Origin of the sequence: Lewinella sp. (assembly GCF_050633125.1) — a bacterium.
Taxonomy (GTDB): Bacteria; Bacteroidota; Bacteroidia; order Chitinophagales; family Saprospiraceae; genus Lewinella.
In genome coordinates, this window is record NZ_JBOEFX010000022.1 from 57,672 (window position 1) to 115,342 (window position 57,671).

Annotated in this window: 44 protein-coding genes and 1 pseudogene (2 of these 45 cut by a window edge); 19 read left to right on the top strand and 26 right to left on the bottom strand. The window is 45.9% G+C overall.

The features are described from left to right. A protein-coding gene (locus tag ACRBG0_RS06830; protein ID WP_431486158.1) for an argininosuccinate synthase crosses the window boundary here: on the bottom strand, nt 1–962 show its 5' portion. Its footprint begins 241 nt before the window's first position; 962 of the gene's 1,203 nt are visible here — the first part of the coding sequence; the start codon lies at nt 960–962; the stop codon falls past the left edge of the window. After that, entirely contained in the window at nt 962–1,552 is a 591-nt protein-coding gene (locus tag ACRBG0_RS06835) for a GNAT family N-acetyltransferase (RefSeq protein ID WP_431486159.1), read from the bottom strand. Before ACRBG0_RS06835 ends, ACRBG0_RS06830 begins: the two co-directional genes overlap by 1 nt. A 306-nt stretch (nt 1,553–1,858) precedes the next feature. Between ACRBG0_RS06835 and ACRBG0_RS06840 the strand changes: the two genes are divergently transcribed. After that, nucleotides 1,859–2,653: a DUF1223 domain-containing protein gene (locus ACRBG0_RS06840; RefSeq protein WP_431486160.1), complete on the top strand. Its 795-nt coding sequence runs from the start codon at nt 1,859–1,861 to the stop codon at nt 2,651–2,653. Between the two features lie 61 nt (nt 2,654–2,714). On the opposite strand, the gene ACRBG0_RS06845 is transcribed toward ACRBG0_RS06840, so the two are convergent. From ACRBG0_RS06845 to ACRBG0_RS06860, 4 genes are all read right to left on the bottom strand, one after another. Next, nucleotides 2,715–3,653: an energy transducer TonB gene (locus ACRBG0_RS06845; protein WP_431486161.1), complete on the bottom strand. Its 939-nt coding sequence runs from the start codon at nt 3,651–3,653 to the stop codon at nt 2,715–2,717. A gap of 132 nt (nt 3,654–3,785) precedes the next feature. Beyond that, nucleotides 3,786–4,589, bottom strand: coding sequence for a glutamate racemase (gene murI, locus ACRBG0_RS06850; protein ID WP_431486162.1), 804 nt, complete (start codon nt 4,587–4,589; stop codon nt 3,786–3,788). Nucleotides 4,590–4,591: 2 nt separating this feature from the next. Continuing rightward, nucleotides 4,592–5,101: an OmpH family outer membrane protein gene (locus tag ACRBG0_RS06855; RefSeq protein WP_431486163.1), complete on the bottom strand. Its 510-nt coding sequence runs from the start codon at nt 5,099–5,101 to the stop codon at nt 4,592–4,594. Nucleotides 5,102–5,182: 81 nt separating this feature from the next. Next, the gene (locus ACRBG0_RS06860) at nt 5,183–5,752 is read right to left on the bottom strand and encodes an OmpH family outer membrane protein (protein ID WP_431486164.1); all 570 of its coding nucleotides are present in this window, start codon (nt 5,750–5,752) and stop codon (nt 5,183–5,185) included. Nucleotides 5,753–5,969: 217 nt separating this feature from the next. On the opposite strand from ACRBG0_RS06860, the gene ACRBG0_RS06865 reads away from it, so the two are divergent. Continuing rightward, nucleotides 5,970–6,770, top strand: a complete 801-nt coding sequence (locus ACRBG0_RS06865; RefSeq protein ID WP_431486165.1) for a M48 family metallopeptidase — start codon at nt 5,970–5,972, stop codon at nt 6,768–6,770. 123 nt (nt 6,771–6,893) lie between these two features. On the opposite strand, the gene ACRBG0_RS06870 is transcribed toward ACRBG0_RS06865, so the two are convergent. The 4 genes from ACRBG0_RS06870 to ACRBG0_RS06885 are packed head-to-tail and all read right to left on the bottom strand — an operon-like array spanning nt 6,894 to nt 10,669. Then, nucleotides 6,894–8,405 carry a tyrosinase family protein gene (locus tag ACRBG0_RS06870; RefSeq protein WP_431486166.1) on the bottom strand — a complete coding sequence of 504 codons (1,512 nt, stop codon included), beginning with the start codon at nt 8,403–8,405 and terminating at the stop codon, nt 6,894–6,896. 34 nt (nt 8,406–8,439) lie between these two features. After that, on the bottom strand, nt 8,440–8,868 hold the full coding sequence (locus ACRBG0_RS06875) for a hypothetical protein (RefSeq protein ID WP_431486167.1): 429 nt from the start codon (nt 8,866–8,868) through the stop codon (nt 8,440–8,442). Between the two features lie 30 nt (nt 8,869–8,898). Beyond that, nucleotides 8,899–9,816 (bottom strand): multicopper oxidase domain-containing protein, encoded by a 918-nt coding sequence (locus ACRBG0_RS06880; protein WP_431486168.1) that lies wholly within the window; start codon nt 9,814–9,816, stop codon nt 8,899–8,901. Between the two features lie 49 nt (nt 9,817–9,865). Continuing rightward, nucleotides 9,866–10,669, bottom strand: a complete 804-nt coding sequence (locus ACRBG0_RS06885; protein ID WP_431486169.1) for a DJ-1/PfpI family protein — start codon at nt 10,667–10,669, stop codon at nt 9,866–9,868. A gap of 336 nt (nt 10,670–11,005) precedes the next feature. On the opposite strand from ACRBG0_RS06885, the gene ACRBG0_RS06890 reads away from it, so the two are divergent. Next, nucleotides 11,006–11,881 carry an energy transducer TonB gene (locus ACRBG0_RS06890; RefSeq protein WP_431486170.1) on the top strand — a complete coding sequence of 292 codons (876 nt, stop codon included), beginning with the start codon at nt 11,006–11,008 and terminating at the stop codon, nt 11,879–11,881. A 99-nt stretch (nt 11,882–11,980) separates the two neighbouring features. Here the strand turns inward: ACRBG0_RS06890 and ACRBG0_RS06895 are convergent, their stop codons facing one another. Continuing rightward, on the bottom strand, nt 11,981–13,189 hold the full coding sequence (locus ACRBG0_RS06895) for a bifunctional alpha/beta hydrolase/OsmC family protein (protein WP_431486171.1): 1,209 nt from the start codon (nt 13,187–13,189) through the stop codon (nt 11,981–11,983). A gap of 24 nt (nt 13,190–13,213) precedes the next feature. Between ACRBG0_RS06895 and ACRBG0_RS06900 the strand changes: the two genes are divergently transcribed. After that, nucleotides 13,214–13,366, top strand: coding sequence for a hypothetical protein (locus tag ACRBG0_RS06900; protein WP_431486172.1), 153 nt, complete (start codon nt 13,214–13,216; stop codon nt 13,364–13,366). A gap of 84 nt (nt 13,367–13,450) precedes the next feature. Here the strand turns inward: ACRBG0_RS06900 and ACRBG0_RS06905 are convergent, their stop codons facing one another. Then, entirely contained in the window at nt 13,451–14,308 is an 858-nt protein-coding gene (locus tag ACRBG0_RS06905; RefSeq protein ID WP_431486173.1) for an alpha/beta fold hydrolase, read from the bottom strand. Between the two features lie 60 nt (nt 14,309–14,368). Here ACRBG0_RS06905 and ACRBG0_RS06910 point away from each other — a divergent pair, with 60 nt between their 5' ends. Continuing rightward, nucleotides 14,369–14,998 carry a TetR/AcrR family transcriptional regulator gene (locus ACRBG0_RS06910; protein WP_431486174.1) on the top strand — a complete coding sequence of 210 codons (630 nt, stop codon included), beginning with the start codon at nt 14,369–14,371 and terminating at the stop codon, nt 14,996–14,998. 135 nt (nt 14,999–15,133) lie between these two features. On the opposite strand, the gene ACRBG0_RS06915 is transcribed toward ACRBG0_RS06910, so the two are convergent. Further along, nucleotides 15,134–15,979, bottom strand: a complete 846-nt coding sequence (locus tag ACRBG0_RS06915; RefSeq protein WP_431486175.1) for an alpha/beta hydrolase — start codon at nt 15,977–15,979, stop codon at nt 15,134–15,136. A gap of 234 nt (nt 15,980–16,213) precedes the next feature. Between ACRBG0_RS06915 and ACRBG0_RS06920 the strand changes: the two genes are divergently transcribed. From ACRBG0_RS06920 to ACRBG0_RS06960, 9 genes are all read left to right on the top strand, one after another. Then, entirely contained in the window at nt 16,214–16,918 is a 705-nt protein-coding gene (locus ACRBG0_RS06920) for an esterase family protein (RefSeq protein ID WP_431486176.1), read from the top strand. A 108-nt stretch (nt 16,919–17,026) separates the two neighbouring features. Continuing rightward, nucleotides 17,027–18,043, top strand: coding sequence for an ATP-grasp domain-containing protein (locus ACRBG0_RS06925; protein ID WP_431486177.1), 1,017 nt, complete (start codon nt 17,027–17,029; stop codon nt 18,041–18,043). A gap of 303 nt (nt 18,044–18,346) precedes the next feature. Further along, nucleotides 18,347–19,156 carry a type 1 glutamine amidotransferase gene (locus ACRBG0_RS06930; protein ID WP_431486178.1) on the top strand — a complete coding sequence of 270 codons (810 nt, stop codon included), beginning with the start codon at nt 18,347–18,349 and terminating at the stop codon, nt 19,154–19,156. 348 nt (nt 19,157–19,504) lie between these two features. Further along, nucleotides 19,505–23,503, top strand: coding sequence for a T9SS type A sorting domain-containing protein (locus tag ACRBG0_RS06935; RefSeq protein WP_431486179.1), 3,999 nt, complete (start codon nt 19,505–19,507; stop codon nt 23,501–23,503). Then, nucleotides 23,500–24,573: a T9SS type A sorting domain-containing protein gene (locus ACRBG0_RS06940; protein WP_431486180.1), complete on the top strand. Its 1,074-nt coding sequence runs from the start codon at nt 23,500–23,502 to the stop codon at nt 24,571–24,573. The genes ACRBG0_RS06935 and ACRBG0_RS06940 overlap by 4 nt, the downstream gene beginning before the upstream one ends. Nucleotides 24,574–24,642: 69 nt before the next feature. Further along, nucleotides 24,643–25,755: an amidohydrolase family protein gene (locus tag ACRBG0_RS06945; RefSeq protein WP_431486181.1), complete on the top strand. Its 1,113-nt coding sequence runs from the start codon at nt 24,643–24,645 to the stop codon at nt 25,753–25,755. Nucleotides 25,756–26,234: 479 nt separating this feature from the next. Next, on the top strand, nt 26,235–28,991 hold the full coding sequence (locus ACRBG0_RS06950) for an agmatine deiminase family protein (protein WP_431486182.1): 2,757 nt from the start codon (nt 26,235–26,237) through the stop codon (nt 28,989–28,991). Nucleotides 28,992–29,442: 451 nt separating this feature from the next. Next, entirely contained in the window at nt 29,443–30,000 is a 558-nt protein-coding gene (locus ACRBG0_RS06955) for an REP-associated tyrosine transposase (protein ID WP_431486183.1), read from the top strand. A 655-nt stretch (nt 30,001–30,655) separates the two neighbouring features. Beyond that, complete coding sequence (locus ACRBG0_RS06960; RefSeq protein ID WP_431486184.1) at nt 30,656–33,055, top strand: zinc-dependent metalloprotease; 2,400 nt, start codon at nt 30,656–30,658, stop codon at nt 33,053–33,055. 224 nt (nt 33,056–33,279) lie between these two features. On the opposite strand, the gene ACRBG0_RS06965 is transcribed toward ACRBG0_RS06960, so the two are convergent. After that, complete coding sequence (locus ACRBG0_RS06965; RefSeq protein ID WP_431486185.1) at nt 33,280–34,215, bottom strand: transglutaminase domain-containing protein; 936 nt, start codon at nt 34,213–34,215, stop codon at nt 33,280–33,282. A gap of 341 nt (nt 34,216–34,556) precedes the next feature. Here ACRBG0_RS06965 and ACRBG0_RS06970 point away from each other — a divergent pair, with 341 nt between their 5' ends. Then, complete coding sequence (locus ACRBG0_RS06970) at nt 34,557–34,802, top strand: hypothetical protein (protein ID WP_431486186.1); 246 nt, start codon at nt 34,557–34,559, stop codon at nt 34,800–34,802. Nucleotides 34,803–34,810: 8 nt separating this feature from the next. On the opposite strand, the gene ACRBG0_RS06975 is transcribed toward ACRBG0_RS06970, so the two are convergent. Together ACRBG0_RS06975 and ACRBG0_RS06980 are read right to left on the bottom strand one after the other, a co-directional pair. Continuing rightward, nucleotides 34,811–36,760 (bottom strand): PKD domain-containing protein, encoded by a 1,950-nt coding sequence (locus ACRBG0_RS06975; RefSeq protein ID WP_431486187.1) that lies wholly within the window; start codon nt 36,758–36,760, stop codon nt 34,811–34,813. Between the two features lie 388 nt (nt 36,761–37,148). Next, nucleotides 37,149–39,083 (bottom strand): MopE-related protein, encoded by a 1,935-nt coding sequence (locus ACRBG0_RS06980; protein ID WP_431486188.1) that lies wholly within the window; start codon nt 39,081–39,083, stop codon nt 37,149–37,151. 189 nt (nt 39,084–39,272) lie between these two features. Between ACRBG0_RS06980 and ACRBG0_RS06985 the strand changes: the two genes are divergently transcribed. Further along, entirely contained in the window at nt 39,273–40,703 is a 1,431-nt protein-coding gene (locus ACRBG0_RS06985; RefSeq protein WP_431486189.1) for a hypothetical protein, read from the top strand. Nucleotides 40,704–40,885: 182 nt separating this feature from the next. Here ACRBG0_RS06985 and ACRBG0_RS06990 read toward each other — a convergent pair whose 3' ends face one another. From ACRBG0_RS06990 to ACRBG0_RS07035, 10 genes and pseudogenes are all read right to left on the bottom strand, one after another. After that, nucleotides 40,886–41,854, bottom strand: a complete 969-nt coding sequence (locus tag ACRBG0_RS06990) for a metal-dependent hydrolase (RefSeq protein WP_431486190.1) — start codon at nt 41,852–41,854, stop codon at nt 40,886–40,888. 120 nt (nt 41,855–41,974) lie between these two features. Beyond that, the gene (locus tag ACRBG0_RS06995; protein ID WP_431486191.1) at nt 41,975–42,523 is read right to left on the bottom strand and encodes an N-acetyltransferase family protein; all 549 of its coding nucleotides are present in this window, start codon (nt 42,521–42,523) and stop codon (nt 41,975–41,977) included. A gap of 90 nt (nt 42,524–42,613) precedes the next feature. After that, a complete protein-coding gene (locus tag ACRBG0_RS07000) occupies nt 42,614–43,876 on the bottom strand; it encodes a sialidase family protein (protein ID WP_431486192.1) in 1,263 nt (420 codons plus the stop codon). A 194-nt stretch (nt 43,877–44,070) separates the two neighbouring features. Then, entirely contained in the window at nt 44,071–46,260 is a 2,190-nt protein-coding gene (locus ACRBG0_RS07005; RefSeq protein WP_431486193.1) for a T9SS type A sorting domain-containing protein, read from the bottom strand. A 73-nt stretch (nt 46,261–46,333) separates the two neighbouring features. Then, a complete protein-coding gene (locus ACRBG0_RS07010; protein ID WP_431486194.1) occupies nt 46,334–46,642 on the bottom strand; it encodes a heavy metal-binding domain-containing protein in 309 nt (102 codons plus the stop codon). A gap of 189 nt (nt 46,643–46,831) precedes the next feature. Beyond that, entirely contained in the window at nt 46,832–48,604 is a 1,773-nt protein-coding gene (locus ACRBG0_RS07015; RefSeq protein ID WP_431486195.1) for an efflux RND transporter periplasmic adaptor subunit, read from the bottom strand. Nucleotides 48,605–48,630: 26 nt separating this feature from the next. Next, entirely contained in the window at nt 48,631–49,860 is a 1,230-nt protein-coding gene (locus tag ACRBG0_RS07020) for a TolC family protein (protein WP_431486196.1), read from the bottom strand. Nucleotides 49,861–49,978: 118 nt separating this feature from the next. Then, a partial coding sequence (locus tag ACRBG0_RS07025; protein ID WP_431486197.1) for an efflux RND transporter permease subunit occupies nt 49,979–50,235 on the bottom strand: 257 nt, incomplete at its 5' end. Nucleotides 50,236–50,237: 2 nt separating this feature from the next. Beyond that, a pseudogene (locus tag ACRBG0_RS07030) lies at nt 50,238–53,666 on the bottom strand (efflux RND transporter permease subunit); the annotation flags it as partial. A 136-nt stretch (nt 53,667–53,802) separates the two neighbouring features. After that, nucleotides 53,803–54,228, bottom strand: a complete 426-nt coding sequence (locus ACRBG0_RS07035) for an HYC_CC_PP family protein (RefSeq protein ID WP_431486198.1) — start codon at nt 54,226–54,228, stop codon at nt 53,803–53,805. Between the two features lie 230 nt (nt 54,229–54,458). On the opposite strand from ACRBG0_RS07035, the gene ACRBG0_RS07040 reads away from it, so the two are divergent. The 3 genes from ACRBG0_RS07040 to ACRBG0_RS07050 form a co-directional block, all read left to right on the top strand. Next, nucleotides 54,459–55,427 carry an MbnP family protein gene (locus ACRBG0_RS07040; RefSeq protein WP_431486199.1) on the top strand — a complete coding sequence of 323 codons (969 nt, stop codon included), beginning with the start codon at nt 54,459–54,461 and terminating at the stop codon, nt 55,425–55,427. 121 nt (nt 55,428–55,548) lie between these two features. Beyond that, entirely contained in the window at nt 55,549–56,586 is a 1,038-nt protein-coding gene (locus ACRBG0_RS07045) for a cytochrome-c peroxidase (protein WP_431486200.1), read from the top strand. Between the two features lie 10 nt (nt 56,587–56,596). Further along, a protein-coding gene (locus tag ACRBG0_RS07050; protein WP_431486201.1) for a cytochrome-c peroxidase crosses the window boundary here: on the top strand, nt 56,597–57,671 show its 5' portion. The gene runs 17 nt beyond the window's last position; only the first 1,075 of its 1,092 coding nucleotides appear in the window; its start codon is at nt 56,597–56,599; its stop codon lies off the right edge, out of view.

Consider the following 57,671-nt stretch of genomic DNA (forward strand, 5'->3'; position numbering starts at 1 on the left):
CGCATAACGGGGTCCAGAAACTGGCCTTCGTGTACCATCATCCCGTACCAGTTGCCTAATTGTTCTTTCCAATACAGCTGCCATTTGGCAAGGGTGTGCTTTTCCAATAAGTGGTGTCCCTTTATAATCAGCATCGGAGCAGCTGCAGCAAAACCTACCCGCCCTTTGATCCCAATAATCGTATCTCCTACGTGAACGTCCCGCCCAATTCCATAAGGCGCTGCAACTGCTTCCAAGGCCTGCACCGCTGCTACTGAGTGATCGAAACGCTCGCCATCAAAACCAACAAACTGACCTTCTTCAAAATGAAGCTTCAAGGTTCGTGCTTCGGTGACCGTTACCGGTACTGGCCACGCTTCTTCGGGTAAATTCTGGTGCGAAGTCAGTGTTTCCTGTCCTCCTACCGAAGTACCCCAGATGCCCTGATTGATACTGTATTTACCTTTCTTATCCGGCCATGAAACACCATGCCTTGCCAAGTAAGCTACTTCTGCTTCTCTACTTAATTGCTGGTCGCGAATAGGGGTGATAATCTCTACCCCTGGTGCCAACAATTGAAACGTAAGGTCGAAACGAACCTGGTCGTTTCCGGCGCCGGTACTTCCATGTGCAATAGCATCAGCGCCAATCAGGTTGGCATACTTAGCGACTTCCAAGGCTTGAAACATCCGTTCAGCACTTACAGAAAGTGGATAGGTTTGGTATCGCAGGGAATTTCCATACACCAAGAATCGCAAACACTCCTCGTAAAGCGCTTCGGTCACATTTACTGCCTGGTAGGAAGTGGCGCCTAATGTAAAGGCCCGCTCTTCCATTTCTTGTAATTCCACAGGAGAAAATCCTCCTGTATCTACAGTCAAGGCATGTACATCATAACCATGTTCTTTGGTCAGGTATTTTATACAATAAGAGGTATCAAGGCCTCCGCTATAGGCCAATACTATTTTTTTGGGCGTTGTCATTATTCTGATGGTTGATTGGGTAAAATAAGATTACTGAGATCGGTAGCCAGGGTTGTGGTTTCTTCCAATGCCGGTGCCAACATGGCTGTACACAGGCACATCCGGCGTTCATTCCGTTCAAGGATATCGAAGTTAGGACACGATTGACACCCATTCCAAAAAGCCTCATCCTGGGTGAGTTCCGAGAAGGTTACTGGCTCGTACCCCAAGCGAGAATTAATCCGCATGACAGCAAGGCTCGTGGTGATCCCGAAAACATGAGCAGATGGGTATTTTTCACGCGAAAGTTGAAAGACTCGCTCCTTGATCTTTCGAGCCAGCCCTAATCGCCTAAATTCCGGTGCTACAATGAGGCCAGAATTGGCAACATATCGGTCGTGGCTCCATACTTCGATGTAACAAAAGCCCGCCAGTTGGCCATCACAAAGGGCAATAACTGCGTTACCATTCTCAAATTTGGTACACACATACTCCGGCTTACGCTCGGCAATTCCCGTGCCTCGCACTTTTGCCGATTCTTTGATCAATTCACAAATAGCCGGGGCGTAGTGGAAATCGTTGGCATCAGCCACCCGAATAATAATTTCCATTGAAAATAACTTGATAAGTAAGTAAGAGAACACCCTACGTTAAAAGGGGGTGTCCAGACTAGCTCTGGTTCTGTAACAGGAAAACTGCTCGAAATGAGGGAAGGAAGACTTTACTAAAAGCCCACCCGGTGGGATAATATGACAGTGTTGCGCCCCAAAGGGCGACGACGCTCAAGGCGGCGGCGGCTCGCAAAAAAGGTAATATTTTGAACCAATTTTTTCATATTGTCCGTAAATGTACAGGCCTTTAACCAACGAAGCAAGATTAAATAGCGTTTATTTTACGATACCAAAAGCAGGAAAATAATGCCTCTTCAATTAAAAATAACTGGAAGCTTGCTATTAGCAGCCTTATTCATTGCCTGCTTAAGAGGAGGTAACAATAACGAATTAGACGCAAGTCCTACTGCCATAAATAAAACAATACCTCCCCAAACTGTTCTGGTAGAACTATTTACTTCCCAAGGATGCTCTAGTTGCCCACCAGCAGACCGGGTATTACAACGGCTGGTGGATGAAGCCGAAGAAGGCAACATGGCGGTAATTGCACTTTCCTATCATGTCGACTACTGGAATCGCCTGGGATGGACAGATCCCTACAGTCAGGCTGTTTTTTCCGAACGCCAACGCCAGTACGCTCAAGTATTACCCGACCATCGGGTTTACACCCCTCAAATGGTTATCCAAGGCCAACGTGCTCACGTAGGGTCACGAGAAAAAGAAGTCAGGGCAACGATTCAGCATATATCCCAACAAGCTCCAACAAATAGCCTTTTGGCCTCCCTAAACCCAGCTAAAAACAACAGAAACAGTAGAGAAATAACTTATGAAATAACCGGGGAAACCAATACCATTGTATTGCAAATCGCGCTTGTTGAAACAGCCCTGGCCAACGATGTCCCCCGTGGAGAAAACAGCGGACACCACCTCACTCATACCAATGTAGTAAGAGCATTAACCAGTGAGATCAACCCTAAGTCGCAAGGTACTTTAACCATTGACACCAGCACATTAGGCACCTCTTCCAATGGCAAGGCCATTCTCTTTATACAGGATGCTGAGCAGCTGACTGTTTTAGCAGCAGCTGAAGTGGCCTTGTAAAAACAGGAAGGGATTCGCCGTATTATCAGCGAATCCCTTTACTATAATGCTTATAAATATTTTAATGATCTACCTGCAAAACAAATTTGATAGGAAGGTTAAAGTAAACCGGCACACTACGGCCTCTTTGCTTCCCTGGCGTCCATTTTTCAGGAAGATTACGCATTAATTTCACTACCCGAAGTGCTTCAGCACCACAATCTGCGCCAATATCTCTGAGGATTTCTGCATCCTCAATAGAACCATCATCCTGTACAACAAAGCGGACAACTACGGTACCAGAGACATTATTATCACGGGCGATAGCTGGGTACTTGATATTATCGTAGATAAACTCTAGCAACTTTTGCTGAGAACAAGCCATTTTTTCCTCTTTCGTTCCAACATCTTCACAACCAGGGAAGCGAGGCATATCCTCTACAATTTTGAAAATTTCTTTCACTTCCAATGCTTGGGGGGGTGGAGGTGGTGGAGGTGGTGGGGCAGGCCCTTTATCTACATTTGTTACAGGCGCATTACTCACCGCCAAATCAGCACTAGCAGATTGATCGGAAAACGTTTCCTGTTCGTCAAGGAGAACGGCATCAGAAGGTACCTCTTCAATGACGGGGGGCGGAGGAGGTGGTGGAGGTGGAGGTGTTGTCGTTTGAGGAGGTGCCTCCATCTCAATGTCAAAATCCATTTCCATTGCGCCTTCCGGAATATCGACCTTATTCTCAAACTGTGTCCAGTTAAAAGCCATTACCGTAAGGGCCAAAACGACGACTAATCCTAATTTCCAGAAGATACCAGTATTGTGCAACACATCTACTTCAGGATACTTATTCCGTGCCTTAATTTCAGCACCTACAGGATCATTTGCGTGTTGGGATTTGAGATTAGTTTGGGCAAGGTTCGATAAACGATATCGTCCCGCAATGATTATTCCGATGACCAAGGCAGCCAGAAGGCCGAGACCAAGAAACACTTCGGAGCCGGTGAAGGAAAAGTTAGTAAACATAATATGCTGGTTTTAATACTGATCAAATGCTTGATCTTGGTACTAAATTCCGGATATATTATCCTCCTTTTTCTGACATTCGTCAGTATGACAAGATAATCTTTATCACAAGGGCTATTATTTCAACAACTTTTAACCTTTAAGCATTTCCATCACGGGGTGCATCTGCCAGTGGAGCCTGGTAAAGAGGGAGAGGTCTGCTACCTCCCCAGAACGATAAAACTGGTATTCGGCCTGATGTGCAGAGCTGGCTGCTAAGGCTAGATTTTCCAACCGCCTGGCTACCTGTCGAGCTACAGCAGGAGCCGGGTCAATAATCTTACAGTCGTTTGGTACGATATCTTTTAGAAAGGGAAGTAGAAACGGATAGTGCGTACACCCCAAAACGATGGTATCGACTTTCTCTTGCAGCATGGGAACTAAAATTTCTTTTAGCTGCTCGATGGTATCAGGGTGATTAAGTTTACCTGCTTCGATAAGGGGGACGAGGCCGATGCAAGGGTTTTCAAAAACTTGCACATTTGCGGCATAGCGGCGCATCAGTTCTGCATAGCGCTCGCTTCGTATGGTAGAGAGCGTGGCCAGCACACCTACCTTGCCTGAGCGGGTAGCCTCTGCTGCCGGTTTTACGGCTGGCTCCATCCCTACGAAAGGAATTTCGGGCCATTGCTCCCGTAAGGATTCTAAGCCCGCCGCAGTAGCTGTATTGCAAGCCACGACGATCATTTTGCATTGATGATTCAGTAGAAACTGGGTGATTTCTGCTGAGAAATCAGTAATCTCTTTGCGGGACCTTGGCCCATAGGGAACCCGGCCGGTATCCGCAAAATAAATTAGGCTCTCGTTGGGCAAGAGACCAGAAATAGCATTGGCGACCGAAAGGCCGCCAATGCCGGAGTCAAAAACTCCAATCGGATTATTATTTCCGGAAGACAAAACTAGATATTGATCTTAGCCTTTACAGCTTCGCTCATATCCTGGCTTTCTTCACTGTACAGTAGAACTTGCTTGTCGAAGATAAACGTGAAACCATTTTCTTCAGCAACAGATGCAATAGCTTCGTTTAAGCTATCATAGATAGGCTCCAATAATTCGGTGCGCTTATCCTGAATTTGCTGAACCATGCCTTGCTCTTCCTGAGCTAATTCCTGCTGGCGTGCTTCTAACGCTCTCTGCTGTTCTTCCTGCTGTATCCGTGAAAGTTCTCCACGTTCTACTTTCTGCTGGAAAGCTTGAACATCCTGCTGAAACTGGGTAATACTAGCTTCCAGTTTCTTTTGCAACTGTGCCTGTAGTGCTTCCAGGTTAGCTTCTGCCTGCTTTACGGCAGGAAGTTCCGCCAAAATGGCCTGAGCATCAACGTAACCGAAGGTCTGCTGAGCTTGAGCAGTAAAAGCAAAGGCGAACATTGCAAGGGTTAAAGCGCCTATTTTAAATACATTCTTCATCTCTTCTAGTGATTTTGTGTAACTCTCAAATGTTGTGATCAATGAATTGGCCGGCAAAATTAGTTGTTTTTTTTCAACCAATTAAAGTCTACGAAGAATATCCTCCGTTTTATTGTACTGGGGGTTAGAGAAAATCATTCCTGAATCGCTAGAGCGATCAAAAATAAAATCATAACCTCGCTCATTGGCATAACTTTCGATAGCTGCGTAGACTTTCTCCTGAATCGGTTGTACAAGCTGCTGGCGGCGACTGAATAGTTGCCCTTCTGGGCCAAAACGTTCGCGCTGCATATCTCGTACAGCTTTTTCTTTATTCATAATCTCTTCTTCACGCTGCTTTCGTGCGTCTTCGCTAAGAAGGACTTGTTCTGCCTGGTATTGGTTGTACATGCCCTTAATTAAATCGTATTCTTTGGCAATTTCCTGCCGCCATTGATTGGCCAAACGATCGAGTTCCGTTTGAGCTTCTTGGTATTCTACGATGTTTTCCAGGATTTCCTGAACATCAACAAAAGCGATTTTTTGTGCATTGGCCGAAAGGCTGAAAAAGAAGAGTGCTCCGAAGAACAGTGGTAATATTTTGCGGTACATCATAACGGGTAATGAATTAATTGCTTTGAATTCAAGGCCAAAATTAAAATTTATCTTCACCTTGTGGACGGATTAACAACGAAAAAGATACAAAGAGGGCCGAAGTTAGCTACTGTCTTTAACTATTGTTTAACGGCTATGGATTATTTTTATAATCCCTTACCTTTTTTTTAACAAGGTCTATAGCATTTTCGTTGTTTAGTCACGTTTAATAGTCTGCACCTGACAAAATACGTTGGTGCTGTTCCTTATCAACCAACCTCAAACGTTTTATAATATGCGATATTTCAGTTTTGCACTCATTGGTACCATGATCATCTCGTTTTTTGCCATCGGCTGTGGTGGCAGCGGAGGAGGCCTCAACTTGTTTTCTGTTGAACAGGATATTGAGCTGGGCCGGCAGGTAAGCCAAGAAATTAATACCAACCCCACAGAGTTCCCCATTCTTCCAGAGCAAAGCAATCGGGAGGTCTATCAATACATCAGAGGTATTACCGACAAAATCCTTAATTCCGGCAAAGTCGCTCACAAAGATGATTTCGCTTGGGAGGTAAAGATCATTGATGACCCTGAAACACTCAACGCCTTTGCGACACCAGGTGGATACATTTATGTGTATACCGGATTGATCAAGTTTCTGGATTCAGAAGATGAGCTGGCAGGCGTAATGGGCCATGAGATAGCCCACGCTGCTCAGCGCCATAGTACTCAGCAGATGACCAAACTTTATGGTTTGCAAATTTTAGCCAGTGTAGTTACCGGCAACGCTGAGCCAGGTATGATTGAGCAAATTGCTTTGGGATTGGCCAGCTTAAAAAACAGTAGAGGTCACGAAAGTGAAGCTGATGAGTACTCTGTCATCTACCTGTGCGGCACAAGTTATAATGCCAACGGCGCTGCAGGTTTTTTCCGCAAGATGGAAGACTCTAGCGCCAGCCGCCCGCCTGAATTCATGTCTACTCACCCCAATCCAGGCAACAGGGTAGCTGACATCGACGCCAAAGCGCAAGAGCTGGGCTGCCGGGGTACCGCTGACAACCGCGGGGAGTACATGCGGATAAAACGCTTATTGCAATAGGCACATCCACTTAGAGACTACATAAAACATGAGTCAGCACGGATTTGGACTAGGGCCCAAATCCGTGCTGACTCATGTCTCCAATTTTGAAATCAACAATGATACTCAGCTAAACGTACTCCTCTACTCCTGAGCCGACAATGTGATAGATTCCAAAGTGACATTACCTGCACCTTGCCCCCGTTTAATCAACTTAATTTCAAAAAGCTCTCCTTCTTCAAGCAAATTCCCGGGAACGCGGTAAGTGAAGCTGAGTTCTGCTCCTTCTTCTTCAAAAGAATGTAGTTCTCCAAGATCATGGACATGGCTCACTCCGAAGAAGGTCATCATACCTATGTATTGATCTGCTTTTTTCCCATCTGGGTAATGAATATAAACCTTGTAATAATCACCTATTTCCTTATAAACAGACACGTCTAGCTTCAGTAACAACGATCTGCTTGTTGTCAAGCTTCTCTCTGATTTAATAAAACTACGATTTTGCCTGAGTTGCTCTCTTGATTGCGCTATTACTAGTTGATTAGTAATCACCTCCCCTACTGATTGTTTCCAAATGACCTTTTCTTTAGGTGGGTCTTGCACCGACATACTTCTTGATGCAACCTCCATTTGTTCTTTTGGCACTGCCGCAAATACGGGAGCCTGCATATCATCGTAAACATAATCAGGGTTGAAGACGATGGCATATACTTCATCGAGGGAATAGGTGATCTCATCGCCATTGGGTTGGATAAAATTATACTCCCAGGGCTGTACTTTGATATGCTTCAATGTAGGCCTTTCACCGTATTCTGATTGGTCCCAAAGTGTCCACACACGGTCAATCATACTATGGTGCAACCAGAACGCGGGATCAAAACCCGCCGAGGGGACGTTGGCCATCAACCCCGACATTTCCTTCTGAAATATAGGATTAAAGAACGTTTCCTTACCATCGGCGCCAATGTAATCATGCATTAGGCCGTGGGGAGCGGCTTCTATTTGTTGGCTAAAACCCTCTTTACCAGCAAACCCTACCGTAATTGCCAAACGGTCAAGTTCTTCTTTAATGTCCATCCTTGTGGTGTCATCAATAGGGTTTCCGTTATTGAGCAGGCTGTATCTTGCACTCTCGTACAAGGAACCTTTCTTATCCAAAAACATGGCGGGTAGCTGATTATCAGACAGTACTTCGCTACCATAATTCCAATAAGGCAATGCAAAATCAGCTTTCCCGGAAAGTTCTCGGACGATCTGTTCTAAATGCCAGGTATACATTCTGTGCCAGAGCAAAAAATGCAGACTGGATGCTTCTGTTTTGGTGTGGGTACAGTCGCCCCAGGCAAATAATTTATCCTTCTCTGTTTCATATCGTGGGCACAGCTTATTGGCTCCAATGATTTCTTTAGGAATATTGTGAATAGCCCCTTGATAATACCAGGCACGGCTGTCTTCGCAGGTCATGGAACGCATAATCTTAAAGGCCCTTTCCATAGCCTCCAAGTCTTCTTTAGCTTCCGGGGATGCTGCATTTTTTCGGACATACATTTCTGATTTTGTCGCGACTTGGAGTCTTTGACTTTGGCCAAAAGTGGTAACCGCAATTAATAGAATCGCGAGTAAACCTGCTCCTTTTTTTAGTAGGTTGGTTCTCATTATGAAAAATTTAATACGCGTGAATAATGGGTTGTTATTGTACTTCGACCTCAAAAGTGAGGGTTTCAAAATGCTCAGGGTACTCCCTGTCATAGATTTTAAATTTGACGATTCCTTTGCCTGAATAGCTCCCCGGCATTACGTGGATAGCAATAAAACCTTGCTGATCAGCACGCAGTGCTTTAAACTCAGATCCTTTTGGAATCCCTATTTGGCAATCTCCGTGTTGACACATGGAGCAATCCCACGCTTTAGGGAAAGAGTTGTAAACCGTTTCCCAAGCAAGGTAAATGGTCCGCTTGGTAATGTTCTCTACTTTGATTTTTGAAATATCCAATCGCCCGCCTTCAGCAACTACCTCTCGATTGGTGTCTTCCCCAACAACCACAAAAGTAGCAGCTGATTGAGCGATCAGTAGCCATGAACAGGGCAGCAAAAAAATGGTCAGAAGAAAAATTTTCATAAATATGGGTTTTATAAATCTCAGGTGTTTTCAATAAATCGACAGAAAAGTTCGGTGTTTAATTCGTCCGGTGACAGGATCACGAAAAATATACTTTATGCGGTCTTTCCCATCCATAAAAGGGGGATGAACCAACAATTCGCACGTTTCTCTTGGGGCTAAAATCAGCTGTTGAAAACGCTTGCTTTTAAGCAAAGCCTTCCCGTTGTCCATCAGTTGAAGCCTAAAGTTTTTAGGAAAAGAAATTTCCTGTTGCCATTGCCCGGCATTTACCAGGCGAATTAAAATGGGTTCGCTACTATCTCCAGTCTTTAATGCTATTGGCTCCGTTTCCTTAAAAGGCTTTCCATTGAGAAGAAAATGTTGTGGTTTGTAAGCAGGGAGTTCATTAGATGGCAGGTCATTTTCGGTATCCAACAGCGCCAATTCCTGCCAAACCAGATCCATTTCAAAGCTACACCACAACAACTCTTGCTTTTCCGGTAGTGATGATACTTCCGACCGGACAATCATTACGCCAAACATACCTGCCCGTAAATTGACCGGGAAGTTTTCCGAACAATAGTAGAGGTAAGTCCCAGGAGCTGGTGCTGTAAAATGATAATAGCCATGATCCATGTGGTATACCGCTTGGTTCTCAGCCATTAAGCCGTCACTGGTTCTTCTTTTCAGAGAGATACTGTCCATGAAAACAACATGGGGATCGCCCTGCGAGATGTTCCAAAAATCAATAACAATACTATCACCTGTCATGACATCTATGGTAGTCCCTGGAAGCGTTACTTGCCCTGACAAGGTATTGGTAAATCCAAAGACCCGAATTTTTTCTTCGTTAAGAAAAATTTCCCCTGTTGTCCGGCCAATGATCAAATGTTCCTGCTGTCCATTCAGCATTGTGAAAACGAACATTAAGTACAGAAAACATGGTAAATGAACTACTCTTTTCATTCGTTATGATGACTTTTAAGCGCAATTTCCTTTTTCGCAAGAGAAGGCTTTAGAGCTTCTTCGTGTCCCTAGAGATACGAGCTTTCTTTCTTTTGGGGTCTAAAAACGCAGTCACTGTTTTAGCCGTACCAGCTACCAAGTCAGCCATATTTGCTGTCGTTTCCTTGAGTGTCTGTTCATCGGCCAAGTTTGGGTTACCTACCTTAAATTGCGGATTGGGTGCATATTGCATCGTCAGCTGGGCATTCTTTGCAGTCTGATCCCCGGCTATGAGTGCTCCAATTTTCAATCCGCAATCAATGGTTGATGAAATACCTCCTCCTGTCACAACATTGCCATCAACGACATAAGAAGGATAACCATCGACAACAATTACTTCAGGAAATAATTCCAGGGAGTTTTTAAAAGCCCAGTGCGTGGTGGCTCGGCGACCATCAAGCAATCCTGCTGCTGCCATCAATATCGTACCTGTACACACCCCTGTCACCCAGGTTGCCGTTTTAGCGCTTTCTGCTAAAAACTGTAGATAGGGTTCTCGAAACTTGATCAAAGAGGCCTCCTTTCTGTTGTTTTCTACCTTTTGGGCACGGCTATCAGGAAAACCGTCAGGGTAACCGGCTGCTCCTGGAACAAATAGTACATCAAGTGGTGGGCAGTCAGCAAAAGAGTACTTTACTCCAAGACTGATTCCTTCAAGACTCGTAACGGGCTTACCGTCTTCGGAGATCAAAAAAGGCCTGTATTTTTGTCCCCCACTAAGGAGAAAAAAGGCCTGAAAAGCTCCAATGGTATCAAGTGAGTCTACACCATCATAGATGGGAATACCAATATTAACGATGTTGCTGTTTTTCATTTCAGGTGTTTTTATTTAATAAACGTCATATTCATTCCACGCAGAAAAGGTTACCTCCGAAACATGGAGGAATCTCACGGAATGTGCTTACACATATTTAATTAGAGGGGAGATATCATCATCAAGAAAATCTAATGATGGTCGTCGAAGTTACGTAAAAATCTTAGATATACGATGAAATGCCCTTTAGGTTTTCGATTTTACTTTCTGGAATTCTCCCACAGGCATACACACCAAAAAAATCCCCTGATGCATCTTTGATTTGTATTATAGAGCTTGTCTTCCCTGCAGGAGAAACTTCGTACATCTCTGTTCATTTCTAATTAATCATTTATCATGCTGAACTTTAATTTCAGTGGTACCGAGGTACTGCTTGGAACGGGTATGATCCTACTCCTGCTACTAAGCTTAGGTTTTCTTGGGCGGTATCTTTTTCGCCACCGTAAGCAGGAGAGTCGCCACGGTTCCCGTACAAAATACTCCTCTGTGGATGTCTTCCGCTATCAACCCATTTTCTTACGTTTGGGGCTGGTCTGCTCACTGGCGTTTACTTTTCTAGCGTTCAACTGGACACAGTTTACAGCGCCCGACGCCACCATCGTCGGCGGCTTTGAAATGTGGGAAGATGAAATAGACCATGCGCCTCCTATTACTACGCATCCTCCTCCCCCACCTCCTCCTCCGCCGCCGCCAAAATTTGAGGCCGTTATTAACCCTGCGGTCGACACCGTTACTTTTCGTAGTGGGGATGTTCGTAGCAATACCCCTATAGCGCCTAGTACCATTTCTCGGCCTGAGCCACCCAAGTACATCCCGCCACCTCCGCCAATCAAAGACGAAGGACCAGACATCGTCATCATTGCTGAAAAAATGCCTGTATTCGGGGATTGTGGTGCCTTGGAAGACGAAACGAGTAGACGGAAATGCTCAGATCGGGCTCTTATTCAGTTCATTGGCCAGCATGTTCGGTATCCGGCTATTGCGAAAGAAAATGGCGTAAGTGGTACTGCCGTCATCCGGTTTGTTGTCGAAAAAGATGGCTCGCTGAGTCAGATTGAAATGGTACGTGACCCTGGGGCTACCTTAGGCGCAGAGGCTCAAAGAGTCGTACAACTGATGGCAGACAGTGCACCTAAATGGTCACCAGGCAAGCAACGGGGCCGTCCCGTACGTGTGCAGTTTAATTTGCCGGTGAGGTTTAAGTTGGAGTGATTTTTTGGTTAGATAGTTGATGGTTGTTTGTTAGATCGTTGAATCCCCAATTCCCTCTACGCTCTAACTAAAGGGGCGGTAGTTCCGCCCCGCATCCCTCTACAACATCACCGTTTTTACGACTACATCACTGTGCAGGGTTCGGTGTACGGGGCACTTATCGGCAATCTCCATAAGCTTTGCTTTTTGGGTATCATCGAGGTTACCTTCCATTTCAATTAAGCGATCAAAATGGTCGATTTTACTTTGGCCTTGCTCCGGGTTGTTCATGTCTTCGGTATAGTCTTTGCGATGACTGAGGTGTACTTTTACTTCTTGAAGGTCCCACTTCTTACGTCGGGCGTACATCTGCATCGTCATCGCTGTGCAAGCGCCAAGGCTGGCCGATAGCAATTCATAAGGAGTGGGGCCAAAGTCATTTCCTCCAACATCTACCGGTTCATCAGCGGTGAGGCTATGGTGGCGTACCATTACTTCGGAGGTAAATCCATCCTGCCCTAAACGCACCACTACTTCGCGGTCGCTGGCCAATTTTTCTTTTTCGGGAGCTTCGAGATAACGTTGTACCCAGGTGGCAATTATTTGCCCGGCATAGTGCGAATCCTCCTTATTGCTCATCAGATGGTCGGCACCATCGAGGGTAACAAAACTTTTGGGGTGCTTGGCCTCCAAGTATATTTTAGCGGCATTTTCGATAGGAACTGTCAGATCTTGGGGAGAATGTAAAATCAATAGCGCACGATTGAGTTGTTTAATTTTCTCTTCCTGGCTATGCGCTTTGATGTCTTCCAGAAATTGTTGCTTCACTTTGAATGAGCGACCACCGATGCTTACTTCGGCTTCTCCTTCTTTCGCAATTTGCTGGGCTTCTTCATCAAAAAGATGGTTGACATGAGCAGGATCGTGTGGGGCACCAATCGTGACAATGGCCTTGACCGAAGGTAACCGATCAGCCACATGGATAACCGCGGCTCCACCCAAAGAATGACCAATAAGTAAGGACGGTGCCTCATAATGGGTCTCCAGAAAAGCAGCGGCAGCCTCAAGGTCAGCGACGTTAGACGTAAAGTTAGTATCCGCAAATTCTCCTTCACTGTCTCCTAATCCGGTAAAATCAAAGCGCAAAACGGCTATTCCCCCTTGGTGGAGCGCCCGGCTTATATTGCGTACAGCCGTGAGGTTTTTATTACACGTAAAACAATGTGCAAAAATCGCAAAAGCCACCGGATGCTGGTTGACAGGAAGCTCCAAACGAGCCGCTAAGGTATAGCCGGTGTTGTTGGTAAAAGAGACTTTGGTACTGGCCATAATGGTAGGAAATTCTATGAATATATGGCCTCAAAATTACCAATATTCTCATGGATGAGTTGTCGAATAGCGGATAAACCAGGTGTTTTGATGGTTGGTTTGTTAGATGGTTGGATGGATGGATGGATGGGTTCTCCCCTTACTTCTGGCTTTTGCATCGGTATTCCTCGAGGTTAGCCCCTATTCATATGTTCACCTACTACCAACTAATGGTTAGACTACACACCGTGCCATGTTTTAGGAGCATAATCGTTTGGCAGTTTAGCTATTCATAATTAAAGATGATATTGTCGAATTGTCTTTTTTATTTTGCACATGTTTTGAGTTACTTAACAATAAAGTGTGCTTAAGAGAAGGGAAAATCTTCTTAGCTCTTTTTATCATTTTTCGACCGGGAAAAATAATATCATCTTCTGCAGCAATCAATGTTATTGGGGTTCGAATTTTTGACGCTTCACTTGCTTTTATCAAAGGAACAGGGGTAAAATCCATTGAAAAATGAGTGAATACTGCCGATAAATATTTATGCGCAAAGTCATCTTTTTCCGTGAATGAAGCATCCAGAAAGCGTTCGAGATATTTTGTCTTTTTTGTTTTCATATAGCGCTTCATAGGAACGAAGAACTTAAACAATGCTTTAATAGGATTGCCGTTCACTATGTAAGCTGGAGCCGATAGGAACACTTCCTTTATTTTATCCTCATTATTAATTAGTGTTTTTAGTATCACGAGTCCTCCAAAAGAGAAGCCAGCTAGTGTAACCTCTTCAAGAGCAAGTTTATCTATTATTTGATTCATCCACTGGCCATACGAGTCATCTTTCATACTCAAACGTGTTTCTGCGCTTTTATTTGGTTGCGCTAAAACATCTATGGCATAAACAGCGAAAGAATCAATCAAATCACTATAAGTTTCAATAGCAACAGGAGCACAACCATTGGAACCATGGACAAGAATGAGGGGTGGTTTTGATTGATCTCCTGCAATAATAATATTGGTTTTACCAAAAGTAGTTTCCACTACTTTGTAGGTATAATTAATGTTTAACGCCGCCAATTTTTCATCATATAGCTTCAGGATTTCAACTTTACCTTTTTCCGTTTTAAACAATAAGCTCATAAATTTTAATTAATTTTAGGACAAACTTACTAAAAAAATGAAATTAGGACAAGTTTACTAATGAATAAAACAAAACAACGGATAGTTGACAAGTCAAAGGAGCTATTTAACAAGCATAGCTATGGGCGAGTTACCATACGAATGATCGCAACGAATTTGGGAATGAGCTCTGGAAACCTCAACTATCATTTCAAGAAACGGGAAGATATTTTGGAGTACATTTATTTTGAGATGGTTTCGGATTTTGATAAAAGAATTGAAACTTTACCGGAGACTGAAATATCATTTCCTCAAATTAAGAATGACATCCAGTCAAGTATGGAGAGGATGTTGAAGTACAAATTTATATGGACTGATTTGTTCAACATACTGAAGGTAAATGATAAAATTTGTGATCACTTTCATAAAGTATACCAAAAGAGAATTGCTGGAAACGTGTTTTTATTTAATCATCTCCATGAGAGACAATTAATACGCGCAGCAAACTTTCAAGATGAATATCAAATACTTGCAGAACGAATGGTAAATTTTGGAGATACATGGATTTATACTTCTGAAATCTACAATAAGAGAAGTTCCAAGAAACATTTAGAACATCAGGTCAATTCAATGCTCGCTATGATTTATCCATATCTAACCCAAAAGGGTATTCAAGAATTTGAAAAAGCTTTCCCAAGATGGTTTAACTAAACATTTTCTGCGTATTGTAGCTAACGTGGCAGGGCATGACCAAATTCCCCCTTTTAGGATAGGGGAAGAGTACTTGTATCCTTTGGTTTACAGGGCTTAGCACCTCATTTTATCAGCCCTTATCTTTGCTCATTTTCAAATTTTGCTCAAAGCCCACCGGAAAAAATCTGGCATAGCTACCGCCCAGGTGGCTGGTTCGTGGCGACCGTCGGGAATTTCCAGGTAATGGAGGTCGCTTTCAGGTTGGCCTTGCTGGCGGAGTAGGTCCATCAATTGCAGGGTATCATCAATGGCGTCGATGATACCATTTTGGTTACGGTCACCGTCTTCATCCTTGGTTCCGGCCTGGAACCAGTAGCGTACTGGCGGCAAGCTGCTCGCCTTGGCGACCTGGTCGTGCAAAATCCGATTGGCATCGGGTAGTTTTTTATTGAAGGGGCGGCTGCGCCACCAGAGTGCGCCAGAAAAAATTCCCGCTGTGCCAAATTGCTGGGGATAATGCCAAGCCATATCGAAGGCAACCAAGGCTCCCAGAGAGAATCCACCCACATAGTTCTGGCTGGAAGCCTGGCTCACGAAGTATCGTTTTTGCAAAAAAGGCATCAACTCCTCAAGAATAAACTGTGCTGTTTCGGGTGCACGATTTCCGCGATCGCCATAATCTGCACGGCTGATTGTGCCATATTCCCACATACGGGCTTCGTTGGCATGAATGCCTACTACTGTAAAAGAGGAATAGCCTTCATTCGAGAGTTGCTGCTGCATTACTCCAATCGGCATGGTACGCAAATCTTGTCCATCAAGAAAAAAGAAGATTGGTTGATTTTTTGACTTATCGGTACGATACACATCAACAATGACCTTTCTATCCAGGAATTCACTCGCTAAATGATGGATAGTAAAAGGTTTACGGAAAACCGGAATTTGCCGTAACCACTGCATAAAATCATCTAGAAATCCACGTAAACCGCTGACAGGCATAAGAACAAGAGAATTATTGAAAAAAAATGCAAATACTAAACTATCTTTTTTGAGAAGAATAAGTGGCGCTATTCTGGCAATTAAGAATAAATGTATATTAGTCGTCGAATTGCTTGTTTTTTATTTGGTTTACGCTTTTTTAAACAACTGTAAACCAAATAAATAGCTTGTAACCTAAGCTAAAAGACAGTAATTTTGCTAAAATTTCAGAGAACTTCCTAAAATACTTCTACGGTGCAGGAAAAACTAATTCAATTTTACTCTCATCATCTCGGCCGTGATATCGACATGCTGGTATTCGGAGACCGGGGTTATCCTGTAGTTTTGTTTCCTACCACAATGGGGCGCTACTACGAAAATAAAGACTTCAAACTGGTAGAATCTGCTCGCTGGTTTGTAGAACAGGGTTTGGTACAAATCTACTGTCCTGACAGTATCAACTCTGACAGTTGGTATAACCGAAATATTCATCCTGCGCACAAGGTTAAAAACCACATCCAGTACGATCGCTTCCTGAGTGAAGAATTGGTACCGCAGCTTCAGATGAAAACGAGGACACATAAAATAGCGGTAGCAGGGCCAAGCTTTGGCGGTTATCACGCTGCTAACTTCGCTTTTCGCCATCCGGATCAGGTAAGTCACATGTTCAGCATGAGTGGTGCCTTTGACATCAAGACCTTTATGGATGGTTATTATGACCAAGACACCTATTTCAATAACCCTATCGACTTTATGCAAAATGCCAATGATCCGGCATTATGGGGTATGAAGATCGTCTTGGGTACTTCGGACTGGGATATTTGCCTGGACGCCAACCGCAAGATGTCGGAAATATTGAAATCTAAAGGGATTGACCACTGGCTGGATGTCCGTGGTTGGCAGAAACACGACTGGCCCTTATGGCGGGAAATGTTCCCTCACTATCTGAGCTTGTTGTAGTTTACAGATTGGAGATCAAGGCAAGAACTGATTTCCAGTTAGGCAACTAATCATTACTTTAGTCTTAGTTTTAAGAGCTTGAACACAATTCGAAATCAACTTTTCAATATGAAAAAGATCGGTATTTTATTTGGTAAAGAACGTTCCTTCCCTGAGGCTTTCATTGAGCGTATCAACAGCAAAGGAGAAAAAGGGATCGTCGCGGAAGCGGTAAAAATTGACAAGGTAGTACAAGGTGAACCTTCAGGTTACGCTGTGATTATTGACCGTATTTCACAAGATGTACCTTTTTACCGTGCCTTTCTTAAGAATGCAGCTGCTACCGGAACTGCGGTAATCAACAACCCTTTCTGGTGGAGTGCTGATGAAAAGTTTTTCAATAACGTTCTTTCTGTTACAGAAATGGACGTGCCTGTGCCAAAGACGGTTTTGCTACCTTCTCACCAGCACCCTGATGATACATCGGGCGAGTCGTTCTCTAACCTGGCTTACCCTATGGACTGGGAAGGCATCTTCGAATACATTGGCTTCCCAGCTTACATGAAACCTCACGCGGGTGGTGGCTGGAAGAGTGTGTATCGCTTGGAAAATGCCCAAGAGTTTTTTGAGAAGCACGGAGAAACCGAGCAATTGGTGATGATGCTCCAGGAAGAAATCAAGTTTGATGCTTACTTCCGTTGTTACTGTATTGGTGGAGAACACGTTCGGATTATGGATTACGAACCACGTAACCCTCACCACCTGCGCTATGCAGCAAAGCACGAAGTAAGTGACGAGTTACGCCAGCAAATGCATGAGCTAGTGCTAACGATTTGTCGAGGCCTCGGTTATGATTTCAACACCGTAGAATTTGCTATTCGTGACGGTATTCCTATCGCTATCGACTTCTGTAATCCAGCACCGGATGCGGAAGTTAGCTCTGTAGGCGCCGAAAACTTCGAATGGGTAGTGGAAACTGCTGCTACTTACGCGATCAAAAAAGCAAAAGCACACAAAGACGGAAAGAGCAACCTCACCTGGGGTAACTTTATTCGTAACAATGTGGCAGCTACCGCAACGAAGAAGCCCGCAGCTAAACGTGCCGCAAAGCCAGCAGCTAAGCGTACTCCTGCGAAGAAGAAGTAACTAAAAGTCACTTACGATAGAGGAAGCGACAGCTCACAGAGAGCCGTTGTTTCCTCTATTCTCTTTATACAAATCGTTAATTGTCGGATAGACTAACTAAGATTTTCAAATTAATACCTGCTTTTTCCTGACCTTTGCCTGAACAACCTTTTATCCTTAATCACTGTTTTAGTTTACCTTGCCTTAACCTCCCTAAAACCATCTTTAAGAAACGGGTTTTACCAAATCGGTAGAAGCCACTATTTTCGCTAGAAAGTGAAGATAATGACAACCATGAACTACACGCACTGAAATTGTTGAATTATGAGTGTTGCTCGATTAGCTATTCTGGATATGTATGACGGTGCTCCCAATCAGGGGATGCGCTGTATCAAAGATATTGTCTTGCAGTTTGCTGGCAAAGTAGATTATGAAGTTTTCGATGTACGCGGCAAAGCCGAAGTACCCGATTTGAGCTTCGATTTTTACCTTTCTACCGGTGGCCCCGGAAACCCATTGGAAGGCGATGGCAATTGGGATGCCAAATACTACGCTTGGTTACAGGCGGTATGGACTTGGAACCAGCATCAGACAGAAAAAAAGCCTGTGTTTTTCATCTGCCACTCTTATCAAATGGCGGTTAACTTTTTCAACTTAGCAGAAGTTACCGACCGGCGCACCATGTCTTTTGGTACCTTCCCGGTACACCTGACAGATGCCGGAGCAGAAGAGCATATTTTTGATGGTTTAAACAATCCCTTCTGGGCGGCAGATTTCCGCTTTTACCAAGTCACCCAACCCAATGAAGATCGTTTTGAGGAGCTTGGCGCAAGCATTCTCGCGCTGGAAAAAATTCGCCCTCACGTACCGCTCGAAAGAGCGATCATGGCCATTCGTTTCTCTCCGGAAATGATCGGTGTACAGTTTCACCCAGAGGCCGACCCCGAGGGCATGATCTCCCACTTCATCGAACCCGAACGCCGCGAGGCCGTCATCACCGAGCACGGCGCCGAGAAGTACCATCGAATGCTGGCCGATATGCGCCACCCGCGTCGGATTATGCATACCTACAACCGGATATTGCCTCAGTTTATTGAGCAGGCGATTGCGGCTGGGGAGATGGTGTTGGTGTAGAAGACACCACATCTAATATTAAACATAAGTCATCCCGAATTTTGGCTAAGGCCAAAATCCAGCCTGACCTTAACTTAGAAAGAGTCCGTAAATAGCTAAAAAGAGTGATTTATCCGACTATTTGTAGAAAACCCCATGATTTCACTAGTAGAAATCATGGGGTTTCGTCTTTAANNACGGATTTTGATGACAATCAAAATTCGGGATGACTTATGTTTACAACAGAGGCTTCACGGTAAACCAAATGTTAAATATTACAAGAATACAGCCTTCTTAGATTTAAAATTAGGACAGAAACAAAAGAACACTTAGCTTGGTAGCCATGGCAACAACCTAAACCTTAAAATCATGCGCAACGCTACCTCTCTACCTCTCTACCTCTCTACCTCTCTACCTCTCTACCTCTCTACCTTTTTCCTCATTTTAACGCTATCCTTCAACGTCTCCGCCCAGGAATACAATGACATCTGGCTGCGCGATTGGGTCAACAATCAAGGCGTCAGTAATACATTGGCTGGGCGCAACCTCAGTATCACCGCTGGTGATCACGTTTATGAAGCGGTTCACCAACTTAACGATGATGGGCAACACGATTTAGTCTTATCCAAGAGCACCCTCAAGGGCGTGCAAGTCTGGATCGACACCTTTAATCTGGCAGCGACTACGGCGAATATCCTGCTAGGGGATATGATCCTAGATGGCAATGACGACATCCTTATCACTGGTGCAGTGTACAATGGCAGCAACAACTACGATGCGCTAACCCTGAAATATACGGGTGCGGGCAGTTTATCCTGGTACGAGTTGCACAATGGCAGTGCATCTTTTTATGATGGTGGCCTGCGGATTGCCGTAGATACAAATGATGATGTGTTTGTTACCGGAGGCACCAGTAGCAGCACGAGCAATATGGATTTGTTAGTCCTGGCCTACGAAAGCGACGGTACGCCTAGCTGGTCGGCCACCTACGATGGTTTCAGTGCTTTCGATGCAGGAAGCTACGTTGATGCCAGTGGAGTAGGTTCATTGCACATTGTAGCCCTTAGTGAAGCAACTACCAACAACAAATGGCATATACTCGACCGAAAGTACAATCCCGCCAATGGAAGCCTGATTACAAGTACAAACAGCGATGAAATCACTTTGGAAGAAGTGCGCGACGTAACCCTCGATGCCAGCGACAATATCTACATCACCGGCTGGAAGCCTACCACCAGCCAAGGCCGAGATATAGTAGTCGTAAAATTAGACGACGGTGCGGCTATCCAGTGGGAGAAGACCTTCAATGGCACGGCTGATGCCAACGATCAGGCCAATACCATTGCCGTAGCCGCTAACGGCGACGTGATTGTCGGTGGCTTCACGACGACCAGTAGCAGCGACCGCGACGGCCTCCTCCTTAAATACAACAGCAGCGGTACTCTCCAATGGCAGCAAACCATCAGCGGAGCCGCCAACGGCGAAGACGAGATCACCGATGTACTTATAGCTACAGGCAGTAGCGAAATCTACCTCTGTGGCCAAATCCACGAAGCAGCCGACGAAGACTACCTGTTCCAGCGCCGCAGTTCCAGTACTGGTAGCCTGCTTCATGAACTCACCTTTGCAGGCTGGGTGGGCGGAAACGACCGAGCAGAAGTCCTGTTGGAAGACGAAGACGGCGGCATCATCATGAGCGGCAAGACTGCCGCCGGAGCCAGCGGACAGTTTCCCACAGCGGTGCGCTTTGCCAAAAAAGATTACTTCCTGCCACCGAATAGCGAAACACCCAATGCTTCGCTGCCCTATATCCACCAGTACGATCAACTGACCAAAACCAACGGTAAAGTCGCCGAAGACATCAAGTACTACGCTGGCAACCATTATCTGGAAAACGCTCAATTGAGCATAGTGCAGGCTCTGATCGATACCGTCCCCACCACGCCAGATACCCTCTGCCGAGTAGACGTAACCTTCAGCGATGATAAAAGCCAGCGAGTATTCGCACTGGACAAGCGCAGCAGCTACCACAACTACTACCTGGGCCACATCAACGAAGGCCGCACAAAAGTGCCACTGACCGACCAGGTACTACACACCGACGCCTGGACAGGCATCGACCTCCTCTACGGCAGCAACGGCATGGGCCACACCTACGACATCATCATCGAACCCGGCGTAGACCCCGATGCGATCATCTTCACCTTCGCAGGGCACACCAGTCTGGCGGTAAATGGGAGCGGTGAACTCGAAATCACCACCGCCTTGGGCACCATCGTTTGGCCGGAGCCTACCTTGTCGAGCTATGATGCGGCAGGGACCAGCTATTCCAATACGGATACGCCAGCTTATAGTCTGGTGGGGAGTAATAAGGTAGAGATCACGGGCGTGAATAGTGTGAGCAATCGGTATTTGGTGATTGGGGTGAGAGGGGGTATACCAACTTCAACTGGTGGAGGAGGAACAAATTTGGAGTGGTGTACTTATTTTGGTGGTAATGATCAAACCATTACAAATTCCATAGACTCGAAGCAAGTATCATCTGGTCCTGATCTTTATGTCACTGGTGAAACTAGAGCAACTGTTTTTCCTATTTTGAACGGTATACAAGAAGTGAACTTAGGGGAATTTCCTATTGATGCTTATCTAACAAAATTTGATGGAGAATTGAATCTTGCTTGGTCGACTTTTCTTGGAGGCAATCGTGTAGATAGAGCTTTTGATTTACTACTTAGAAACAATGATGTAATTATTGTTGGCATGACAGAAGGATTTAGCAATGAGGAAAACAACCCAAGTGCTTTCCCATTGGTAAATAACGGAATAAGTTATTTTGATGATGTTAATAATTGCCTTATTGCTGATGCTAGTTTTTGCTCTGATGGCTTTATAAGTGTCTTTTCAGAGGGAGGGCTATTAAATCATTCGACTTTCTTTGGAGAAAACGCATTATTAGAAGAGATCATTTTTGGGATAGCAGAAAATAAAAGCACAGGAGATATATTCATCGTTGGAGAAGGTGCTAATGCTACTCTACTCAATGATAACAATAGCAGCTTTTTTCAAAACTCGGGGCCTTCCTTTTTCAGCAAATTTAATAGCGACTTGACTCTTGCCTTCTCATCTAGATTTAATGCAAGTAGAATAGCAGATGTTCAAGTCGCACCAAATGGAAATATTTTTATTGCAGGTCAAGCAACTCCTGCAGATAACATTCCTGTTATATCCGAAGATATTGATTCTTATACACAAACTGCACTGGGAAATCAAAACGCATTCATTACAAAAATATCTCCTTTCCCTCATCAAATATTATGGTCGACTAATTTTGGGGGTAATCTGGATGATTTCTTTGAAGAACTAGCTATCGGTGACAAAGGAGATATTTATATGGTTGGAAGAACAAATTTAGAGGATAACAGCTCTTTAGGGAGTTTTCCTTTCTTTGATCCCGGAAACCTTCCACCTGATAATATTTATGACGACGAACCCTCAAATTTAACCTCGGGAAGCCCCTTTTATTATAGGGAATCCTTTTTTGCCCATTTTAGCCAAAGTGGTGAACAGTTATTCACAACACTTTTAGGAAACGGTGCAACAGGGGGCTCTAACCTAAAAACCTGTCATGCGTTTAGTACGTTTGGAAACGATTATATAGCGATTGGCGGAAATGATAGATTATCTAGCCCAAATGATCCAGGGCTTCCTGTGGTTGGAACCCCTAATTTGCTGCAAAGTTCTCATTCCACGCTTGGCAGTGTTCCAGAGCCTCAGGGTATAACTAATCTTGATGGTTATTTTTTAATCATTAATAATGAATATCAACCATTATGGGGGTCTTATATGGGAGGTGTTTGGGTGGAACAAATTCAGGATTTTTCTTTTACTGAAAACTATTTTTTCATAGGCGGAAATGCATTTGATAGCCATGCAACGATTGATACCGATGATAACATAAGTCAATTGATGCAATATAGTCCAAATCCTGATTCTTATTTTTCCACATATATTGAATCCGGTAATATGGGTGGAGGTTTTTTTGCAGAGGCAAATTTTTTGGCACGTTTTCTCTTTGATGGGATTACATCAACCCGAGAATTTGGCAGCAAAAATGAATATGCACTAACTCTTTATCCTAATCCTGTTACAGATTTTCTTTATATTAACCTTAGTGATTTTTCTCAAACAGTCGACTTGAGTATTTACAATATCATAGGTCAAAAATTACAGAGAATTACTAGTATTAATACGCTAGAATTACAAGAAAATAGATTTCGACTGGATATAAGACATTTACCTAAGGGTGCATATATCTTAGTAGCAGAAGATGAAAAAATGATAATATCAGAAAAATTTCTACGCCAATGATTTGTTTTAATGTCAATAAAAATCAGCGAGATGCTCTCCACTCGTGCTATACCTACTCCCTCTTACTGTACCTGTTGAGTATAAACTCTTTATTCAGCCAGCAATTTTATGGAGCTGAAATGACGGCTCATTATCTACCTCAGCTTAATCGGTATGAAGTGATTGTTGGGTTTTATTATGAAGCAGGTTTAGATACCAGCCTCATGACTGGGATGATAAATTTAGGAAACGAGCAGAATCCACCCGTCATAGGTGTTGATAGCGTGATAAGTATAAATGCTGATATATCATTGTATCAGTTTAAAGTTCTAGCGAATTATTTGCCCGGCTCCCCAAGTCCTTTCTGGGGAAACCCTGCCCCGCTACCAATTGGATTAGAGTTTGATAACCTTACACAGGAGTGTGCTATTTACATGCGATCAAAGTTGGATTTGTATCATGTAGGAACTCCTGACTTTAACCCTCATATAGCTTATTGGACGCCATACAATTTTGACCATTACGTAGACGAAGAAGGCATCTTTCGTATGCAGGTTGAAGGATATGATGATGCTGTGGGAACCGTTAGCTACCATGGCGCACCAAATTTTTATGAAGAAACAAGTGATTGTTTAATAGAAGGAGTGATAGATTCTCTTCTATTAGATCAAACGACGGGAGAGCTGCTATGGCGTAACCCTCAACCAGGCACTTACTTGATTGGACTTGAGTTAAGAGAGTGGTATGGGAGCTATCAGATTCCTCTGTCCAGATTTCCTCGTTTTATAGCAGTCACTATTGATGAAGATGATATCGTCTCCACCTCTCCTCCTATTACAACGGCTGAAAATAGGTATTTCTCCCTATTCCCTAATCCTGCAACTAATCATTGCGAAATTAGAACAAGTCCATTAGAACACCAAGGTAAGTTAACTGTAAGCAACCTTCAAGGTCAGCTCATTTATCATTCAACACTTCCCGCTGCGAGTACTAGTGCAGTAATCGACGTGAGCACCTGGCCTGCGGGCATTTATTTCGTAAAATTGGAAAGTGCGCAGGGGAGCGTGGTGCGGAAGTTGGTGGTAGAGTAGTTTTCTTCGTTGGTATTTGCGGAAGCTAATACTTCGTAAATTTGTACTTTAGCCACAAAGTATAAATTTATGTTCCCTACTCGTCTTCTTACCCTCTTATTGTGCCTCGCTAGTATTAACCTGCTAGCGCAGCGTACCCCTATCGATTCTTCCCTGATGCTGAACTGGGAGGAGTATGATCCGCCCTCTACTTTGGTGGTGCCGGAAACGGAGGTGACGCACGCCAAGTTTCCTTTTATCGACGTGCATAGCCACCACTGGCGGATGGCTACCCAGGATTTGGATTTACTAATACGGCAGATGGATACCATGAACATGGGAATCGTCGTCAACCTGAGTGGTCGTGGTGGGCAGGCGCTGAAGGACATTATGGATCATGTCAATGCATCGGAGCATAAGAATAGAATCGTTTGTTTTACCAATATTGAGCTTAGATCGATTGATGAAGAAGATTGGTTGGAAAACACCCTCAAGCAACTGGAATTTGATGTGAGCATCGGTGCTCGTGGCTTGAAGATCTACAAGAGCCAGGGCATGACCAATACCGATAAGGATGGTAACCGCATCAGGATCAATGATCCTCGTATCGCGCCGGTTTGGGCCAAGTGTGGCGAACTAGGGATTCCTGTCATCATCCACTCTGCCGACCCTCCTTCGTTCTGGGAGCCGCACGACGAAAACAATGAGCGCTGGCTTGAATTAAAGCTGCGCCCCAACCGCAAGCGTGACGCTGATAATCCTGCTCCTTTTGAGACCATTCTGGGCGAAGCGCACGATATCTTCCGCCAGCACCGTGGCACAACCTTTATCAGTGCGCACATGAGCTGGTATGCCAATGACCTTGAACGCTTGGGGCAATTCCTGGACGACAACCCCAATGTGGTGGTAGAAATTGGTGCTGTCATCGCTGAGCTGGGTCGCCAACCACGCATGGCCAACCGCTTCTTTGAGCAGTACCAGGATCGCGTACTATTTGGTAAAGATTCCTACCAACCTAATGAATACCCTACCTATTTTCGGGTCCTTGAATCCGATGATGAATACTTCCCGTACTACAAGCGCTACCATGCTTTCTGGCGCATGTATGGCCTGAATCTACCGGATGAGGTACTGAAAAAGCTCTACTACAAAAATGCGCTGCGGGTGATTCCCGGGCTGGATGCGAGCTTATTTGAGGACTAAGAGAGAGGTATTTTGAACCACTTAAGGCATCAAAGGGAGTTTTTTTCTTGAACCATATGAGGGATTATAAGGAAATTTAAGGGGTATTCTGCTGGGTTAAATTCACGAATTTAGCTGGGAGAGGCATTTTGAACCACTTAAGGCACCAAAGTTTTTTTGAACTATGTAAGAGATTATAAGGGTATATAAGGGGTATCCTGCTAGGGTAAACAAACCAATTGGGTTGATGAGCTTGAACCACTTAAGGCACCAAAGGGTTTTCTTGAACCATATAAGGGATTATAAGGACATATAAGTACCTTTTTTATAATCCCTTATATTTCTTATAGTTCAATTAAATTCAGGAGAAAGGTTGTCTATCCTCCTAAAAGTCAACGATTTTCAGTAATTTAGTAGCGGTTATGATGCCAGTCAAGTATATTTTGCTGTGTATTGTTTTAGTTATTAGAATTCTACTCGATTGTTGAACCCCTCTGCTTATGGACGCTTTCTACCAGCTCCGCTATATAATTTTACTGCTCTGCCTGCTTACACTAAGCGGACTTCGTGCTCAGATTGATTATACGGAAACACCTGAAGACGATATTCCTCAGCAGTTTATCCAGCCCAATTTGCCACCACAAAATGTGCGGACCATGGGCGAATGGGAAGAAGTAGAAGGCCTGGTGATCGCTTGGGATGATGACTATACAGACATCCTTACTCAGATTGTTCGTTATGCCGTAGAGGAATGCCTGGTGTATATTATCGCTCCTGATTTTAGCACCCTTAGTATTCACCTTGCTGTAGCCCAGATTCCAACGGAGAACCTCCGCTTTATCTACTCGGGTTTCAACAGTGTTTGGATACGTGACTATGGCCCCTGGACGGTGTACCTCGACAAAGTTAACCAACGGGGGATTTCTGACTATCTGTACAATCGTCCTAATCGCACCCTTGACGATCAAATTCCTTACGAAGTAGCAGATTATATCGGGTCGCCGCTCTATAACGCTGATGAAAATCCCTATAGTTGGACACATACCGGCGGTAACTTTTTGCGGGATGGTGTAAGTTCTGCTTATTCTAGCGACTTGGTTTTGCGAGAAAACTCCGGAAAAACAGGTATAGAGATAGCCGAGTATGCCCGCCTGTTTTTCGGCATTGAAGATTATCGCATCCTCTCCCGTTTAAATTTTGATACGATTCATCATCTGGACATGCACATGCGTACCTTGGATGAAGAAACCATTGCCATTGGCGAATATCCGCCAGGAGTAGCAGATGGGCCGGTTATAGAAGCAAACCTGTCTCACCTGCGAAATCATTACCGCACGCCTTATGGCAAACCCTACCGTATTTTGCGTTTGCCCATGCCGCCGCAAGGCGGGCTATTCCCTCCGTTTGCGGATTACCGTACGTATACCAACAGTGTATTTATCAATAAAACTATACTGGTACCTATTTACGATGCGCCTTCGGATGAAATAGCTCTTCAGCTGTACCGCGATTATTTCCCCGGCTACCGCGTGGAAGGTATCAACTGTAATGAGATTATTGATGAATTGGGAGCGCTGCATTGTATTACTAAACTAATCGGGGTGAAGCGCCCGCTATGGATTGCTCATCCTCGCCTGCGAGATGTTTACGGGATACAGAATTCCTATCCCGTTGATGCCTGGGTTTACCATGAAACGGGTATTACCAATGTTACCCTTTATTATAGAACCACGCCTGAGGCCACTTTCCTACCCGTACCGATGACCAGGAACCTGGATGATCCAGCCCTTTGGCAGGCAGCAATTCCAGGAACACTTCCCGGCACCGAGGTGCAGTACTACATCGAAGCGTTTGCCAACAATGGAAAAAGACAAGTGCGGCCATTGCCAGCCCCAATAGGATATTACCATTTTCAAGTAAAGGATTGGACAAGTGCTCCCGTTGCCAAGTGGGTCCAAACGGAGCGAGAAGTGGCACCAGGAACCCGAATATTGTTTAGCAATGACTGCGAAGAAGGCCCCGTTTCCTGGGACTGGACATTTCCCGGTGGAAGCCCGGTATTGTCCAACGACGAGGAAGTCTCAGTAATGTACAATACCCCCGGTCATTATCTGGTTCGCCTAGTAGCGGCTAATCCGCTGGGGGCCGACACGCTCTTACGTACCAACAGCATCCGAGTAAGAGAAGCTTTCCTCCCCTTTTCTGAGGGCTTCACAGAAGGTGACCTCACTGCTTGGGAAATCATCAACCCCGATAATACTCCCGTACAATGGCGCTGGCGAGCCGACGGCGGCTGTAATGGGCCCTGCCTGGAAGTACCCCACCGGGACGCTCCACGAAAACTAAACCGCGAATACCTGCGTACCGCCATCGACCTACGAGAATATACCCAGGCCAGCCTTCAGTTTGGAGTAGCTTACGCCCAACGGCATCCCCTCCATTTTGATGAATTGAGGGTCAACCTGGTAGATCAGCAAGGACAGCACCATAATATTTATAACAAAGGCGGAGATGTGTTGTCAACCGTAGCCGAATACATACCAGGGTTCTTACCCTCCAATTGCAATGATTGGCGTACCGAATCCGTTGATTTATCCCCTTGGGAAGGGCAGCAGTTTATCCTGGAAATCGAAAGTATCGGTGATAAAGGCAACAGTATCTTCCTCGATGAGATCACACTCGCGGCTAATGCGCTACCACAAGCAAACATTGCCTTCCCCGCCAACAATACGCTCTATATTGGTGTAGGCCCACTCCAGCAAGTCATGCGGGTAGAAGCAAATGATAGCGACGGAGAAATCGTACAGGTCGATTTTTTTTTAGGAAGTGATTTTTTAGGAAGCGATCTAACGCCCCCTTACGAAATGCCTTACCTTATGCCCAACTGGGGCCACTACGACCTACAGGCTCGTGTGACCGACAATGAAGGCGCACAAATTTGGACCGAAACCATCACTGTTCGTTACGATTATGAAAACAGTACTTCCTTCTTGGGTAACCTTCCCGTAAGTGTAAACTTGGTTCCCAACCCCGTAAACACCAAGGCCGCACTAATCATTGAAAGTGAAGCTCCCTACCGAGGCCTGGAAATGACCATCAGCAACCCTGCCGGGCAAATTATCAGTCAGTGGAACGGTGATATTGGCAATGGTATTTCTCGTTTGGACTTACCGGTGGAATACCTCTCTGCGGGCGCATACTGGCTGCAAGTGAGGTATGAGGATCAACAACTCGTTTTGCCGTTGGTGAAGCAGTAGGTGCTAGCTGGTCAGGAGACCAGCAGGATATATCCTTGTAGTCTGGAGACTACAAGGAGCAGTGGATTTTAGGCGATTACGAAAATATTTTTCGCCGCTCTATTTTCGTTCCTAAATCAAAACGCTCATGTTAGTTTCCCAACTAATAGGTCATGGCCATCTCAGCTGGTCAGAGGACCAGCGGGATATGCCCTTGTAGTCTGGAGACTACAAGGAGCAGTGGATTTTGGGGGTTTGATGAAAATATTTTTTGCCTACTCATTTTCTTCTCTAAACTAAACCGCTCATGTTAGTTTCCTAACTAACATGCAATATCACGCTGGTCTCTCGACCAGCTTTCATCCTATCCTATATTTTTTTCAATCAAAAAAATAAAAGTCCCAGATTTTGGGACTCTAAAGTCGCACATTACAGATGTCTTATCATTCAATAACAATTTAATACGATAAAGATGTCTGCTTACAAAATCCATGATCAACACAAACCTCATTTCCTAACACTTACCACTGTCGGCTGGATTGACGTATTTTCCAGGGCCATCTATCGAGATATAATTTTGGAAAGTTTACGCTTTTGCCAGATTCACCGACAAATGACGATCAATGCTTGGGTCATAATGAGCAATCATTTGCATCTGGTCGCGAGAATAGACCCGCCCTATTCTCTCTCAGATACACTAAGAGATTTTAAAAAATTCACGGCAAACCAGATCATAAAGAGTATTAAACAATTGCCTGAAAGCAGAAAGGATTGGTTATTACAAGTAATGATCTACCATGCAAAGTTTAATGATAGAAATCGTATCCATCAATTTTGGCAGCAAAACAATTGCCCAAAGGAGATCAATAACTTAGGGTTTTGCTTGCAAAAGATAAATTACATTCATGAAAACCCAGTGAGGGCAGGGCTAGTAACTGAAAGACACCACTACTACCCAAGTAGCGCGATTGATTACACAGGAGGTAAAGGTTTATTGCCTGTAGAAATTATTTCCGCGTCTATGGTTTAAGGGATTATTGGAGTTTATGCTTCTTAGCTGGTCAGGGGACCAGCAGGATATATCCTTGTAGTCTGGAGACTACAAAGAGCAGTGGATTTTAGGCGGTTATGAAAATATTTTTCGCCGCCCTACTTTCGTTCCTAAACTAACGTGAGGTTGGGGGTTAATAANNTAATCGAGATATTTATCGCAGCGGTAAAGGCTTATTGCCTGTAGAAATTATTTCAGCGTCTATGGTTTAAGGGCTTATTGGAGTTTATCTCTTCCTTAGCTGGTCAGGCGACCAGCAGGATATATCCTTGTAGTCTGGAGACTAAAAGGAGCAGTGGTCAACAACTCGTTTTGCCGTTGGTGAAGCAGTAGGTGCTAGCTGGGCAGGAGACCAGCGGGATATGGCCTTGTAGTCTGGAGACTACAAGGAGCAGTGGATTTTAGGCGATTACGAAAATATTTTTCGCCGCCCTACTTTCGTTCCTAAACCAAAACGCTCATGTTAGTTTCCTAACTAACATCCAATATTCTGCTGGTCTCTCGACCAGCTTTCAACATTTCACAGCAAAGTCAAGGGTATTCGTTGCGCAGGCTTGGTGATAGGTGAACGATTTCGTCCCTTCAGAGTTCTTCAGGTGTAAATCGTTCAACCAAAGTAATCAAATCGCTAAGTATGAAAAACAGCTTAATATTCCTATTTTTGGGAATCTTCGTCATGGGAACCCATTTGTCGGCCCAGGAAGAAGGAGCCGCTAAAGGCAAGAAAAAAGGCCCTAAAACCTACGACGAAGTCATCACTCCTGATGCCCAAACCGACGAAGGCCTGTTTACGGTACACAAAGTGGATGGCAAATATTATTTCGAAATTCCTTTCACTATGCTAGAAGAGGAAATTCTGGTGGTAAGCCGAATTTCCGGCCACGTCAAAGGGCTCAATTTTGGAGGTGCAGGTATGAAATCACGGCCCCAACAAGTGGTCCGCTGGCAACGGAAGGACGATCAGATGTTACTGCGCTCTGTTAGCTACAACGATGTAGCCAATTTTGAAGATCCGGTCTACCGTTCGGTCAAGAACAATAACTTTGAACCTATCGTAGAAGTATTTCCTATTGCGACTTACAATCCAGACAGCACAGCAGTGGTCTTTGAAGTCAATAGTCTTTTCACCACTGACATTCCCATGATTGGTGCCCTCCGGGCCAATGAACGTGAACGATTCAAAGTAAAAGCATTGGACAAAGGCCGCAGTATGATTTCCTGGATGAAAAGCTTCCCGGAGAATACCGAAGTGCGTCATATCCTCACCTATAACGGTGGCAAAGACCTTCCCGACAACCAACTGACGGAGACCCTATCCATTGAGATGAATCAATCTTTTATTCGTCTGCCCGAAAAGCCTATGCAACCACGGCTTTACGATGAGCGTGTAGGGTATTTCTCGCTGGAGCAAACCAACTACAGCCTTGATGCTCAACGTGCTGAGAGTCGCCGCTACATTACCCGTTGGCGACTAGAGCCCAAAGACCCCGCAGCATGGGCACGCGGAGAGTTGGTAGAACCCGTCAAGCAGATTGTTTACTACATCGACCCAGCAACACCGGAGGAATGGGCACCTTATATTATTCAAGGTGTCAATGATTGGCAAAAAACTTTCGAAGCAGCTGGTTTTAAAAATGCTATTGTGGGCAAACGCGCACCTACGCCGGAAGAAGACCCGGATTGGCATCCAGAAGATGTTCGCTACAGCGTTATCCGTTATATTACCACTGAAATACAAAACGCACAAGGGCCACACGTACACGATCCTCGCACTGGTGAAATTTTGGAAAGTGATATCCTTTGGTACCACAACGTAATGAACCTCCTGCGCAATTGGTACATGATGCAAACGGCAGCTGTAAATCCCGATGCTCGCGGCGTGAAATTCGCGCCTGAGGTTATGGGAGAACTGATTCGTTTTGTGGCTGCTCACGAGGTAGGTCATACTCTGGGCTTGCCGCACAATATGGGGTCAAGCGTAGCTTATCCGGTAGACAGCCTCCGCGCTCCCGGTTTCGTTCAGCGCATGGGTACCGCTCCTTCTATCATGGACTATGCGCGCTTTAACTATGTAGCTCAACCTCAGGACGAAGGTGCTGGTTTGCACCCCCGCATTGGCCCTTACGACGAGTGGTCAATCATTTATGGATACCGCCCGATTCCCGAAGCTGCCAATGCAGAAGCAGAACGCCCTATCCTGAATAGCTGGGTGAAGGAAAGAGCGGGCAACCCACTGTTCCGTTTCGGTGCCCAAACGCGTAACGTACACGACCCTTCGTCACAGACGGAAGACTTGAGTGATGACCCCATCCAGGCCAGTACCCTTGGCCTTGCCAACCTCAAGCGCATCGTTCCGGAATTGCGGGAATGGTCTTACATCGAAGGCATGCCCTTTAAAGACTTAGAAGAATTGTACGGTAATGTCTATTCGCAGCTAGGCCGCTATACCCGCCACGTAGCTACCAATGTAGGCGGCGTATACGATTATCGCAAGACCGCCGATCAGGAAGGCGAGGTCTATACTGCTGTGCCTGCTAGACGCCAAGCTTCAGCGGTAGCCTGGTTAAACCATAACATTTTCTCGACCCCAGAATGGCTGCTTGACGAAGCAATTCTTCGTCGTATTTCTCCTAACAGTGCCCTCGAAAGAATACAGCGACTACAGGCCAGTGCATTGAATACGCTGATGAATGTTGATCGCCTGCACCGGGTCATCGAGAATGAAGCCAGAACGAGTGACCCCTACACACTTGGTCAGCTATTTGAAGACCTTACCGTAAGGATCATGTCAGAATTAAGAACCAATGATATCCCGGATGCTTATCGCCGCAATCTCCAGCGTACCTACCTGGCGCAGCTCATTGAGTTTACAGAAAGTGAGGATAAGAAGGTAAAGCAATCGGACATTTCTGCTTACGCACGGGCGGAATTACGAAAACTCCAGCGGACGATGACACAACGATTAACAGCGGGTAGCCATCCTCATTGGCTTGATTTACAAGCGAGTATTACGGATGCTTTGACAGTAGACTAAGATCTTCTTTTACCCCAGCAACTGTATCAAAAGAAAAAACAGGATAGGCCAGGGATTTAACGGGATTCAACAGATTTACACGGTTTTCTTTAAAAAAAGCTGTGCTAACCATTCAAACCCGTTCTATCCGTGGCCTATTCTACATGGCTGAAAGCTGTTTCAGTTATTGAAGCTGCTTCCGGCCGGCTAGTTATCAGGCGCAGTGCGAGAAGCGCCCACTTCACTTACCCTCCTACCCGGTACGCTATCACTGGCCGAATACGGGTGTCTTCCAGTGCGCGGAGGGTGACGGTGCGGCCCCGTACCTCGTCACGCTCTAAACGGTAGTAGTAATACCCCTCTTTATCCAAGTCCATCTCGTAGCGGCGACTGCCCATGGTGAGGAACATTTTATCGGGCCCTGTGAGGCGAATGCGAAATACCAGCGCCGTTTCTCCGGTAGGGAGGATACCTTCTATTGGTGAAAAGCCTGAAAGTTCCCACGTTTGCGGAATACGGAAAATACTGGGCTGGTTGACAAACTCTTCGGCCGTGCGTGTTTCCGGTAGCAACTGCCAGCGCTCATCGGCAGGAAAATGCCGCAGAAAGAAATCCTCGGGCGCTTGCATAAAGAGATCATCATCAAAAGAACTCGTAAACTTGCTTACCTCTGGATCAGTATACCCCGATGCCCAGGTCGCATCCAACAGGTGCCATTTGCCGTCGATCTCTACAGCATTCCAGGCATGATTTTCAGGTAACCGCGCGGGGTTGTAGCGGCGTGTACCAGATCGGGAGGTTCCGCTTACTACTTCGGCATTTAGGCCTGCGGCCTCACACATGGCATCAAACAGGATGGCATAGCCTGCACAAACGCCAAGGTTTTTCTCAAAAGCGCGGTCCAAAATTTCGGGGCGGGTACGTGCTTTTCTGTCTTCTGACTTTCGATGAAACTCTCTGCAATCGTAGCTCATTGAAGTGGCTACGTAGGTAAAAATGGCACGAGCCTTCTCCAGCTCTGTGGTATAGGGAGCTACCAGCTGTTGGGTCGTTGCAGACAGGTCACCACTGGCCTTGAAGTTCATCGCATGTTGATCTATAGCCGCAAAATCCTGAGCTTGTAAGAGCAACAGACCGCCGAAAAAGAGTAATAATGAAAGGAGTAAAGATGCGCGTAACATATTTGATTGTTGTTTTTAGAGAGGAAATAAACCGCAAAACCTAGTGCCCAATAGCAGCAGGGTTGCATTGCTAATTTAGACAAAAAAAGGCTATTCTAGCAGCATATATCTCTCAAAAACGCGCTGTTATGACTGGGCGTGCCCACTTCGTGGTCGCTACGTTTCAGGGCTCGCTACTCGCTCGGCTAGCTCTCCGATGAAATCGGATCGCTATCTGGCCTCCTGCTCGTCGGCCACCCTTACACATCGCTCACGCATTTGTGAACTCACATGGCAAGTTGATACCTTTATTTTTCAAAAGAAGTATGTATATTTAGTATAGCACAAAAATAACCGCAGCAATGGAAAACCCCAAAGAAGACGACCACATAAAAGATGCAATGGCTACCCACAATCATGCAGAAGCTGAATATGGGCTTAGTGCGTGGTTCGGAGCCATTTTTTACTTTCTTATCAACTTCGGAAGAATACCTTTCAAGACACTGAGCGACCAGAAATACCAGACCAGGAATGTATGGACAGGCTGGCTATTTAGAATGATTTTGATTTTTGGCGGGCTCGGGCTCGCAATATTTTTACTTTCCTGAATTTCGAGTTAACGTAATAACAAGACATCTCCACTTACAACTTCCGCCCGAGCGGAGGTAGATTCGGTAGCGGGCAAAAGCGTATACTCTATTTGATAGAGATAGACATTCTGTTCGGCAGGATCACCGTTTTGGCGTTTGCCGTTCCAGCCCTCATCAGGATTATTGGATTGAAAAACCAAGCCCCCCCAACGGTCAAAGACTTGCATTTGATAGTCACTTAAACTGCCCGAAAAACCGATATTGAAAACATCGTTGCTACCATCCAAATTCGGAGAGAAAACGTTGGGGACGAATATCCGCACCGCATTTTCGACTAAAATCAACTGGCTAGTACTGTCAACACAATTTCCAGGACCTTCCACTCGCAAATTCACCAAATAAGCCCCAGCGTCCGTAAATGTATGTAGCGGGCTAAAGAGCGTACTGCTGGTGCTATCCCCAAATGTCCATGCCGTTTCGTAAATGGGGCCTGTGCTCGTATTTTCGAAGGTGACATCGTTATTCAGCGTATTCACGCCTCTGGGGTCGTAGGTAAAGCTGGCCGCTGGTTGCTCGAAAATCTGAATGGGAGTGCTGACATCAACCGTCGTCTGGCAGTTTGCTGCGTAAATGATTGTCACCCCAGTGAGATAATCACCCTCGGTTTGATAAGTATGATCAATCGTTGGGCTTGCTGTCGACGCTACGGTTCCATCTCCAAAAGTCCACTCGTACCCGGCAGAGGGGATAGCCGCAAGGTCTGTAAAAGTGACGGTGTGAGGCGCACAGCCCGCGGGCTCGTCCAGTACCAGCTCACTGGCAGGCAATTCCGCCACCTCTACCAAGACAGCGTAATTATTTGAACAATCACCCGCATCTGAAAAACTCAACTCAAAAGTTCCTGCACCGCTGAGGCCGGGATCGAATAGTCCCGTTGTATTATTGATAATCCCTGGTCCGGCCCAGATGCCATTTTCTGTATTGGTCCCCACGGTTACCGGTGTGCTGGCGGTACACAGAACATCGGGATAATCCAGTAAAGGTGGCTCCAGCACAGTAATTTGTACAGAATCCAACTTGGTACACCCCTGATTACCGATTGCTTCTACGTAATAGGTAACGCTTTCGGCAGGGCTGACCGTGACGGAACGAGTGGTGTCAGAAGTTGTTCCATCAGTCCAGTTGAGCGAATAGTTAGAGACAAAATCCAAGGTGATACTTTCCCCTGGACAAATGGTCATATCCTCCGGTACTTCTACATTTACGCGTTCAACCACCACCTGATCGATCCACACATAAAAGCCCAACATGAAATTGTCATTAGCTACCGTGAAGGTCGAGGTAGAGACATTCCCCATGTAGCCAATATAAAGGTATTCGTAAGCCTCAGGAGCGGTATAAGTGAATTGTACCTGATGCCAAACCGTATCACCGATAACCATTTCTGTCGCTACCCACTGATCGGCCATTAGTGAGAAATCAGCAAGGTTAGCATTAAAAAACGGTGTTGGTGTATCCGAGAAGAAGACGCCCCATTGATTGGTTTCGTAAAGATTGTCTGGATTGTCTTTTTTATTATTTATCCAAAAAGAAATTTCGTAACAATCACCGGGCACCAGGGGTTCCAATAGTTGGGTACCTGCCCATTCTTTTGTGCCGTCGGCACCATTGCCCTTATAAGCTCCAAGCACACCACCACCTTCATAGGGCATACCACAAGTGCTATCTCCCTCCCCTTGAGGGCAAGGGTTGAGCAAGGTCAGGTTACTACCAAACTCAATGTCCACATGGTGATGATCTGGCGTGCCATTGGCTTCATACCAATGAGTGAGGCCACTCAGTGTTCCCGGAGGCGAATTATTACTGTTTGGATCCCAAATTTCGAACCCCGGATCAGCAATCAAGTTCTGCGCAGAGAGGGTATTGAGACCTCCTACAAGCAAGAGTAGCAAAAAGCAGGAAACAGTAATTCGCATCTTATCAGGTTTTAGAAAAAAGCCCCTGCCAGGTTCGTAATTGTATTGCGCAGAAAATAAAATGCGATTTTATTTAGGTTTTTCAAATAGTTAAAACACTTTAAATGAACCGTTTATTCAACTATTATGAAAAACAAAATCACATTTTATTTTCGTGCTGTTCCTTTACTACGATCACCCGGCAGAGGACAGTTAAAGGTTACTCACCTTCTTTCGGGGGAAATTATTAGACTTATTTATGCGGGGCATGAATGAGCGAAAGCGAAGCCAATTTTATTTCGATCAAGGCAAAAATCGTAGGCGATGCCGTAGCATCGGCGAGGCTTTTTAACGCAGAGCGAGATAAAATTGGCCGCTTGTAGCCATTTGATGATCCCGTAGAACAAGTCTACTGCTTAACAATCCGCTTGATAGCCGTACCGGCTTCCGTTTGGATGGTTAAAATCAAAATGCCTTGCGGTAAATTTGCAAGATCCAGGCGAGTAATATGGTTGTTGAAGTCCAGATTAACTATTTGTAGTACCTGTCCAGTCACGTTGGTCAATATAGCCTGTTGTGGCTGCTGACCTTCTGCTTCGTACTGGAGGTAAACGAATTCACCAGCAGGGTTAGGATACACCAAAAACTGGCTGGAAATTTCCGTTTCCTGTACACCTACCAAGATGATATCGTCACAGTTTTCGTCAACGTCATTGTTCGGAATTTCTTCCGCATCAGGGTTGATGAGAGGGTTGGTATCGTCACAATCTTCATCAGAGTTGAAACCATCCATATCTGCATCGATGATCAGTATTTCGTCATCACAGTTTTCATCAACGTCGTTGTTCGGAATTTCTTCCGCATCAGGGTTGATGAGAGGGTCGGTGTCGTCACAATCTTCGTCAGAGTTGAAACCGTCCATATCGGCATCGATGATTAGGATTTCATTATCACAGTTTTCATCGATATCGTTGTTCGGAATTTCTTCCGCATCAGGGTTGATGGCCGCATTGGTATCGTCACAATCGTCAGCGATACTGAAGCCGTCCATGTCTGCATCAATAAAGTTATTGTAGCGAACAACTGTCAAGTCATTTTGAGTTGTTGGGGTCGCCGAAGCTCCCACCAAAATCACCTTACCATCAGGCTGTAGAGCACTACCATTGGAAAAGGCAAATAAGGTCGAGGTCAAGGTTCTTACGACGCCATTTTCACCCCAGGTAGAATCAGGCACTCCCATTGCATCAAAACGAGCCGCAAAAAACTGGCGAGGCCCACCTTGGAAGAAGGTACCACCGCTTTCACCGCTGGCGATGATTTTACCGTCAGGCTGCACTAAAATTGAAAACCCTCGGTCGTGAATATCAACATCTACAAAGGAAACACCATTGGTACCAAAGCCAGCTACTGGAGCGCCATCTTGGTCATAAGCAGCCAGCACAAGGTTGTCCCCTTGGTTGGTAGAGTTTTGGCCAGTAACAAGGATATTGCCATTAGGGTGAATGGCCAAATCAAAGCCGGTGCCCTGATAAGGTGCCAACACCCCGCCGTCGGTACCAAAACTTGCATCAAGCCCACTACCGTCATTGAGTACTTTGTAAATAGAAATTCGATCTGTTCCGGCAGGCTTCGCCCGACCAGAAACGAGGAGGTGCCCATCAGGTAAAATCTCCATACTGCGAATATCTGTAGTGATGGAATCAGTATTCCAAACAAATGCACCATTCGTACCAAAAGTACTGTCGACTACACCGTTTGCCGTAAACTTGGCTACCACGGACCGGTAGAAAGAGAATCCAGGAATCTGGCTGACACCTCCTACAAAAATAGAACCATCGGCAGCAACCTCTAGCGTACGTGCATAATCCTGCATAGTGTCGATAGACAATGTGGCTATACCATTCGTTCCAAACAAAGTGTCCAGTACACCATCCGCCGTTACTTTATATACCGCCATACTTAGGTCGTTGAGGGTATTGGCGTAATCACCAGCAATCAGAAAGCTTCCATCATCTTGAATATCCAGGTCGTACGGGATATCAGATCCGGCAGGGTTATCAACGAAGAAGTACCCATTATTAGCAAAAGTAGAATCAATAGTACCGTTTTCTAACAGACGTACCATCTCTACATTGAGGTTATTAGAGCCATAAGACCCCGAGGCAAGGACGACAATTTTGCCATCGTCCTGAATCTCTACATCGTTGGCTGTTTCATTAGCTTCGATGAAATCCAGCAAGAGTACGCCCGTCTGGGCAAAGGTAGAGTCAAGTCCTCCGTCTTGTGCATTCGCAGTGAAGACCAAGCATCCAAGTAAAAAAGTTAGTGTAAAAATCTTATTCATAACAATAGCTTCAATTGTGAACATTTTCAAGGCGATAGGTTTACTACCTAATCGCCTTGGCAAAGATCACCGCATTGAAGCGAGCAAAAAAATACAAATTTATAAATTTTATTTTCTCTAAAAACATTTATATATGTATAAAAAGCTGTACTATAGCTTATAAGAATACAATTCAAGTTTAAAAATATTTTGAAAACGCTTCAAAAAAGCAAAATAGCCCGCCAACTTAGTTGCCTGAGTACCAAGGATCAGCAACATTTCCTGCTATTTGTAAACTCTCCTTACTTTAATACGAACCAGTCTACTGCAGATTTAGCAAGCTACCTACTTGGCCCTCCGTGCTGTAACTGGGGCACAATAACCAAGCAGGGTATTAGTCGGGCATTATTCCGTGGTGAAGTCTACAATGAAAGCAAAATAAACGCCTTAATGACCAAGCTAATGGCATTGTTGCGGCGTTTTGTACTGCACCACCAGCTGGAAGAATCTCCTCTTGCAAAAGAGTTGATCTTGAAGAATATGCTAGGCTATGGTATGCACGATTGGTTTGCTCAGGAGTATCAAAAAATGTCCGATACACAGGCAGAACGGCAGCTAAAACTAAACGAGCAACAAATACATTGGTTAGATGATTTAGAAAAGGCTGTACCCAGTGAATTGCTAGTGGAGAATATTCAACTGGCTACACAAACGTACTTCAAGAACAGCCTGGAGTATGCTTGCACCCTTGTTCAGATAGCGCAAACCACCCAAACAACCATTGACACAAAAGTGGTCACTAGAATACACGATCAATTAATTGATCAGTGGCCCGAACTATTAAAAATCCCCCTCATTAAACTCTACTATTACAACCTAAAGGTAATTTGGGGACAAGAAAGAGAAGCTGCCTATCAGCAGTTAAAACAGGTCTTCTATGACCATACAAACCAATGGGAAGAGAGAGACTTATTCAACGCTTATCGAAGTATCATAAATTTTTGCGTCCGCAAAACGAATACCGGTGACAAGTATTTCCAACGCGAAACTTTACGCATCTATCAATTCATTATCCAGAAAAAACACATCCTCAAAAACGGCCAAATCAAGCAGGTCACTTACAATAATGTTATCTCCCTTGCTTGTCTGGAAAAGGAATTTGCCTGGGCTAAAGAATTTGCCGAAGATTTCAAAAGCTTTCTTGCTCCTGAGGTACAAAAAAATGCCTATTTTTTCAATTCCATGAATATCCTCTACCATGAGAAGGACTACTCTTCCTCGCTGGGAATTATGCAGAAGGTCAATTTCACCAGCGTACAATACCAGGCAAAGACTAAGATTATTCAACTCAAAATTTATTACGAACTAGCAGAATGGCTGCTATTGGATGCCGCACTCAATAGTTTTCGTTTATTTCTTTTGCGAACCAAAAAATCGGGCTTACACTCCGATCAACTGCTGGTTTTTATTCGCTTTCTGCGCCAGCTGGCTAAGATCAGAGAGAAAAAAAACATCGTCACCGACACAAAATACCTCCGATTACTGGCAGCTTTGAAAACCAAAATAACGGCTTCGCCTAAAACTACTTTTGACCAACGCTGGCTGTTGCTAAAAATAGGCGAGCAAGGGGCGTTTATTTAAAAAAGAAAATAGAAGAGCATTAAAGCATATTTTTTACTAGGTGGCGTGCCCACTTCGTGGTCGCTACATTTCAGGGCTCGCTGCTCGCTCGGCTAGCGATCCTGATTAAATCGGACTAGCTAGCTTTGCCCTCCTGAGACAACCTCGAAAACAAAGAGAACGCTTCCGGCCAGGCCTCTCCCCTACTCCTCCGGGTGCATGCCCGTGCTCAACTCAAAACCACCACCCATTTCGGGGACGATCTGAAAATAAAAAGCGGTAGGTGCCTTATAATCACCAAAGTGCCTTACCCCTTGCATATCGCATTGCATGTTGTACACCCGGATGGTGCGTCCCTCCTGAGCGACGGTGTAAAACCCTTGGGCAAACCATTTCATCCGGTCGGCCAGTTCGGGGTCTAGCCCATCGAGCAGTTGCTCGTTGATGGGGAAAGATTCGAAGTCAATGGTATTGTCTGCTAGCATCGAGTATTTGCCCAAGTGGAGTTGCTCGCCATCATTGGCTACGCCGTACCAGACCATATTACCGACCTTTACCGGTACCGTGAGTATTTCTTCATACTTAATATCCTGTTCGGCCAGAGCAGCAGCAAATACGTCCTCAATGTGGGCTTTATTGACGAACGTAAACAAGAGGTAAGCGGTACTCACCAGCAACCCTATCTGGTTAGGCAGCGCCCTACGCTTGGCATCCGGCGCAAATCGAAAAACACTAAAGAGCACACCCGCTAGCAACGGTACCGTATAAAACGGATCGACAATATTGATGCTATCAAAAGATACTCGCCAATCGGTGAATGGCAGAAAAAGTTGTGTCCCGTAAGTCGTAAAAGCATCGAGCAAAACATGGGTAAACAAGCCCAAAAAACTCAGTACCCATAGCCGCCAGTAAGCTTCTGTCTTGGTCACTTTGAGCTGGCTTAAAACATAGGCGATCAGCAGTGCTCCGAGGATACAAAATAGCACCGAATGGCTGTATCCCCGATGGATACTGATCTTTTCCAGTGGCGTAAAGAAAGGCGTTATCAAGACGTCCAAGTCAGGGATTGTGCCTATCACAGCACCAATAATGGCCGCTTTGCCGCCAATCTTCTTACCTAGTATTGCTTCGCCAACCGCAGCTCCTAAAGCCGCTTGTGTTAATGAGTCCATAATCGTTACATGCCTTCTGTGCCACCGCCTTTGAGAGGCTAGGCAGATGTATTTTGTGTGCCCTTCACGGGCCTGTTTATAACCACCCTTCGAGTCGTCAACTCGATTGCAGGTCGGTTCTCAGCGGATACGTTGATACATTTGTATCTTATCCATATATCCATTTTCTTCTTTGAAAAAACCTTTAATTATTCCGCTTACCTCAAAGCCTGTGTTCTTATAAAGATTGTACCCCAATTCATTAGAAGCGTATACATCCAGCCAAAGAATTTCAATTGCTGAGTTGTTTTTTGCCCATTCAATTGCACTTTTCATTAGGGCTTTCCCGAGGCCTTGGTTTCTCCAAGCTTCTTTTATGCCCATCCCAACCATCGCAGTATGAGCCATTTTCAACCGCTTGCTTCCTGTTATATCTAAATTACCAATAAGTTCTCCATCGCATTCGGCTACAAGTAAAATGCCGTTTGGACTTTCTCTGTACTCCTCAATTATATCTAATTCACGCCCTATATCCTTGGGGTATTCCTCCAAAGTCCAAGGTAGTGTAGACGTATTTTCAATATAGCCTCTTTTTAAATCCATCAAACCTTGGGCTTCTTTGTCTTCAGGAACTCTGACTGTAATTTGACTACCCGATTTTAACGTATATACTTTATTTTGAAATTTCATTGGATCTTTTTCTATTAAGGTAATCTGCTCACAGCATTAAGCACAAAATTACCGTATTATTAGAATGATACACTGGAAGGCCAACCTCTATTACTTTTCCTCTTCCCTTTCCCATTCCACTACACCTGAAACCACCCGTGTGAGGCTGTCTACCTGGGTATAAGCAAAGTAGACTTTGTCTTCGTGCATGGTGATGACAGGAAAGCCGCTCTGCCGCGAAGCTTCCACTTCGGCCAGCACCAGTTCTTCTTCTTTTTCGCCTTGGAGGTTGACGCACGCCAAGCGGATTTCTGCCGCTTCTTCGGTCTGCTCCAGCCAGGTAACTATCAGTTGATCATCTTCCGTAAAAGCCAAACCTACGCGTCCCAACGGCAAGCCATGATCCAGACGAACGGGTGCACTAAAACTCGCCCCCTGATCCGTAGAGAAAGCCATTCTCACCTCACTTTTCCCTTCAGGTGCGGTAAACCAGGCTACGGCGACGTTGTCTCCTTTGGCTTTGATGACCGGGCCATTGACGGGGCAGCCCGCTATTCCCCAGTTGTCTTGATGAACCGCAGTAGGGGCTTGCCACTGGCCAGCTACCTGGCGAACGATGTAAATGTCTCGTATTTCTTCCTCTGAACGATCGCGGTAGGCTACGATAGGACCATTGGAGGTGAGTGCAGCACTGGTATGGCAGCAGTCACAAACCCGAGCGTCTAACTCAACTTCTTGGCTGAGCGTTCCCGTTGGATCAACAATTGCAGCACGGAGCGTCATGGCACCACCATGGCCATGGCCGTGATCGTCAGAAGGGGCTTCGTACCCCTCGTCTTTAGTATTGCGGCCATCCAACCAGGTGACGAATACCTGCTGCTCAGACATAGGGAGCATACTCACAAAACCGTGTTCGGCCGCAATGCTATCGCGGTGTGGGATGAAAGATGGCGACCAAGTCTGCCCGCCATCTTGCGACAGTGAGAGGTGTACATCGTAATCGTAGGTTCCTTCGGCGCGCATTTGCAACCAGTGGGCGACCATCATTTGATCGTTTTCCGGATAGGTGACCAAGGAAGGAAAGTCGGCCCAATTGACGAACCAATCAGAACCCTGTGCGATTTCCTGAGGCGCCCCCCATTGCCCATTTTCCAGGCGCGCGAAGCGCAGGGCGTCGGTGCTGTCGTTGAGAAATTCTACCCAAGAGAGGTATACTTCGCCATTTGTGGAGGTAAACAAGCGGCCTTCGCCACCTTCTTTACAAGGTGTAGCAATTTCTTGAATGACTGGGGTGGCTTCTTGTTCGACAGCTGTTTCTCTCTGGCAGCTCCAGAGAAACAGTATGAAACAAACGTAAATGATGGTTCTTAGCATGATTGGTACTTTTGAGTTAGGCTAATTTTTAGTCAAAATGGCTCCGTATTATTAAGAGGATCTTATTTCTCGCAAAATGTCCCCATTTACAGCCTTTGGACTAAAATTAAAAGCGTGTCAGGGAATCCCGAAAAAGGAAACCCCGACACGCTCTTTTCTTATCCAAGACCTTTTTACTTGACTTGAACGTTGGATTACCGCTGAAGAATAACCTTTTCGTGCATCTGGTAACCATTTCCATTAATACGGATTAGGTAGATACCATCTGGCAAAGTGGCCAAATCAAGGGTTTGAGTACTTTGCAAAGATTTTGCAGGAATCAATACTTTTCCAGTCACACTGATCACAGAAATCATTGCCTCCTGGTAATCGTCCAGTGTAGGAACAGTAACCGTTATCACATCGGCCGTAGGGTTAGGGCTGATGTTGACATCAATATCAAATCCGGCTTCGTTGGTACTGGAAACATCACCAGGTGTAGCAATTTTGAGGGTATTCTCCGTTCTATTGACGAACCAGAAGTTGCCATCAGGACCAATCTTGATGCCCGTCATGCCTATCTCACCTGTAACAATACGCGTAATTTCAGCAAAATCATTTGCCATGTCATAAGCAACAATATCGCCCGTGCCGTAGTCACCAACGTAAAGCACACCTTCGTAAATTTCAATTCCACAAGGAGCTTCCAGTCCACTGTCAATGATTGTTTCTACGGTAAAGCCTGTAATGCTCAGGTGTTCCGTCAGTGGCTCATTGATTTCGGCAAGGTTAATCGAGCCTGTTCCTGAATTAATATCCAGGCGCATCACGCGATCATTACCATTGTCTACAAAATACAGCCAGCCCGTAGCTTTATCCAACACCAAGTGGTTGGGAATATCACTATCTGCTGTAATACCAATTCCCTTGTAGCGATACACCAATCCATCAGAATGGTCATCGTTGCCAGGGCCATGATCATCAACAAAATCATAGCGAACAATATCTTTGTTCCAATTATCATATACCCAGAATACGTTATCTACCTCGTGAGCAATTCCCATAGAGAAAGGGCTACTGTGTAGCATATCCAAGTGGCTACCATTTCCGCCGGAAGGCTGGGCATAGATTTCAGGGTCACTCGACCAAAGTGTTGGGCCCGTAAAGGTTCCACCACCGTGGTTAGCATCTTGTACACCTGCGGAGCTGGCGAAGTTGAAGTTGTCATCGCTAAAAGCGATACCCGTTGGCAAAGACATAAAGTGCCAGGCGTTGCCATCTACTTTCTCTTCAAAAGTAGGTGTTTCAGAGGTACTTCCTGTCATCGTCATGGTACTACCTCCGCTATTTTCTACGCGTTGGTTAATGACCCATAGTTCATCTTTACCCAGAATAGGAAAGAAGTCCAAATCCGTAGGCTTATCAAGAGAACTTGCTGCACCTTCTACTTCTGAAATAACAGCAGGAGCTGCCGCAAATTCATCGATTTTATTCGGAGGAACAACCAAGTCAAATATCTCAGAATCAAAAGACAAAGCATTGTTTGTCTGATCTCCGTCGTTCGTCATGTTGACTGAAACGATCGACACCGCCACCTCAAAAACACCAGAGCTAGCAGGCACCCAGGGAGTACCCAACGTAAAATGATAATAACTGAACGCAGCGATATCCAAGTCTTCCAATACTTCGACAATCGGAGTACCTCCATCAATGGTATAACTAACCTCTAGCGTGGTGATTGGGTTCGCGCCAATATTGTAAAGAGTTCCGCCAATAGCAATCGCTCTATCTACTTCGCCAAACAATCTACTGTCTAATTCAACTAGCGAAACCTCCAAAGCGGGAGGCACCTCTATCTTAACATTATCGATAGCAAAACCGTAAAGCCAGCCACCATTATCGTCATAACGAAAGCCAACGAGCACATTTTCTTCCCCAGCATAAGCACTGAGGTCAACGCTGTGACGATCCCAGCTACCATGACCATGCAGGTCTTCCAGTACCGTCCAGTTGGCACCGCCATCTAAGGATACTTCAATTGTAGCATCCTCTTCGTTTCCCTGGTAGGCCTGATCGGTATAAAAAGCATCAAAACTCACGATCACGCTACTCAAACCACTAAGGTCTTGTGGTGGCATAATCAGATATTCATCGCTTTTGTCACAATTGCACTCATCATCATTCGTCCCAATAATCCGACTAGAGCCGTTATTTTCAATGGGGAAAAATTGGCTTGACAATGCCGCCGCCGTTCCCACTAACCAACCTCCGTCGCTAGCGCTTGTTGCAACAGTCCAACCGTCGGGGAAAGCCCCTCCTTCAAAGTCTTCCTCAAAAATGACTTGAGCAGAAATACCGCCCAACATCATCAGGGATAATAAAAGCGTAAAAGTTAATTTATTCATTTTCCTGATTATATGATTAAAAGTAGCCGAAAGCATTCTTGCCTCCGGCCTAATAATATGATTAATGGTTGTATTAATGGTTATGTCCATCGTGGTCGCCGTGGTCATGGCCATCATGGTCGTGCCCTTCGTGATCGTCGTGAGAATGACCTTCTTTGGCGTTTTCGTTCTTTACGTAATCCATATTACAAACGGGGCATGTGCCTGGCTCTTCACTACCAGACCCAGAGCAATACATAGGGCAAATGTAAGCAGAGGTGTACTCCTTGCCTTGCTGCTCCGTGCCATCGCCATGATCGTGGCTATGGCTTCCACAAGCTGTAAACAAGGCACTTGAGCCGATAAAGGCTACCAAAAACATTAGCAATTGTACATTTTTCATTTTCTGAATTTATAAAAGGTTAATAATACTGGTTATGTGATTTTGCGTAAGTGATGTGGAGTAGCTGCCCCCTAGGGCAGGATGCCGCAGCAAGCGGCAGCCGAGCGAATAGCGAGCTACGTAACGTAACGCCCCCGCAGGGGGTACGCCCCAATGATAACCAATCCAGAGGAGTTGGTGAATAGCAGTTTAGTCCGTCTCATTACTTACAAGTGTTTCTTCAATGATACCACAGCGCAACATGGCCTCTCCAAAATAGGGGTTCAATACTTTATCCTCTGCGCTTAGCCAATCAGCGCCATTGTCGCCAAAGGCCATCGGGCAATGTTGCACATACAAAGTATCCGTGTGTGCTCCAAAAACCTTGACCGTCTGGATAAGCGCCTGCGAAAGAAAATCAAATTGCTGCCGCTGGACTTCAAGGTCAGTGCTGGTCGTAATTTTTTCACTGTGGGCTTGCAGTGCTTTAAATTGTTGCATCCAATACAGGTGCGCATCACCTTTCAACTTTGCCATATCTACCTTGCCTAGTGCCTGATGCATATCCTGAGCAGCGGCTTCTGCAGCCGCCACATCGGAGGCTACAAGTGCATCTTTTAAAAGCAAGTAAGCGCTTACGGCACCCGCCAGTTGTTCCTTGAACGTTTCTGGGGCGAGGGCTTTATAATTGGGCAGTGCTGCGGCCACAGAGGCATCCTTTTTGAGTGTTACCTCGCGGTTCATCATACTCGCCTGGTTATTGAGTTGTGCTGCGGCATCAATCGCAAAGCTGCCGTGGGTAACGACCTCTTCGCCGCTAGCTAGTCCACGGACAACTTGATAAAAGTTACCGACTCCTTCACCTATCTCTACTTCCCGGTACTGAAACGAAGGTACAGTAGTCTCAGGAATTTTGACGTACACCACCGAACGCGGCCCTGTCCAAAGTACTGCAGATTTGGGGACCATCAAGGCTGCATTGCTACCGGCCGTTTGTGACAAACTTCCGTACACCAACATCTCTGGCTTGAGCAATCGTTGCTGGTTGTCTACCTCTGTGCGTAAAGAAGCCGTGCGGGTACGAGGATTGATGACTGGATCGATGAAGGTTATCCGTGCATTAAACGTTCTGTTGGGAATTGCAGGTGTCGAAAACTCAATACGGTCTCCTAGTTTAAGGTGCGCCAGGTCGTCTTCATAAGCCTCGAAGAGCACCCATACTTTGCTGAGGTTGACCAGCGCAAAAAGAGGCTCTCCCTGGCGGACATAATCGCCAACGTTCACCATTTTATTGGTCACCACTCCACTTTCATCCGCAAAGACTGTAAAGGTTTCCTGGATCACGCCTTCCTCTTCGACACGGGTGATCGCTGCTTCTGGAATTTTCCAATAACGCAGCTTATTGCGCGCTGCGGTAAGTAGCCCAGGGTTGACGTCGGCAAGCTTGCGAGCTTCGAGCAGCTCTCGCTGGGCGGTAATCAATTCTGGGACGTAAAGGTCTGCCAGTTTTTGTCCTTTGGTCACCTGCTCACCGGTGAAGGTGACGTACAGTTTTTCGATACGCCCAGGTACATGAGCCACTTGGGAAGAAGCCAGGCGTTCGTCGGCCTGCACGGTTCCTGAAAGGCGTAGCGTTTTGCTGCCGGCACTACCGGATGCCCCAACGATGGTTGTCTGAATATCCGATAACCGAATGGCCTCTTCTGTCATCTGTAGTACGAGCGGATCGTTAGAGGCATTTTCCTCCAATTGAATGAGATCCATGCCACAGATAGCACAGTCGCCGGGCTCACTTTGTCGAATTTGAGGGTGCATAGAACAGGTCCAGATAGCCTCAGTGCTACTGCTAGCCATGCTACCGCTATGATCGTGAGCAGGCGCTGGAGTGGTTGTCCTAAAACTCATAATCGCTACGCTCAGCAAAGCTCCCAGGAGGATGCCACCGAAGCCAAACAGCCATTTTTTATTGCTTTGTTGATCCATGATTATTATTATTTTCGTGCTGTTCTTTATTTAATAGCAACGAATTGCTCTATTTTACTTTTTGCCAAATGTGTTTGTACACTGGCTTTTAACAATTGCAGGCGATAGCGGATAAGGTCTTGTTCCATGCGCAGCAGCTCCGCAAAATCGCCGCCTTGGGCACTGTATTGGTCTTGCAGAATCTGCAAGGTGGTTTCAGTCAGGCTGATCTGTTGTTCCAGAAAAGCCTTTTGTAACATGGCGGAACGATGGTTACTGTAGGCCTGTTCCACCATAGCCAGCATTCGGCTAAGGGTATTTTCTTCTTGCTGAGCGAACCCCTGGATGCGGAATTGCTCTTCGCGCTCGCGGGCACGGTACTGCTCTCTAAAAAGCGGCACTTTGACGGTCGCGCGCAGTTGTAAAATATCGCGACCGTTGTTGGTAATGACGGCATTGTCTCGCTCATTGACCATGATATAATCAACGCCGATGCCGAAGGAGGGCCTCGTATTCAGGTCGTTCAACGCAATCATTTGACGAGACACTTCTTGCTGTTGCTGGAGCATCCGCAATTGTGGATGGTATTGACGGAGGCAAGCTTCGAGTGTATCTTGTTGGAAGGGCAGTGCTGTAAATGACAGACTATCTTCCAAGAATAAAGGCTCCCTCAAATCTCGCTGGCGCAGTTGATTGATAATGACGGTGGGGCTCACCTCTGCTTCGGCCAGTAAAGCTAGTTGTTGTTGCAATTCTTCTTTTTTCAACTGTACGCGCAGCACATCTGCCAGGGTAGCACGGCCACTTTCGACTTTTGCCAGGGCCAGTTGTTCCAAGGCATCAAGGAGCTTTATATTTTCCTCAATGATGGTTTGGCTGTGCTGTATTTCATAAAGCTGGAGATAGGCTTGTCGCAATTCAAAAAGCAGGTTGAGCGCTTCTGCATCGATACGTTCGTAAGTCGCTTTAGCCTTTGCTATTTCTACCTTTTCCTTTTGGGCCAGGGTGCCAAACCAGGGAAACATCTGGGTAGCACTTACTCGCAGGGCTTGAGGCCCCAGTCGGGTCTCTACCGGCAGTGGAAAACCACCCAAGCCCAGCTCCGTATCAGGGAGTGAACTGACTTGGGGTGCGCGCTCAAGGGCTGCAAAGTACTCGCTCTCCAGTGCTTTCAAGGCGGGGTTATTCCCTAACACCTCCTCCATTAATACTTCCAGTGATTGCGCATGCAGGCTGGTGGTTAGGAGTAAGAGGAGTATGAAAAATATTTTATTCATGATTGCTTTTTTTACTGGATGGAACGCGGATTTAACGGGATTTAACAGGATTACCTTCGGTGATCGTCACTCCGCTCCTCTGAGTTTACACGGTTTTCCTTTTTTTATAAAATCTGCGTCAATCCGTCTGATCCGTTTGATCTGTGGCCCACCCTATTCTTCTCACTCGCCATTCCTCGCGCAGTGCGAAAAGGACGGGCACCGTAAACATCGTTATCATTTGCAAGCTCATCCCGCCAAAGGAGGGAATGGCCATCGGTAGCATAATATCCGATCCGCGGCCAGTGGACGTGAGGATCGGGAGTAAGGCCAAGATGGTAGTAGCCGTGGTCATCATAGCGGGACGTACCCGGCGGAGGCCACCTTCCACTACAGNNCACTTCTTCTATCGTAGTAGGTTCATTCTTTTTGAAGCTGTCTTGTAGAAAGGTTGCCACCAATACCCCATCGTCGGTAGCGATACCAAAGAGGGCTAGGAAACCCACCCAGACGGCCACACTCAAGTTGATGGTTTGCACCTGAAAGAGGTCGCGGAAATTGGTACCAAACAGCTCGAAATTCAAGAACCAGCTGGTATCATACAAGCCTATCATCAGGAATCCGCCCGCAAAAGCAATGAATACCCCACTGAAAACCATCAGCGAAACACTCACCGAGCTGAACTGAAAATAGAGAATCAGGAAAATGATCGCTAGCGCAATGGGCACCACCAGACTCAAGCGCTTGCTGGCACGAACCTGCTGCTCGTAATTGCCTGCAAAACGGTAGCTGACCCCAGCAGGAACCATCAATTCCCCATCCTCAATGAGCTGTTGCAAATACTGTTGCGCATTATCCACAACCTCCACCTCCGAGTAATCGCCTTCGCGATCAAACAGCACGTAGCCGAGGAGGAAACCGTCTTCGCTTTTGATTGATTGGGCACCAGCCTCGTATCTCACTTCGACCAAATCCCCAAGCGGAATCTGCTGCCCCTGAGGCGTAGGAATATAAATCCGCTTGAGCGCTTCCGGGTCGTTTCTAAACTCGCGGGGGTAACGAATGCGGATAGCGTAGCGTTCGCGCCCTTCCACCGTGGAGGTCATCTTCATGCCTCCCACCGCTGCCTGAATGTGTTGTTGTACCTTGTCGATGGTCAGCCCGTAGCGGCTGATCGCTTCGCGGTCAATATCCAGCAAGAGGTAAGGTTTGCCAACGATACGATCTGCAAAAACAGCCGCATCCTTGACGCCGTCAACATCCTTGAGGTATTTTTCTAATTCCAAACCAAAAGCCTCAATGGTCGCCAGATCCGGTCCTTGCACCTTGATGCCCATAGGCGCGCGCATCCCCGTTTGCAACATGATGAGCCGGGTCTCGATGGGTTGAAGCTTAGGGGCAGAAGTAACGCCCGGTAGCCGGGTCGATTTCACAATCTCTTCCCAAATATCATCTGGACTTTTGATATGATCGCGCCACTGCCGGAAGTATTGGCCTTTTTCATCAGGAATCAATTCTCCTTGATCATCACGGACATACTCGCCCTTTTTTACGCGAAAGCGTAGCCGATGACCTGCTTCGTCTGTTTTATATTCAGATTTGTACAAGATAATATTCTCATACATCGACATTGGCGCAGGGTCAAGCGGACTATTGACACGACCTGCTTTGCCAACTACGGAATACACCTCAGGAATAGCAGTCACGCTCATGTCCAGCAAGCGGAGGTTTTTGATATTTTCCTGCATCCCGGCGTGCGGCATGGCCGTGGGCATCAGGAGGAACGAACCTTCGTTGAGCGCGGGCATAAACTCCTCTCCAGTCGTTTGAAAAACCCGGAATCCCTGCCAGACAATCAGCCCCACAATTAGCAAAAAGAGCACTTTGAAGCGGAGTAAAAAGCGGAGTATACTTTCGTAAAAATAGATGACAACGTAGAAGGCACCAATCAAGCCACCCGCCATCGACACCACAAAGAGGAAATTGGTCAGGTTGCTTTTTGTGACGCCCAGTGGCATCCACACCGTAGTTAGTAACCAGGTGACCAAAAGGGCATAGGTGATATTGGTGGCCCAAGATAAAAGCGTCGCTTGGCGACTACTCCCCCGCTCGCGTACCCAAAGCGCCGCTAAACCGGCCAGCCCAACGAGCGCCAATACCGTCCCTGGAAAGGCACCGTAAACAAACGCAACCACCAAGCCGCCCACAACAGCCAGCGCATTGCCCACCAGCGTAATACTGCGACGGCGTAATTTGATCGAAAAAACACTGTGGGCCAATGCCGGGATGATGGTAATGGCCACAATGATCGACGCTACCAGCGCAAACGTTTTGGTAAAAGCCAGCGGTCGGAAGAGTTTCCCCTCGGCAGCTTCCATCGTAAAAACAGGGAGAAAACTGATGACCGTAGTAGCTACCGCAGTAATAACCGCTGATGCTACCTCAACTGTAGCTTCGTAAATGCTGGTGAGTAAACTTTCGTCAGGAGGAGCTTCTTCTACGCGTTTGACCATACTTTCTGTCAGCACAATGCCCATGTCTACCATGGTACCGATGGCGATAGCGATTCCCGAAAGGGCCACAATGTTGGCATCTATCCCAGCGTAGCGCATGGCAATAAAACACATCAATACTGCCACTGGCAAAGTTCCGGAAATGAGCAACGACGACTTGAGGTTGAGCAGCATCAAGATAACGACCATAATGGTAATTAACACCTCCAGCGTAAGTGCTTCTTCCAGGGTACCGATGGTTTCGTTGATGAGCTGGGTGCGGTCGTAAAAAGGAACTAGCTTCACCTGCGAGAAGGTCCCATCGGCGAGGGTTTTCGAAGGCAGGCCCGGCTCTAGTTCGGCTATTTTAGCTTTTACATTCTGGATAACTTCGAGCGGGTTGGCCCCGTAGCGAGCGACCACTACCCCACCTACGGCATCAGCGCCCGATTTATCGAGTATACCCCGACGGGTAGCCGGCCCTAGGCTTACATGAGCCACATCGCCTACCCGCAGCGGAATATTATCGTTTACGACCACCACGGCCTGCTCTATGTCTTCAATATTTTTGACGTACCCCAGGCCGCGGACGAAATACTCCGCCAGATTGATCTCAATAGTTTGAGCGCCAATATCAATATTACTGCCTTTGACGGCCAGCATCACCTGATCGAGGGTGACGCCGTAAACCTTCATCGCTTCGGGGTCTACATCAATCTGGTATTCTTTGACGAAACCACCAATGGAAGCTACCTCAGCTACTCCCTCTGAGGCCGACAAGCCGTAGCGGACATAGAAATCCTGAATCGTCCGCAACTCCTGCGGGTCCCAGCCGCCAGTGGGACTGCCGTCTTTGTCACGCCCTTCGAGGGTGTACCAATAGATTTGTCCGAGGGCCGTAGCGTCGGGGCCGAGGGCTGGCTGCACACCATCCGGCAAGGTATTGGCTGGCAGAGAATTTAGCTTCTCCAAAATGCGGCTCCGGCTCCAGTAAAACTCAATATCTTCTTCAAAGATGAGATAAATGCTAGAGAAGCCAAACATGGAATTACTACGCACACTTTTCACCCCAGGCACCCCCAAAAGGGCCGTGGTGAGGGGATAAGAAATCTGGTCTTCCACATCCTGTGGCGAACGCCCTGGCCATTGGGTGAAAACAATTTGCTGGTTTTCACCAATATCCGGAATAGCATCTACCGCTACCGGATCGCGGGGAAGAAAATCAAATCCAAAATCGAAAGGTGCCGTCACCAATCCCCAGCCTACGAAGAGCAGAAGCAGGAGGTAGGCCACCAGTTTATTCTCTAGAAAAAAACGAATATAGCTCGCTAACATAGTTTCTCTTTTGTATAGCCGCGGAGACGCGGAGACACGGAGATGGAATAGAAAGGCTAAATGCCTTTGAATTCAAAAAAGACACCTACTACAGCATCCATTGATACCAGTAGTAGTCATAAAACGAAAGAGAAATCTAACAAAGGAAAGTTTGCAAACTCACAGGGAGGTCGCAAACGAGAAGAGGAGGTTTATAGTGAAGATCGTGCCGGGTTTTGGTGTCCGCAGCAATAACATCGAAGGGTAGGAAGGAAAATAAAACGGCAAGAAGTGCTGGCGAATCCAGGGCAAGAAAATCAATCCCTGCTGACAGCTGGGCGTCCTCTACCTTCAAAAAATCCGTTTGCGTATCGCAGCAATCTTTTTTATCCAGCCCATCCTCCTGAGCAGGAGCATGACGGGGGCATTTTGCCGCTTTGCTGACACCATGGCAAGGAGCAGCTTCCGCAAAAATCGAGGTATTCTTCAATACTCCCTGGCAATAATGCTTGCTGAACACCAGCCCGGAAGAGCTAACGAACACTAAAACGGCCAAGAGGATATGGAATACTTTACGAAGCAAAATGGCTATTGATTTAGGAAAAGGTTATTCCTCCTAAGTTGAAAGGATAACCCGACGGCAAAGGTAAGTCCTTTTTGAGCAAACTTACAAGTGTCTAACATTTAAACATTTGCAGCTTCTTAATAGTTTGGTAGGCAACTTGCATAAATACTGGAATCTCACTAGCCTGCTCAGAAATAAATTACCTAAGTTTGTTAACATTTTAATCCATAAGAATAAAAGTAACCTTCATGAAGACACGTCTACTTTCCCTTTTCGTTTTCCTACTTACCAGTCTAATGGTACAGGCGCAGACCAATGTGACTCTCAATATTCACCACAAACTGGGGAATGATGCATTTGCAATGGAAACCAGCGTAACCAACAATGTGGGCAGTACTTTCGATTATACACGTCTGGAGTATTACATCGCTGAAATTTCGCTGATCCACGATGGTGGCCAAGAAACCATGATTGAAGATCGTTATATGCTGGTAGACGCTACCGAGGAAACGTCTGAATTCTTGGGTGACCTGGCTATCACCGACATTGAAGCTATTCGCTTTCACATTGGGGTAAATGAGGGCAACAACCATACAGACCCTACCACTTACCACAGTTCTCACCCACTATCGCCGCAGTTACCATCTATGCATTGGGGCTGGACATCAGGCTACCGTTTTGGTGCTTTTGAAGGGAATAGTGGTGCAAGCCTAAATCAGATTTGGCAAATCCACGCGCTCGAAGATGAAAACTATTTCATGACAGAAGTGGCGTTGGACTTGGCCATCATTGACAATGAACTTACGATTGACCTGGATGCAGATTACATTCGCGCCATGGAAAACATCGACCTGGATAGCGGCCCGATCACCCATGGTGGCTACGGCGAAGCTAAGGCATCTTTGCGCAATTTCCAGGATTATGTGTTTAGTCCTTCAGCGCTGATTAATAGCGACGAAGAGGCTTTGGCTGTCAATGCTTTCAAAGTATACCCCAATCCCGGCACAACCAAAGCCGCCAATATCTTTATTGCTACTGATACCGACGAGGTTTACCAACTTCAGGTTACTAATGCGCAAGGCCAACTCGTTCGCCAAATAACGCAAGTACGCAGCAACAATGAAATTGATCTTGGCTTGAAAACAGCCGGACTTTACTTCCTCAGCTTACAGCAAAACGGAAAGGTGGTGATGACGGAAAGGTTGGTGATTCAGTAATATCGACCAGGGATTTGAACCATATAAGAAACATGAGGGATTATAAGTACGTCTTTAAAAGCTACTTAAATGGCCTTATATTCCTTATATGGTTCAATATTTTGGACATTAGTATTTCCATGTGAAAATCAGTTTAACAAGAACATTCTCTACCTCCCTATTAGGGTTGTTAGCCGTTTGCCTTTTGGTTGCTTGTCAGCCGGAAGAGGCTACCCCTTTGCAGCCTTTCCCTGCGCTGATGGAGGTACCGGAAGGTTTTCCAGAAATTCCCTATCCCGAAGACAACGCTTTTACCGAAGCGCGCTGGCAATTGGGTAAGCAACTATTTTTCGACCCCATCATGTCGGTTGATGCTTCGATAAGTTGTGCCTCTTGCCATAAGCCGGAATTGGCTTTCAGTGATGATAAAGCCTTCAGCCCAGGAGTGGCCCAGCGGCCAGGTACACGCAACTCCCCGAGTTTAGCGAACGTCGCTTATCATCCCTACTATACCCGGGAAGGCGGAGTGCCTACCTTGGAAATGCAGGTGCTCGTTCCCATTCAAGAACACAATGAATTCGACTTTAATATCCTCTTGATTGCCGAACGGTTACGCGCCGACAGCACGTATTACCAAATGGCACTCGATGCCTACGAGCGCGAGCCCGACCCTTACGTCATCACCCGCGCACTGGCTTGTTTCGAACGAAGTTTAATCAGTGGCAACAGTGCCTACGACCAATACGAACGGGGTGAAAAGAATCTACCTCCCAGCGTACTACGCGGCAAGGAGTTGTTTTTTAGTGATCGTACACACTGTAGCAGTTGCCATGGCGGCTTTAACTTTACCAATTATACCTTTGCCAACAATGGTTTGTACACCAACTATGAAGACCTCGGCCGTTTCCGGCTAACGGGTAAAGAACAAGATCGGGCCACTTACAAAGTACCTAGCTTACGAAACATCGGTATAACAGCGCCCTATATGCACGATGGTTCGCTCGCAACCCTGGAAGCCGTCATTGAACATTACAATTCCGGAGGGGAAGATCACCCTAACAAAAGCCCACTCCTACAGCCGCTTTTGCTCAATGACCAAGAGAAAGAAGACTTGATTGCTTTTTTGCAAAGCCTAAACGACCCACTTTTTAATGAAAATCCAATTTTTAAACGTCAATAATCATCGCCATATGCAACTTAGATATTTACTACTATTCAGTCTTTTTGCCAGCTTATTGTTCCTTGCTTGTGATGATGATGACGGACCAGTGGCAGTACCTCCGGTATATGATGACACCCCATATATACTTTCCTATGGTAGCTTCCCCGTGCCTCGACTGCCCGAAGACAATCAACTTACGGAACAGAAAGTACTCCTTGGACGTATGCTCTTTCACGAAACCATGCTCAGTAAAGATGGTAGCCAGGCTTGTGCTTCCTGCCACTTGCAAGCCGACGGTTTTTCGGACTCTCGACGGTTTTCAATAGGTGTCGAAGGTTTACCCGGCAACCGGCAAGCCATGCCTGTATTCAACATGGCCTGGCATACCAATCAGTTTTTCTGGGATGGCCGCGCGAATCTCCTAAGAGACCAAGCACTAAAACCCATTCAGGATCCACTGGAAATGAACGAAACCCTCGAAAACGTCATCACCAAATTGAGCGACAGTAAAATGTATCGCGACCAGTTTATTCGTGCTTATGACAGCGAAGAGATTACAGAAGAAAAACTCGCGCTTGCGCTAGAGCAGTTTATGTTCAGTATCGTCTCCAACCAATCTAAATATGATCGTTATCTAGCAGGAGAAATTGAACTCAGCGAAAGTGAAGAACGGGGCCTACTGCTATTTGAGGGAGAGTACAATCCTTTCTTTCCCGAGGCTTCTGGGGCAGATTGTTTCCACTGCCATGGTGGCAAAAACTTCGAAAATGACCGGTATGCGAACAATGGTTTGGACATCGATGCTGATTTCACAGACCTTGGTCGGGGAAATGTGACCCAGAATCCTGCCGACCGAGCCAAGTTTAAAGTACCGAGCCTGCGTAATGTAGGCATCACTGCACCCTACATGCACGATGGCCGTTTTCAAACGCTGGAGCAGGTGATTGACCATTATAACCAAGGCATTAAAAGCTCTTCTACCCTTGACCCTACGCTAGAGAACACCCGAGAAACTGGTCTTTTTCTTACGCCGCAAGACAAGACGGATCTGATCAACTTCCTCCATACCCTCACCGATGAGGTGATGATGAGCGAGCCTGCGT

What these genes read in the sequence shown, in the direction of transcription:
- ACRBG0_RS06935 (WP_431486179.1), top strand. Translation starts at nt 19,505, where the DNA reads ATGCGCAACGCTACCTCTCTACCTCTCTACCTCTCTACCTCTCTACCT.
- ACRBG0_RS07040 (WP_431486199.1), top strand. Translation starts at nt 54,459, where the DNA reads ATGAAGACACGTCTACTTTCCCTTTTCGTTTTCCTACTTACCAGTCTA.
- ACRBG0_RS06865 (WP_431486165.1), top strand. Translation starts at nt 5,970, where the DNA reads ATGCGATATTTCAGTTTTGCACTCATTGGTACCATGATCATCTCGTTT.
- ACRBG0_RS06845 (WP_431486161.1), bottom strand. Translation starts at nt 3,653, where the DNA reads ATGTTTACTAACTTTTCCTTCACCGGCTCCGAAGTGTTTCTTGGTCTC.
- ACRBG0_RS06910 (WP_431486174.1), top strand. Translation starts at nt 14,369, where the DNA reads ATGAATAAAACAAAACAACGGATAGTTGACAAGTCAAAGGAGCTATTT.
- ACRBG0_RS06855 (WP_431486163.1), bottom strand. Translation starts at nt 5,101, where the DNA reads ATGAAGAATGTATTTAAAATAGGCGCTTTAACCCTTGCAATGTTCGCC.
- ACRBG0_RS06900 (WP_431486172.1), top strand. Translation starts at nt 13,214, where the DNA reads ATGGCCTCAAAATTACCAATATTCTCATGGATGAGTTGTCGAATAGCG.
- ACRBG0_RS06890 (WP_431486170.1), top strand. Translation starts at nt 11,006, where the DNA reads ATGCTGAACTTTAATTTCAGTGGTACCGAGGTACTGCTTGGAACGGGT.
- ACRBG0_RS06955 (WP_431486183.1), top strand. Translation starts at nt 29,443, where the DNA reads ATGTCTGCTTACAAAATCCATGATCAACACAAACCTCATTTCCTAACA.
- ACRBG0_RS06940 (WP_431486180.1), top strand. Translation starts at nt 23,500, where the DNA reads ATGATTTGTTTTAATGTCAATAAAAATCAGCGAGATGCTCTCCACTCG.
- ACRBG0_RS06930 (WP_431486178.1), top strand. Translation starts at nt 18,347, where the DNA reads ATGAGTGTTGCTCGATTAGCTATTCTGGATATGTATGACGGTGCTCCC.
- ACRBG0_RS06895 (WP_431486171.1), bottom strand. Translation starts at nt 13,189, where the DNA reads ATGGCCAGTACCAAAGTCTCTTTTACCAACAACACCGGCTATACCTTA.
- ACRBG0_RS07020 (WP_431486196.1), bottom strand. Translation starts at nt 49,860, where the DNA reads ATGAATAAAATATTTTTCATACTCCTCTTACTCCTAACCACCAGCCTG.
- ACRBG0_RS06915 (WP_431486175.1), bottom strand. Translation starts at nt 15,979, where the DNA reads ATGCCTGTCAGCGGTTTACGTGGATTTCTAGATGATTTTATGCAGTGG.
- ACRBG0_RS06970 (WP_431486186.1), top strand. Translation starts at nt 34,557, where the DNA reads ATGGAAAACCCCAAAGAAGACGACCACATAAAAGATGCAATGGCTACC.
- ACRBG0_RS06945 (WP_431486181.1), top strand. Translation starts at nt 24,643, where the DNA reads ATGTTCCCTACTCGTCTTCTTACCCTCTTATTGTGCCTCGCTAGTATT.
- ACRBG0_RS06870 (WP_431486166.1), bottom strand. Translation starts at nt 8,405, where the DNA reads ATGAGAACCAACCTACTAAAAAAAGGAGCAGGTTTACTCGCGATTCTA.
- ACRBG0_RS06905 (WP_431486173.1), bottom strand. Translation starts at nt 14,308, where the DNA reads ATGAGCTTATTGTTTAAAACGGAAAAAGGTAAAGTTGAAATCCTGAAG.
- ACRBG0_RS06980 (WP_431486188.1), bottom strand. Translation starts at nt 39,083, where the DNA reads ATGAATAAGATTTTTACACTAACTTTTTTACTTGGATGCTTGGTCTTC.
- ACRBG0_RS06975 (WP_431486187.1), bottom strand. Translation starts at nt 36,760, where the DNA reads ATGCGAATTACTGTTTCCTGCTTTTTGCTACTCTTGCTTGTAGGAGGT.
- ACRBG0_RS06995 (WP_431486191.1), bottom strand. Translation starts at nt 42,523, where the DNA reads ATGAAATTTCAAAATAAAGTATATACGTTAAAATCGGGTAGTCAAATT.
- ACRBG0_RS07005 (WP_431486193.1), bottom strand. Translation starts at nt 46,260, where the DNA reads ATGAATAAATTAACTTTTACGCTTTTATTATCCCTGATGATGTTGGGC.
- ACRBG0_RS06990 (WP_431486190.1), bottom strand. Translation starts at nt 41,854, where the DNA reads ATGGACTCATTAACACAAGCGGCTTTAGGAGCTGCGGTTGGCGAAGCA.
- ACRBG0_RS06885 (WP_431486169.1), bottom strand. Translation starts at nt 10,669, where the DNA reads ATGAAAAACAGCAACATCGTTAATATTGGTATTCCCATCTATGATGGT.
- ACRBG0_RS06875 (WP_431486167.1), bottom strand. Translation starts at nt 8,868, where the DNA reads ATGAAAATTTTTCTTCTGACCATTTTTTTGCTGCCCTGTTCATGGCTA.
- ACRBG0_RS06835 (WP_431486159.1), bottom strand. Translation starts at nt 1,552, where the DNA reads ATGGAAATTATTATTCGGGTGGCTGATGCCAACGATTTCCACTACGCC.
- ACRBG0_RS06965 (WP_431486185.1), bottom strand. Translation starts at nt 34,215, where the DNA reads ATGTTACGCGCATCTTTACTCCTTTCATTATTACTCTTTTTCGGCGGT.
- ACRBG0_RS07000 (WP_431486192.1), bottom strand. Translation starts at nt 43,876, where the DNA reads ATGCTAAGAACCATCATTTACGTTTGTTTCATACTGTTTCTCTGGAGC.
- ACRBG0_RS07015 (WP_431486195.1), bottom strand. Translation starts at nt 48,604, where the DNA reads ATGGATCAACAAAGCAATAAAAAATGGCTGTTTGGCTTCGGTGGCATC.
- ACRBG0_RS06925 (WP_431486177.1), top strand. Translation starts at nt 17,027, where the DNA reads ATGAAAAAGATCGGTATTTTATTTGGTAAAGAACGTTCCTTCCCTGAG.
- ACRBG0_RS06950 (WP_431486182.1), top strand. Translation starts at nt 26,235, where the DNA reads ATGGACGCTTTCTACCAGCTCCGCTATATAATTTTACTGCTCTGCCTG.
- ACRBG0_RS06840 (WP_431486160.1), top strand. Translation starts at nt 1,859, where the DNA reads ATGCCTCTTCAATTAAAAATAACTGGAAGCTTGCTATTAGCAGCCTTA.
- ACRBG0_RS06880 (WP_431486168.1), bottom strand. Translation starts at nt 9,816, where the DNA reads ATGAAAAGAGTAGTTCATTTACCATGTTTTCTGTACTTAATGTTCGTT.
- ACRBG0_RS06960 (WP_431486184.1), top strand. Translation starts at nt 30,656, where the DNA reads ATGAAAAACAGCTTAATATTCCTATTTTTGGGAATCTTCGTCATGGGA.
- ACRBG0_RS07010 (WP_431486194.1), bottom strand. Translation starts at nt 46,642, where the DNA reads ATGAAAAATGTACAATTGCTAATGTTTTTGGTAGCCTTTATCGGCTCA.